Annotated in this window: 47 protein-coding genes (2 of these 47 running past the window's edge); 14 read left to right on the top strand and 33 right to left on the bottom strand. The window is 60.1% G+C overall.

Annotated features, from left to right (window positions below):
- From pseG to AC3ISG_RS08050, 13 genes are all read right to left on the bottom strand, one after another.
- A protein-coding gene (gene pseG, locus AC3ISG_RS08110) for a UDP-2,4-diacetamido-2,4,6-trideoxy-beta-L-altropyranose hydrolase (protein ID WP_489298948.1) crosses the window boundary here: on the bottom strand, positions 1 to 133 show its start. Its footprint begins 956 nt before the window's first position; only the first 133 of its 1089 coding nucleotides appear in the window; its start codon is at positions 131 to 133; its stop codon lies off the left edge, out of view.
- The gene (gene pseF / locus AC3ISG_RS08105; protein ID WP_489298947.1) at positions 133 to 840 is read right to left on the bottom strand and encodes a pseudaminic acid cytidylyltransferase; all 708 of its coding nucleotides are present in this window, start codon (positions 838 to 840) and stop codon (positions 133 to 135) included. Before pseF ends, pseG begins: the two co-directional genes overlap by 1 nt.
- 30 nt (positions 841 to 870) lie before the next feature.
- A complete protein-coding gene (gene pseC, locus AC3ISG_RS08100; protein WP_489298946.1) occupies positions 871 to 2049 on the bottom strand; it encodes a UDP-4-amino-4,6-dideoxy-N-acetyl-beta-L-altrosamine transaminase in 1179 nt (392 codons plus the stop codon).
- Positions 2046 to 3047 (bottom strand): UDP-N-acetylglucosamine 4,6-dehydratase (inverting), encoded by a 1002-nt coding sequence (pseB, locus tag AC3ISG_RS08095; protein ID WP_489298945.1) that lies wholly within the window; start codon positions 3045 to 3047, stop codon positions 2046 to 2048. The genes pseC and pseB overlap by 4 nt, the downstream gene beginning before the upstream one ends.
- 76 nt (positions 3048 to 3123) lie before the next feature.
- Entirely contained in the window at positions 3124 to 6063 is a 2940-nt protein-coding gene (locus tag AC3ISG_RS08090) for a TIGR00180 family glycosyltransferase (protein WP_489298944.1), read from the bottom strand.
- 200 nt (positions 6064 to 6263) lie between these two features.
- On the bottom strand, positions 6264 to 9845 hold the full coding sequence (locus tag AC3ISG_RS08085; protein WP_489298943.1) for a glycosyltransferase: 3582 nt from the start codon (positions 9843 to 9845) through the stop codon (positions 6264 to 6266).
- 123 nt (positions 9846 to 9968) lie between these two features.
- Positions 9969 to 11573, bottom strand: coding sequence for a flagellar hook-associated protein 3 (locus AC3ISG_RS08080; protein ID WP_489298942.1), 1605 nt, complete (start codon positions 11571 to 11573; stop codon positions 9969 to 9971).
- Between the two features lie 13 nt (positions 11574 to 11586).
- The gene (gene flgK / locus AC3ISG_RS08075) at positions 11587 to 13629 is read right to left on the bottom strand and encodes a flagellar hook-associated protein FlgK (RefSeq protein WP_489298941.1); all 2043 of its coding nucleotides are present in this window, start codon (positions 13627 to 13629) and stop codon (positions 11587 to 11589) included.
- 10 nt (positions 13630 to 13639) lie between these two features.
- Positions 13640 to 14926 (bottom strand): flagellar assembly peptidoglycan hydrolase FlgJ, encoded by a 1287-nt coding sequence (flgJ, locus tag AC3ISG_RS08070; protein WP_122534855.1) that lies wholly within the window; start codon positions 14924 to 14926, stop codon positions 13640 to 13642.
- 12 nt (positions 14927 to 14938) lie between these two features.
- Entirely contained in the window at positions 14939 to 16048 is a 1110-nt protein-coding gene (locus AC3ISG_RS08065; RefSeq protein ID WP_074893047.1) for a flagellar basal body P-ring protein FlgI, read from the bottom strand.
- 13 nt (positions 16049 to 16061) lie between these two features.
- Positions 16062 to 16775: a flagellar basal body L-ring protein FlgH gene (gene flgH, locus AC3ISG_RS08060; protein WP_122534854.1), complete on the bottom strand. Its 714-nt coding sequence runs from the start codon at positions 16773 to 16775 to the stop codon at positions 16062 to 16064.
- A 97-nt stretch (positions 16776 to 16872) separates the two neighbouring features.
- Positions 16873 to 17661, bottom strand: coding sequence for a flagellar basal-body rod protein FlgG (flgG, locus tag AC3ISG_RS08055; RefSeq protein ID WP_122534853.1), 789 nt, complete (start codon positions 17659 to 17661; stop codon positions 16873 to 16875).
- A gap of 47 nt (positions 17662 to 17708) precedes the next feature.
- On the bottom strand, positions 17709 to 18449 hold the full coding sequence (locus AC3ISG_RS08050) for a flagellar basal body rod protein FlgF (protein WP_122534852.1): 741 nt from the start codon (positions 18447 to 18449) through the stop codon (positions 17709 to 17711).
- Positions 18450 to 18720: 271 nt separating this feature from the next.
- On the opposite strand from AC3ISG_RS08050, the gene AC3ISG_RS08045 reads away from it, so the two are divergent.
- Positions 18721 to 18900 (top strand): hypothetical protein, encoded by a 180-nt coding sequence (locus tag AC3ISG_RS08045; RefSeq protein WP_108122592.1) that lies wholly within the window; start codon positions 18721 to 18723, stop codon positions 18898 to 18900.
- A 275-nt stretch (positions 18901 to 19175) separates the two neighbouring features.
- Here AC3ISG_RS08045 and AC3ISG_RS08040 read toward each other — a convergent pair whose 3' ends face one another.
- The 7 genes from AC3ISG_RS08040 to AC3ISG_RS08010 form a co-directional block, all read right to left on the bottom strand.
- Positions 19176 to 20912 (bottom strand): flagellar hook protein FlgE, encoded by a 1737-nt coding sequence (locus AC3ISG_RS08040; RefSeq protein WP_489298940.1) that lies wholly within the window; start codon positions 20910 to 20912, stop codon positions 19176 to 19178.
- Between the two features lie 256 nt (positions 20913 to 21168).
- Positions 21169 to 22503: a flagellar hook protein FlgE gene (gene flgE / locus AC3ISG_RS08035; protein ID WP_122534849.1), complete on the bottom strand. Its 1335-nt coding sequence runs from the start codon at positions 22501 to 22503 to the stop codon at positions 21169 to 21171.
- Between the two features lie 28 nt (positions 22504 to 22531).
- On the bottom strand, positions 22532 to 23251 hold the full coding sequence (locus tag AC3ISG_RS08030) for a flagellar hook assembly protein FlgD (protein ID WP_489298939.1): 720 nt from the start codon (positions 23249 to 23251) through the stop codon (positions 22532 to 22534).
- Positions 23252 to 23266: 15 nt separating this feature from the next.
- The gene (gene flgC / locus AC3ISG_RS08025; RefSeq protein WP_489298938.1) at positions 23267 to 23710 is read right to left on the bottom strand and encodes a flagellar basal body rod protein FlgC; all 444 of its coding nucleotides are present in this window, start codon (positions 23708 to 23710) and stop codon (positions 23267 to 23269) included.
- A 3-nt stretch (positions 23711 to 23713) separates the two neighbouring features.
- On the bottom strand, positions 23714 to 24121 hold the full coding sequence (flgB, locus tag AC3ISG_RS08020; RefSeq protein WP_074893064.1) for a flagellar basal body rod protein FlgB: 408 nt from the start codon (positions 24119 to 24121) through the stop codon (positions 23714 to 23716).
- Between the two features lie 1068 nt (positions 24122 to 25189).
- Positions 25190 to 26017 (bottom strand): protein-glutamate O-methyltransferase CheR, encoded by an 828-nt coding sequence (gene cheR / locus AC3ISG_RS08015; RefSeq protein WP_122624311.1) that lies wholly within the window; start codon positions 26015 to 26017, stop codon positions 25190 to 25192.
- A 44-nt stretch (positions 26018 to 26061) separates the two neighbouring features.
- Positions 26062 to 26994 (bottom strand): chemotaxis protein CheV, encoded by a 933-nt coding sequence (locus tag AC3ISG_RS08010; RefSeq protein ID WP_122534843.1) that lies wholly within the window; start codon positions 26992 to 26994, stop codon positions 26062 to 26064.
- Positions 26995 to 27067: 73 nt separating this feature from the next.
- Between AC3ISG_RS08010 and flgA the strand changes: the two genes are divergently transcribed.
- The 4 genes from flgA (at position 27068) to AC3ISG_RS07990 (ending at position 29650) form a co-directional block, all read left to right on the top strand.
- A complete protein-coding gene (gene flgA / locus AC3ISG_RS08005; RefSeq protein WP_122624334.1) occupies positions 27068 to 27829 on the top strand; it encodes a flagellar basal body P-ring formation chaperone FlgA in 762 nt (253 codons plus the stop codon).
- A gap of 170 nt (positions 27830 to 27999) precedes the next feature.
- A complete protein-coding gene (gene flgM / locus AC3ISG_RS08000) occupies positions 28000 to 28317 on the top strand; it encodes a flagellar biosynthesis anti-sigma factor FlgM (protein WP_122534841.1) in 318 nt (105 codons plus the stop codon).
- A 49-nt stretch (positions 28318 to 28366) separates the two neighbouring features.
- Entirely contained in the window at positions 28367 to 28834 is a 468-nt protein-coding gene (locus AC3ISG_RS07995; RefSeq protein WP_074893095.1) for a flagella synthesis protein FlgN, read from the top strand.
- 75 nt (positions 28835 to 28909) lie between these two features.
- On the top strand, positions 28910 to 29650 hold the full coding sequence (locus AC3ISG_RS07990) for a flagellar brake protein (RefSeq protein ID WP_122534840.1): 741 nt from the start codon (positions 28910 to 28912) through the stop codon (positions 29648 to 29650).
- Between the two features lie 283 nt (positions 29651 to 29933).
- Here the strand turns inward: AC3ISG_RS07990 and AC3ISG_RS07985 are convergent, their stop codons facing one another.
- Positions 29934 to 31406, bottom strand: coding sequence for an MFS transporter (locus tag AC3ISG_RS07985; protein ID WP_489298937.1), 1473 nt, complete (start codon positions 31404 to 31406; stop codon positions 29934 to 29936).
- A gap of 54 nt (positions 31407 to 31460) precedes the next feature.
- Positions 31461 to 32702: a glutamine synthetase family protein gene (locus tag AC3ISG_RS07980; protein WP_489299474.1), complete on the bottom strand. Its 1242-nt coding sequence runs from the start codon at positions 32700 to 32702 to the stop codon at positions 31461 to 31463.
- 443 nt (positions 32703 to 33145) lie between these two features.
- On the opposite strand from AC3ISG_RS07980, the gene vioA reads away from it, so the two are divergent.
- The 7 genes from vioA to AC3ISG_RS07945 are packed head-to-tail and all read left to right on the top strand — an operon-like array spanning position 33146 to position 41645.
- A complete protein-coding gene (gene vioA, locus AC3ISG_RS07975) occupies positions 33146 to 34264 on the top strand; it encodes a dTDP-4-amino-4,6-dideoxy-D-glucose aminotransferase VioA (RefSeq protein ID WP_272634219.1) in 1119 nt (372 codons plus the stop codon).
- A 12-nt stretch (positions 34265 to 34276) separates the two neighbouring features.
- Positions 34277 to 35050: a WbqC family protein gene (locus tag AC3ISG_RS07970; RefSeq protein WP_489298936.1), complete on the top strand. Its 774-nt coding sequence runs from the start codon at positions 34277 to 34279 to the stop codon at positions 35048 to 35050.
- The gene (locus AC3ISG_RS07965) at positions 35043 to 36020 is read left to right on the top strand and encodes a hypothetical protein (protein WP_489298935.1); all 978 of its coding nucleotides are present in this window, start codon (positions 35043 to 35045) and stop codon (positions 36018 to 36020) included. Before AC3ISG_RS07970 ends, AC3ISG_RS07965 begins: the two co-directional genes overlap by 8 nt.
- Positions 36017 to 36574 (top strand): GNAT family N-acetyltransferase, encoded by a 558-nt coding sequence (locus AC3ISG_RS07960; protein ID WP_172612891.1) that lies wholly within the window; start codon positions 36017 to 36019, stop codon positions 36572 to 36574. Before AC3ISG_RS07965 ends, AC3ISG_RS07960 begins: the two co-directional genes overlap by 4 nt.
- Complete coding sequence (locus tag AC3ISG_RS07955) at positions 36571 to 37353, top strand: phytanoyl-CoA dioxygenase family protein (protein ID WP_489298934.1); 783 nt, start codon at positions 36571 to 36573, stop codon at positions 37351 to 37353. The genes AC3ISG_RS07960 and AC3ISG_RS07955 overlap by 4 nt, the downstream gene beginning before the upstream one ends.
- A gap of 3 nt (positions 37354 to 37356) precedes the next feature.
- Positions 37357 to 38100: a class I SAM-dependent methyltransferase gene (locus tag AC3ISG_RS07950; protein ID WP_122534833.1), complete on the top strand. Its 744-nt coding sequence runs from the start codon at positions 37357 to 37359 to the stop codon at positions 38098 to 38100.
- A gap of 5 nt (positions 38101 to 38105) precedes the next feature.
- Positions 38106 to 41645 (top strand): glycosyltransferase, encoded by a 3540-nt coding sequence (locus AC3ISG_RS07945; protein ID WP_489298933.1) that lies wholly within the window; start codon positions 38106 to 38108, stop codon positions 41643 to 41645.
- A 51-nt stretch (positions 41646 to 41696) separates the two neighbouring features.
- On the opposite strand, the gene AC3ISG_RS07940 is transcribed toward AC3ISG_RS07945, so the two are convergent.
- Positions 41697 to 42710: an AraC family transcriptional regulator gene (locus tag AC3ISG_RS07940; protein ID WP_489298932.1), complete on the bottom strand. Its 1014-nt coding sequence runs from the start codon at positions 42708 to 42710 to the stop codon at positions 41697 to 41699.
- Positions 42711 to 42898: 188 nt separating this feature from the next.
- Between AC3ISG_RS07940 and AC3ISG_RS07935 the strand changes: the two genes are divergently transcribed.
- Complete coding sequence (locus tag AC3ISG_RS07935) at positions 42899 to 44083, top strand: acetyl-CoA C-acyltransferase family protein (protein WP_489298931.1); 1185 nt, start codon at positions 42899 to 42901, stop codon at positions 44081 to 44083.
- Between the two features lie 12 nt (positions 44084 to 44095).
- The gene (locus AC3ISG_RS07930; RefSeq protein ID WP_489298929.1) at positions 44096 to 44947 is read left to right on the top strand and encodes a 3-hydroxybutyryl-CoA dehydrogenase; all 852 of its coding nucleotides are present in this window, start codon (positions 44096 to 44098) and stop codon (positions 44945 to 44947) included.
- A gap of 1090 nt (positions 44948 to 46037) precedes the next feature.
- On the opposite strand, the gene AC3ISG_RS07925 is transcribed toward AC3ISG_RS07930, so the two are convergent.
- The 10 genes from AC3ISG_RS07925 to AC3ISG_RS07880 form a co-directional block, all read right to left on the bottom strand.
- Entirely contained in the window at positions 46038 to 48419 is a 2382-nt protein-coding gene (locus AC3ISG_RS07925; RefSeq protein ID WP_489298928.1) for an efflux RND transporter permease subunit, read from the bottom strand.
- 26 nt (positions 48420 to 48445) lie between these two features.
- Positions 48446 to 49558: a WD40/YVTN/BNR-like repeat-containing protein gene (locus AC3ISG_RS07920; RefSeq protein ID WP_489298927.1), complete on the bottom strand. Its 1113-nt coding sequence runs from the start codon at positions 49556 to 49558 to the stop codon at positions 48446 to 48448.
- Between the two features lie 308 nt (positions 49559 to 49866).
- Positions 49867 to 50826 carry an omptin family outer membrane protease gene (locus AC3ISG_RS07915; protein WP_489298926.1) on the bottom strand — a complete coding sequence of 320 codons (960 nt, stop codon included), beginning with the start codon at positions 50824 to 50826 and terminating at the stop codon, positions 49867 to 49869.
- Between the two features lie 228 nt (positions 50827 to 51054).
- Positions 51055 to 51762: a hypothetical protein gene (locus AC3ISG_RS07910; protein WP_489298925.1), complete on the bottom strand. Its 708-nt coding sequence runs from the start codon at positions 51760 to 51762 to the stop codon at positions 51055 to 51057.
- 675 nt (positions 51763 to 52437) lie between these two features.
- Positions 52438 to 52764: a MafI2 family immunity protein gene (locus AC3ISG_RS07905; protein WP_489298924.1), complete on the bottom strand. Its 327-nt coding sequence runs from the start codon at positions 52762 to 52764 to the stop codon at positions 52438 to 52440.
- Positions 52761 to 52955: a polymorphic toxin type 50 domain-containing protein gene (locus AC3ISG_RS07900; RefSeq protein WP_489298923.1), complete on the bottom strand. Its 195-nt coding sequence runs from the start codon at positions 52953 to 52955 to the stop codon at positions 52761 to 52763. Before AC3ISG_RS07900 ends, AC3ISG_RS07905 begins: the two co-directional genes overlap by 4 nt.
- 136 nt (positions 52956 to 53091) lie before the next feature.
- Positions 53092 to 53523 carry a DUF7878 domain-containing protein gene (locus tag AC3ISG_RS07895; protein WP_489298922.1) on the bottom strand — a complete coding sequence of 144 codons (432 nt, stop codon included), beginning with the start codon at positions 53521 to 53523 and terminating at the stop codon, positions 53092 to 53094.
- Between the two features lie 881 nt (positions 53524 to 54404).
- Positions 54405 to 54674 carry a polymorphic toxin type 24 domain-containing protein gene (locus AC3ISG_RS07890; RefSeq protein WP_489299473.1) on the bottom strand — a complete coding sequence of 90 codons (270 nt, stop codon included), beginning with the start codon at positions 54672 to 54674 and terminating at the stop codon, positions 54405 to 54407.
- A gap of 88 nt (positions 54675 to 54762) precedes the next feature.
- Positions 54763 to 55290 carry a hypothetical protein gene (locus tag AC3ISG_RS07885; protein WP_489298921.1) on the bottom strand — a complete coding sequence of 176 codons (528 nt, stop codon included), beginning with the start codon at positions 55288 to 55290 and terminating at the stop codon, positions 54763 to 54765.
- A protein-coding gene (locus AC3ISG_RS07880) for a DUF637 domain-containing protein (RefSeq protein WP_489299472.1) crosses the window boundary here: on the bottom strand, positions 55287 to 57671 show its 3' portion. Its footprint extends 1188 nt past the window's final position; only the last 2385 of its 3573 coding nucleotides appear in the window; the start codon falls outside the window, past its right edge; the stop codon is at positions 55287 to 55289. Before AC3ISG_RS07880 ends, AC3ISG_RS07885 begins: the two co-directional genes overlap by 4 nt.

Genomic DNA, 57671 nt, shown 5'->3' with positions numbered 1-57671 from the left:
GCCCAGGCAACTCGCGGCAGGCAAAGCGCACGTCAGCGCCATCCCGGCGCAGCACATTGGCGAGCGTCAGGCAGCGAGCAATGTGGCCGCTGCCGATGGTCACCGAGGCGTCGGCGCGAATCAGCACGCGCATCAGTCCAGCTCCCCGCCGGCCTTGAGCGCAGCATAAAGATACTCCGCGCGCAGCCAGTCTTCCGGGCTGTCGATGTCCTGCACCAGATGCCGGGGCAGAATCACCGGCAGGCTGAGTTCGGAAAAAACCGTGTCACCGCGCCGCCAGGCATCGCTGCGGCCCCAGTAGAACTGGCCGGCGTCCTGATACGCCACCGGCAGATCCTGAGAACGCACGCTGCGAAATTCCGGGTGCATCGCGCTCAGGCTGCCGTCGTCGCCAATCAAGAGGGCGCGCTGCACCGGGAAGCCGAAGCTGCACACTGAAAACCCATAGGATTTTTCCGGCGCCGCGACGAGCGCTTCCAGGCCCTGACGCAGATAACGCGCCTGCAACAGCGGCGCGGTGGCGTAAATGCAGCACGCATAATCAAAGCGCTGATCGAGGGCCTCCAGAGTACAAAGCGCGTGCTGGATCACCGCCGCTGTGCCGGTAAACGCATCGGCCAGCTCTGCCGGGCGCATGAACGGCACGTCAGCGCCATGGGCACGGGCGACGTTGGCGATTTCTTCATCGTCGGTGCTGACGATAACCTGATCGAACACCCCGCTGGCCAGCGCAGCACGAATGGAATGGGCGATCATCGGCTCGCCGTTGAACAGCTTGATGTTCTTGCGCGGGATGCGCTGGCTGCCACCCCTCGCGGGAATAATCGCGACGGCGCTCATGGGCGTGGACCTGTCATGGATGTGTTCCCATCAGTCGCGTGCCCGGCCCGTTTTGCCAAGCACTCGACGCAGCTGATCAACGACGTAATCCTGCTGCGCATCGGTCATCGCCGGGTACAGCGGCAGGCTGATGGCCTGGGCGTAATAAGCCTCGGCTTCCGGGAAATCACCCGGCTTGAAGTTCAGGTCGCGGTAATAGGGCTGCAGATGAACCGGAATGTAATGCACGTTCACGCCGATGCCTGCCCCGCGCAAACTTTCGAAGACTTGACGATGACTCAGCGCAATCAGGTCGGTCTGCAGGCGCACGACGTACAAGTGCCACGCGGAATCGGCCTCAGCTTGAGCGGTCGGCAAGGTCAGCGGCAGGTCAGCCAGAAGCATTTGATAGCGCGCTACCAGCTCGCGCCGCCGGGCCAGAAAACCGTCCAGTTTCCCCAGCTGCGAAAGCCCGAGCGCGGCCTGCATGTCGGTCATGCGGTAATTGAAGCCCAGTTCGACTTGCTGGTAATACCAGGGGCCGTGGCTCGGCTCGTCCATCTGCGCCGGATCACGGGTCATGCCGTGGCTGCGCAGGCGGCGCAAGTGTTCGGCCAGTTTGGGGCTGTTGGTCAGCACCATGCCGCCTTCGCCGGTGGTGACAATCTTCACCGGATGAAAGCTGAACACTGTCATGTCGGCGAATTCGCCACAGCCCACCGGGCGCCCGGCGTAATGCGCGCCGACCGCGTGGGAGGCGTCTTCGATCACCACAAACCCATAACGCCGGGCCAGCCCGGCGATGGCGCGCATGTCGCAGCTCTGGCCGGAAAACGCCACCGCCACCAGTACCTTGGGCAGCGTGCCGGTTGATTCGGCGGCTTCAAGCTTGCGCGCGAGGGCATCGGTGTCGAGGTTCCAGGTCAGCGGGTCGATATCGACGAAATCCACATCAGCGCCGCAATAACGCCCGCAGTTGGCCGAGGCCAGAAAGGTATTCGGGCTGGTCCACAGCCAATCGCCCTGCCCCAGTCCGGCCGCCAGACAGGCAATGTGCAGCGCTGCCGTGGCATTGCACACCGCCACCGCGAAACCCGCTTCGCAGCGCTCGGCCATGGCGGCTTCAAAGCGCTCCAGGGTCGGGCCCTGGGTCAGCCAGTCGGATTGGAGCACCTCGACGACGGCATCAATGTCGGCCTGATCAACGCTCTGCCTGCCGTACGGAATCATGGCTTGACGTCAGCGTGCAGCTCGCCGATCTGGCGGATCGACAGGAAGTCAGGGTTGGTGTCGGAGCGGTATTCGAACTCATCGTGAACCGCTCTGCTCTGTGCGCCTGTCGCGTCGACTGCAAAATCGGTGTCGACGTTGTTAAAGCGGATCGACGGCACGATGGTGTAGTGGTCGTCGAATTCCAGGGTCATGCGCGCGTCGTCCTGGGGCACCATCAGCTCGTGGAGTTTCTCGCCGGGACGGATGCCGACGATCTTGTGCGGCAGGTCCGGGGCCATGGCCTGGGCCAGATCAACGATGCGCACCGACGGAATCTTCGGCACGAACACTTCGCCGCCGTGCATGCGCTCAAAGCTCTGCATGACGAAATCCACGCCATGGTCGAGGGTGATCCAGAAGCGGGTCATGCGCGGATCGGTGATCGGCAGTTCAGCCGCGCCCCCGGCCAGCAGCTTGCTGAAGAACGGCACGATAGAGCCCCGGGAGCCGGCGACGTTGCCGTAGCGCACCACGGAAAACCGCGTCTGCTCTTCGCCACCGATATTGTTGGCGGCAACAAAAAGCTTGTCCGACAGCAGCTTGGTGGCGCCGTACAGGTTGATCGGGCTGGCGGCCTTGTCGGTCGACAGCGCCACGACCTTTTTCACGCCGTTGGCGATGGCCGCCGAAATGATGTTTTCCGCGCCGTTGACGTTGGTGCGGATGAATTCGGTCGGGTTGTACTCCGCCGCCGGCACGTGCTTGAGCGCCGCCGCGTGGACCACGTAATCAATGCCGCGCATGCCCTGCTGCAAACGGTCGGCATCGCGCACGTCGCCGAGGAAGTAGCGCATGCACGGGGCGTTGAATTCCTGCTGCATTTCGTACTGCTTGAGCTCATCCCGGGAGAACACCACCACGCGCCGGGGCTGATAACGCGCCAGCAGCGTGCGGATGAACATGCGACCGAACGAGCCGGTCGCGCCTGAGATGAACACTGATTTGCCGTTGAACATGAGGGAGTCCTTTGACCTGGAGCGACATTGAGCCTGCGACGGTCCGAACCGGATGCGGCGCGGACCGGGTGCGGCCTTAAGCGATCAGTTGCGACCAGTCTGCCGTGGACGCCGTGTCGACCGTGAAACCGCGACCGGACAGGCTCAGGTTCTGGTTATAGGCCAGATCATGAGCAAAGGCCCCGGCCCATTTGTCCTGCAGGCGTGCCAGTGCCAGGGGTGCCTGGGCCGTGCTGCCCGAGTGGTAGACCTGGACCTGCGGCGTCCAGACCGTCAAATAGCCGTTCTGGCCGATCTTCAGACAGAAATCCACCACCGCGTAAGCATCGCCGAAGTCCGCCTCATCAAGCCCGCCCACGGACTCGAAAAGCGCTTTGCGCACCATCACGCAGGCACCGGAGACCGCCGAGTAATTGTGTTCCAGCACCAGGCGCTGCAGGTAACCACTGGCGTCTTTGGGCTCACCGACAAAGGCCGAGCCGACGCCGCCGTTCATGCCCAGAATCAGGCCCGCGTTCGTCACCGCGCCATCCCGATCGACCAGTTTGGGGCCAACCACGGCCACTTCGGGGCGCATCGCGTGATTGAGCAGGGCGTCGATCCAGTTGGGGTTCACCACTTCGCTGTCTGCCGACAGCAGCACCAGATATTCCCCTTGCGCCTGTTGCGAGGCTGCGTTGTACAGCGCGGCTTCGCTGAGCGAGACGTCGCTGCGCAGGATCCGGATGCGAGGGTTTTGCTGCTGGTGGTCCAGCCATTCATGAACCTGCGGCGACTGGCTCCGGTTGTCGACGATCAGCACTTCGTAGCGCATGTAGCGCGTGCGTTGCAGGACCGCCGTCAGGCAACGCTGCATCGACTCGAGATTGTTCTGGCTGGGAAGGATCACCGTCACCAATGGACGCTCGCTGTGCCGATAGTCGATCTGCCAGGTGCCAGGGCGAGACGAGGTGACCTGAGCCTTGTAGCCCAGTGCAGTCAGGTATCGCGTCAGTGCCAGGCGTTCGTCGCCGTTATCGGCCGGCTCGCAGGCATCAGTGATCAGCAGTGGCTCATCCAGGTGCGCCAGCCACGACGGCCCGCCCTTTTCGATGATTCGCAGCAGCAGCTCGAATTCCAGCGCGCCGGTAAAGTCCGGCGAATACCCGCCTGCTTCCAGCAACACCTCCTTGCGGATCAGCCAGTGGCGCGCCATCTGCGCAGGGTTGCGCAGCAAGAGGTCGAGGTTGAAACCAGGGCGCATGACATCCTTCAGGGTGCCATTGGGCTGGCGATGGATTTCGTCGGCCGCCACGGCACGAACATCATCGGCCCCTTGTAATTCAAGTGCTGCGCGCAACAGGCCGCCTGGCAGGAAGCGGTCACCCGCCTCCACCAGCAGCAGCCAGGCGGAGGCGATCTGCCGTGCAATCTGGTTGAGTTTTTCGACGTAGTTGCTTTTGCTGACTTTGACGAAGTGCAGCGTGTTCTGCACGGAGGTAGCCACTGGCGGCTCGCCGGTGGTGAACACAACGATTCTGAACGATGTGCAGGCACCCTCGATCAGGCTGTCGAGGGTGCCCTGCAATTTGCGCAGGTCATCGTCCAGGTCCAGCAGAAAAATGCCGAATTGCGGGCCGGCGCCCTCAGCCGCGAGGCGCGCATTCCCCCTGGCGACGACGTCCGCGTCTGGTCGACGCAGTTCCAGCCAGTTCAGCAAGCGGCCGGAGGCGGTGGCGTGCAGGAGTTCCTGCCGATCCTGGGTGCCCACCGCTTCCAGCCGATGCAGCCACTCAGTCATGCCGCGGGCCTCGTCGGGTTCGTTGAGGTGAGCGAGTCGCTCGGCCAACTGCGCGACCACAGCCTTGTTGAATACGTTGATGTCCAGCGCTTCCCACAATCGCTCGGTAATGGTCTGCGGGGTGTCGTTGTCATGGAGCGTGAGCAATTCCTGCTGCAAGACCAACATCCCTTCGAGTTCGTCATGCTGTACGGCACCGGCGGGGAGCGCGCCGATCAGGAATTCGATCTCGGCCAACCGATCAAAGAAGGGCTGGTTATAAAACGGCATCTCGACGTACTGGTTGGGGCCGAATCGCCGGACCGGGCCGCTCAAGGGGCTTTTCCAGGTGGACTCGACGATCCGTTCGTGGGCAGCCGCGGTGTCGTCCCGCACGCACTTAAGCAGTGTGTTGAAGCTGTCGAGCACCAGAGCGCGAGCCCCGGTTGCATCATGGCCGAGGGGTGAAGGCGACATTGACACGAGGAAGTCGGCGAATGACTCACGGGCGGCGCGGGACACAGCGTCGGCATCATTCAGCGCGGCGATCACCTGACCTTTTTGACGGGCCGGCGCGGCGTTCAACTCCCGGACGGCATACGGCAGCGGCAACAGCCGACCCTTGCCGCTGGCCGCCAGGTACCAACCCAGGCCGATATCCTGCCAGACCGCAGCGGCGGTTTTCGGGACGGCGCTGTACCAGTGACGCAATAGCTCGGTCCGCGTGACTGCATGCAAGGGGGAGATGAAGGCGGCCATGGCCTGCTGGATCCGGTCTTCGCTTCGCTCGGCAGAGATCTCTTCGCGGACCTTCTTGTCGCGGCGGAAATAATCGACCTGGTTGTCGGCGGCGCGATAGCTCAGGGAGTAGCCGTGGCAAAACCCATATTCGGGGTGGTCCTGCAAGAAGCTGACACTCTGCGCCAGCGCGTCTTCCATCAGGAAGTCATTGACGTCGGCGAGGGTGACAAACGGCGTGGTCACCAGGCCCAGTGCATGGGCGAACGTGTCAGCGGTGGTTGCGTCGGCAAATTGCGGGACGTGCAGGTAAGTGACGTTCGTGGCCGGCGAGTCATCAGCGGCAGGCGCCTCGATCGATGCATCGAGGACCAACACCGGACCGGCATAGGCCCGGTAGTACTGCAGGGTGCGGCGTAGAAAATCAGGCTGATTCCGGGTGAGCACCACCAACGTATTCTGTTCGTTGGCCAAAGCTGTTTTTTTGACGCTGGATCCTTCGGTCGTAACCCCGGACATTGCCCTTCCCCACCCAAATAGAAGTCGAGGTCGGTATTACCGGCCTCACGCGCCCTCCCTCGCGCCGGAAAAGCGCGACGAACAGCAGATTGGAAGGTGGGATTGCAGGAACCGCGCCAGCTTGACGCGGCCACGCGTCACTGATTTGGCAGAGGGTTCAATCCGCCAGCGGCACCGGCAGGTGCCGCCTGACGTTTTTATCAGTCGGCCAGCCAGCCGTTGACCCAGTACTGCAGATTGTCGCCGCGCAGCATGAAGTCGCGCATCACCACGTCGTGCAACTCGTCGCCCATCCGGTAGCTGGCCTGCGGGTCTGCCAGGTGCATGCGGATCGCTTCCAGCCACTCCTCAGTGGTGTTGGCCGTCAGACGGGTGCAGGGCAAATAGCCCCGGTACGCTTCGGTGTCAGTGCAGATGACCGGGTAGCCACAGGCGCCGTACTCCAGCAGCCGCAGGTTGCTCTTACAGTCGTTGAAAATGTGGTACTCGAGCGGCGCCAGCGCCAGGTCCAGGTTCAGGCTGGACAACTTGGCCGGATAGGCCTCCAGGCTGACCGCCGCGTGGAACTCCTTGAGATAGGGGCGCAGTTCCTGCGGGCACATGCCGAAGAACACCCAGTCCACCTCGTCGGCCATCTCGCGGATGACTTGGGCGATCACCTCCAGGTCGCCGCCGTGGCTGGTACCGCCGCCCCAACCGACCCTGGGTTTGAACGAGGTCCGGCGCTGGGCCCGGCGGCCGGTCCACAAGTGCGGTGCCAGCATGTTCGGGACCACGCGAATGTCGTGGTGCATGGACGACAGCGCGTTGCCCAGCGCATGGGTGGACACCACGACACGGTCGCACAGGCTGATGCCGCGCTTGACCACGGCCTCCAGGTTGGTCGGCATGTGCCGGCCGTGGGCGTTTTTCTTCGGCACGCTGATCACGTAGTCATCGAGCTCGAAAATGCGCCGGGCATTGGAGAAGGTCTTCAGCCGCACCGTGTCCTCCATCGACGCCTCGTGATAGCGGCCCTGCAACACAATGACGTCGGGCGTGCGGCGCTCCAGTTCGATCGTGGTCGGGGCGTCATACGCGATCTGGCCGATGATCCTGTCAGCGGCCGACAGCTCGATGAACGGCTGGGTCACCCGGTAATGGCCGACGGCAGTGGCGTTCATCGGCAACGCCAGTACGCTGGGCAGCGAGCGTTCGGAAAACGGCGACCAGCCGGTGCGCAGGCCAGGGTCCAGACGAAAACTGTAAGCGTCCAGGGTCAGGCTCGGGTTGTACGCAGGATCCCGCGCAATGATCGGCAGCCAGCGCAGGTAAAGGGTTTCCAGCTCCCGGGTCTGGCGCTGTTGCGCCTGATCGTCGGCTGCCGCGACCGGCGCGGTGCCCAGGGCCATGACCGCGAACGGTGTCCACACCACGAGATAACCGTGCTGGCGCACGCGCAGGCACAGATCGACTTCGCTGAACGAGTCAGCGAACGCGTCGGCGTCCAGCGCGCCGACCTGCTTGAACACCGAGGTGCGCACCATCAGGCAGTCACCCCCCACCGCGCTCAAGTCCTGAACCACTTGCAACCGTTGCATGTAGCCCGACGCCCCCAGAGACTCACCGTAAAAAGGCGTGGCTGCCGAGTTCTGCAGACCAAGGATCACCCCGGCGTGGACGATAGCGCCATTGGCATCGAACAGCTTGCCGCCGACCACACCGACTTCCGGGCGCTGTGCGTGGGTCAACAACTCATCCAGCCAGTCGCCTTGGGTCACGACCGCGTAGGGATTGAGCATCAGCAGGTACTCGCCACGCGCCTGACCGGCTGCAAAGTTACGCAGTGCCGCCAGACTGAGACGTTCGGCGCTGTACAGCACGCGGACCTTGTCGCTGCCCATGCTCGCCAACCCCTTCAGCCAGGCCAGTGCCTCGGGGCTGTCGCTGGCGTTGTCGGCAATCAGCAGCTCGTAATGGGCATACGCGGTTTTCTCCAGCAAGCTTTCGAAACAGCGCTGCAGCACCGCCAGCTGGTTGCGATGGCTGACGATGATGGACACCCGTGGCACTTGCCCATGCAGGTAGTCGATGCGGTTGAGCAGCGGCTGGTTACCCTGGCGCATCTGGTGAGCAATGCCGCAGCGCTGCAAGTGCGCCTGCACCACCCGCGGGTTTTGCTCGATGACCCCGTCCGAGCCGAGCCACTGGCCCAGCGCAAACTGGCTTTCCACCAGCAGATCAGCGACATGCCCGATGACCTCGGCGCCCTCGCTTTCGACCAGCCGCCAGATCACATCGTGGGGCGCCAGCTCGCCAAAGCCGGCATCGAACCCGCCCAGCGAGATGAACCGCTGGCGCTCGAATACAAGGGCTCGGCCGACGTACGGGTAACTGCGCAGGAAATCCAGGTTGAACGCCGGCTTGAACACCGGCTCTGCCGATTCACCCTCACGCAACGCGCCCTCGTCGCTGTACAGGCAGCGCAGCTCGGGCGAGGTGGCGATCCGATCGGCCAGCGTCAGCAGGGCCGGCGCGACCAGCCGGTCACCGGCACGCAGCAGGTAAAACCAGTCAGCCCCTTCCAGTTGCGCCAGCACGCCATTTAGCTGCTCGGCCCAATCGGCCTGCAATGGCAGTTTGAACAGGCGCTCGTCCCGCTCAGGCTCGGTGACCGATCCCGTGAGCATCACCGTCAGCTCCGGGGAATAGAACTGCGCGGCCAGGCTGTCCAGCGTGAGGTTGCGTCGCGCGCTGCTGCCGTGCTCGTCGATGACAACCGCAACGATTTTGGGCTGCATCGGCAATCGGCGCAGCCGGTCTGGCAGCAGAACTTTCTGGTGATCCGTGAAGGTTCGGCACGCCAGCCACTGCGCGTACAGCTCGGCAAAGCTCTGACTGTCGACACCCACTTTGAGGGGCAGCACCGCTTGCTGGCTGCCCAGCGTACGACTCAGCGCCAGTTCTTCCCAGACTCGCGGGAGCCGGTCAGCGTGTTCCAGCTCAACGTAACGCACCCAGCCCTGGGCGGGCGGAGGCTCGCTGGTGCGGGCCTTGAGCATGTCCACCAGCCAGGTCAGCTCGCTGGCGGCCGCCGTACGCATGGCTTGCTGCCGACTGAGGCGCTCCGGGTGCAGACGCTCGACGCTCAGGACTTGATTGAGCACGATCAGATTGCCGCGACGCAGCAGGCAGGTGTAGAGCGCCAGATCCAGCATGGCGACGAAGCCCTGGGCGCTGCCAGTCAGGGCGGGTAGCAGCTCTTCAAGGTCCGCGCGGCGAAACATCGCGCTGGTGAAGCTGCCCAGGAAGTTGGACGGGAAATTCTCGAAAATCGCCAGCATGTCCGTGCCGAGGAACAGCGAGTTCTTGGGCGCAACCGGGGTGTTTTCCAGACGGGATGGCAACTGAATGCTGTCGGCGTCCCACAGAAAGCGCTGGGCCAGCACCAGATTGACGTCGGCATTGGCATCAAATGCCTGCGCCTGCATCGTGATACAGCCGGGAAACAGGCGATCATCGTCACACAGAAACTTGACGTACTCGCCCGTGGCCTGAGAAAGGCAGTTCAACAGATTGCCGACGAAACCCAGGCGCTGCGGGTTGCGCACGTAGCTCAGTTCGACCGTGGTCAGGGCTTTCAGACTGTCGACGATGTCGCTGATTTCATTGCCACGCGAATCATCGCAAACGATGACTTCAAGACGCTCGTAGCTCTGGGTCAAGGCGCTGGCCAGGGCCGTCTGGAAAAAATGAGGGTTGTAGGCAGGGATGACGATACTGACGAGGGGAACTGAATTCACGGGCAGACTCACGAGCGGCGCCGGCCTTTGTCGCAAAGGTCCGGCCTAACCGCTGACAATAACGGTTGACGCTCAGCGGACACGAACGCCGGGGTCAACCGGCGTGCGCGTCCAGTGGGGCAATCACAGTTTGCTGAACAGATTCAGCGCTGACAGCTGGGTGAAGACCAGTTGTGACGCTTGCAACATGGTTTTCTGCAGGGTCAGGCGGGCAATGGCGTCAACCGGGTCAGAGGCGGTGATGCTGCTGGACTCGTTGGAGCCGTTGTCCAGCAGGTTCTGGTTGGTCACGCTCTGGTCGGTCGCTGTTTTCGCACGCGCACCACCGTCGCTGACCGCGTCGTTGATCTGGTTGGCAGCGCTGGTCAGGTTGCCGATCGTCGACGTCAGCGTGGCTTGAAGTTTCTGCTTGGCCACCGGGTCACCATCGACCTTGCCGTTCAGCGCGGTGATGACGCTGGACAGGGTGTTGAGGATGTTCTGGTTCTGCTGGCTCGCTGGCTGCGCAGTGAACTGGTCGCCGCTGGCCAGGGCCACCGGTGATCCGCTGAAGGTGAACGTGACACCTGACGCGACCGCCTGATTGGCCACCGGCGTGCCGGTCAGGGTGCCGCTCGACACCGGCTTGCTGGTGGCAGCATCGTAGGGCGCCGCGTACAGCGCAAAATCCGTGGCGCTGCTGAAGCGAATGATTGCGCCGCCCGAGGGAAACGTCTCGTTGAATTTGGTCTGGTCGGTGACCTTGGAATCGGTGACCACCGTGGTCGACGGGTTGCCCGGCAGACGCGACGTGCTCACGGTGCTGTTGGACACCGCCAGCGTGAACGTGTGGCCGGCCACGGCGGTGTCGGCCTGACCCGAGTTGCCGTACTGGGCATCGGTCAGATTGACGTTCAGGTCAATTTGAAGCCCTCGAAAACCGACAGTCTGGTTGGCGGCGCTGGTGGACGTGAACTTGCCCGCCGACGAGGCTTCTGCCGTAACGTCGGTGCCGTCTTTGTCGAGAATCTTGAATTGCGTGCCGCTCTGGAACGAGATGCTGTAGGGCTCGCCAGGGGTGAATTTGGTGTTGTACTCAGCCGAATTGGTCACGCTGCCACCGGACAGCGCGATCACGTTGTCATTGACCGCCGGTGAGGTCAGGGTCATTGAGGTGCGCGTGGTGTTGATCGCCTGCTCGAATGCATCCCAGCCAGTGGTGTTGCTGGCCATGGTGATGCCACTGCCAACTGCCAACTGATTGCGGGTCTGATCGCCCTGATAACTGTAGGTGCCGTCGGTGCTGAGGGCGTAGGGCGCCGTGGTGCCCTTGGAGCCGGAGAACAGATAGGTGCCATCGGCGTCCTGGCTGTTCATCAGGCCCAGAATCTGCGTCTGGACTTCTTTGAGCTCGGCTGCGTTGGCCTGACGGTCCTTGTCGGTAAACGTCGCGTTGCCCGCGGCCAGCACCAGTTCCTGCGCCCGTTGAATCGCTGATGTCACGGCAGTCAACGCGGTTTCGGTCTGCACGACGCCGGTGTTGATGGTGTCGATGTTGGACTTGTACTGATTGAGCATCGTGCCCATTTGCTGCAATTGCAGCACACGGCCGGCGCCCACCGGGTCATCGCCAGCGGTGTTGAGCTTGACCTGACTGGCCACTTCATCGCCGGTCTTGGTGACGTTGGCGTAGGTGCGCGAGTAGTTCGCCGCACTGGTTTCGTAAAACTGGGTCGTTGAGATACGCATGGATTACGATTCCTTAAAGACTGTTGATCAGCGTGCTGAAAATGGCTTGAGCCGCTTTGATGATCTGCGACGAGGCGGTGTAGTACTGCTGATACTTGACCAGGTTGGCGGCTTCTTCATCCAGCGACACACCGGAAACGCTGTCGCGTGCGGTCTTGGCCTGGGTCAACACGGCGGTGGTCGCCGTGGTGTCATTCTTGGCCTGGGCGGCCTTGCTGCCCACCGTGGTGATCATGTTGGCGTTGGCACCGCTCAGGCTCATGCCGGTGCCGTTGCCCGCTGCGGTGTCGAGGGTCTGTCTGGTCTGCAGGGTCCCCACCGATACCGCGTTGCGGTTGTCCGAGGACCCGGCGCCGGTCATGGCGATGCTGTAGGTGTCGCCGCTGTTCGGCTTGCCGGCGATGGTCATCCCTAACTTGAACGACTGCGCCGCACCCGACGAGTCGGTGTAGCCCACTTCCAGACTGATGTCGTTGGACGAGCCCGGAACCACAGAGCCGGTGATCGCGTTGCCGGACTTGTCTTTGACCGCCACACCTTGAGCATCGACCAGCGAGTAGCTCTGAGCACCATTGGTGACATCGCCCATGAGCAAACGCATCGGCGTCGACGCTGTGAGCGCATTGCGCAGATCGGCAGTGGCCGTCGGATTGTAGATGTCGGCCTGGGTCGACAACACGGGCTGGGTGAACGTGCCCGAGCCTTTGCTCACGATGGAGCTGCCGGTCAGCGGACTGGCCGAGGCGATGGCTTTCGGGTCGGTCATCACCACCTTGATGCCGTCAGCGCCGGTTTTGGTCGGGCTGATCTTGAAGCTGTCACCCTCAGTGGAGGTGCCGTTGAATTTCAGCGAGAAGCCGTCGATGACCGGCGCCGAGGTGGCGGCGGTGTTGTAAGAACCCATGTCCTTGCCGTCCGGCAGACGCTTGACGCTGTACTGGCCGCTGGCATCGGTGAAGGTCACCTGATAATCGTTGGTCTGCAGCGCGCCGCTGTTGGCAATGGACACCGCGAAATTGCCCGACGACTGATCGTTGGTCTTGTTGGCAAGGCTGCGCTGGCTGGTCAGGCTCGGGTCATTGACGCTGACGAACAGGTTGCTGCCGAAATTGCCGTTGGCGTCCACACCCTGGTTGAGCTGGCTGTTGATCTGATCGGAGGCGACCACCGCCAGACGGCCCAGCTCGCTGGCGGCTGGCTGCAGCACTTCACTGCGATACCGCAGCAGACCGCCCAGGGAGCCGCCGGTCACCACGCTTGAGACATCGACGACGTTGTTCTGATATTTCAGTTTCAGCGCGTACACGCTCGGGTCGCTGTCGCTCGGCACTGCGCTCAATGTGTTGGCGGTGGTGCCCGTCACCAGCGGCTGGCCGGTGCCGATATAAACGTCATAGCTGCCGTTGGTTTCAACGACCTTGGCGCCCACCAGTTCATTCAACTGGCGTACCGCTTCGGTACGCGAATCGAGCAGCGTATTGGGCTGACCGCCGGAAGACTGGGCCTCGGTGATCTGCTTGTTGAGGATGGCAATGGACGACGCCAGTGCGTTCACCTGCCCTGTTGCCGTGGTCAGCTGGGTGTTGATGCTCGCGTTCTGGTCCTTCATCTGCGACGAGATGGTGTTGAACTGACCGGCCAGGGCCGATGCACTGGTCAGAAACGTCGTGCGGGCCGCATTGTCGGTCGGCTTGGACGCGAGGGCGCCCAGGTCAGTGAAAAACTTTGCCAGAACGGTGCTGACGCCGGTCGAGCTGTCCGACAGGATCGAGTCGAGCTTGCTGGCCTGGCTCAGGTACGCGGTGGCATCGGCGTTGAGCGAGGTACTGGTCTGCAATTGGTTATCGAGGTAGCCGTTGTAGATGCGGCGCACGTCGGACAACGTCGTACCGGTGCCGATGAAACCGACGCCGATATTCTGCTGAGCCCCGGCGGTGGTCATCACTTGCTGACGCGAGTAGCCCTGCGTGTCGACGTTGGCAGTGTTGTTGCCGATCGTCGTCATCGCTGCGCTGCTGGCGGTGAGTCCCGAAAGCCCGATTGAGATCAGTGACATGGTTCAAACCTTATAAAGTCGTGGAAGAGCCCGAGGCGGATGCGTAGGTCTGGTAGCTCTTCATCTGTTTCGCTATCTGAGAAATCTTGCTGGCATAGGACGGGTCGGTTGCGTATCCGGCTTTCTGCAGCTCTTTCACAAACTGTTCCGGGCTATCGGCTGATTTCAGGGTTTCTTTATAGCGACTGTTGTTCTGCAGGAAGCTCACCAGGTCGTGGAAACTGCTGGCGTACGAGTCGTAGGCACGGAAATCCGCCGTTTCCTTGACCATCTGGCCGTCGCGGAACTCACTGGTAATTGCACGGGCTTCCGGCCCTTTCCAGCCGCCCTGGGCCTTGATGCCGAACAGGTTGTAGCTGCTGCCGCCATCGGACTGACGCATGATCGATTTGCCCCAGCCGGTTTCCAGAGCGGCCTGTGCCACCAGCACGCTTGGGTCGACGCCGATGCGCGCGGCGGCGTCCTTGGCCAACGGCATCATCGTGGCAACGAAGTCGTCTTTGTTGGCGAACGCACTCTTGCCCGGCGCCAGCGGCGTCTGCACGCGGCTGCGCACATAAGCGTCGGCATCCGCGGCGTACTGCGGCCCGACCGTCCAGTCGCCATTGCCTTGGGAGCCTGCGCTTTTCGCGGCGGCCACGGCATTGGAAACGGCAATCCGGTTTTTCAGCGTGGTGGCGCTGGCGGCAGGGTCCTGGGCACCCGACGCATTCGGCACGATGCCGGCCATGATGCGGTCGCTCAGCTTGCTTGGCAGCGACAGGCGACGGGAGTTGAGCGCCGCCACGTCGTTATGCACCGCGCCGTCGCCGGCGTCCGGAGCCGTCACCGCACGGCTGGCCCACAGCGGCCGTTGAGCGATACGCGTGGCCAGGCCGGCTTGCGCAGGCGCGTCGGCTTTGCCCTCGACCTTCGCCTCCGTTTTGCCACCGGAGACAAGCCCAGTGCTGGCCGGTGCAATTTCAGCGCCTTTGTTTTTCGACAGTTGACGCATGAGCACGTCCTGCAGACCGATGCCGCCACCCTCCCGGGACATGCTCACCGACAGTTGCTGGTCGTACATGTCCTGATACTGCCGCGTCGCCGCGGTGTTCATCGGGTTGTCCTTGGCCAGCACTTCGTTGGCCGAACGCATGGCCTTGAGCATCTGGCTGACGAACAGCGACTCGAATTCCTGCGCGACTTTCTTGAGGTTGCCCTCGCTGTCGCGATCACCGGTTTTCATGGCCGTCAGACGATTGAGGTCGGTATACGCACCTGAATCACCGGAAGAAACGCCGCCGCTTGGAATGCTCATTCAGATTGCCTCTTAAATCACAATCAGGTCGGCTTGCAACGCGCCAGCCTGTTTCAGAGCTTCGAGAATCGCCATCAAGTCGCCTGGCGCTGCGCCCACCTGGTTAACCGCACGGACAATTTCATCCAGCGTGGTGCCCGGGCCGAACTTGAACATCGGGTGCATTTCCTGCTGGGCGTTGATCTTCGAACGTGGGACCACAGCAGTCTGGCCGTTGGAGAACGCGCCCGGCTGGCTGACGATCGGGTCTTCGGTGATGGTCACGGTCAGGCTGCCGTGGGTGACGGCTGCCGGCGAGACCTTGACGTTCTGGCCGATGACGATAGTGCCTGTGCGCGAATTGATGATGACCTTGGCGGAGGTCTGGCCCGGATCGATTTCCAGGTTTTCCAGCACCGACAGGTAATCAACACGCTGGTTGGGGTCCAGCGGCGCGGTGACCCGCACAGAGCCGCCGTCCAGCGCCTGAGCCACGCCAGGGCCAAGCATGTCGTTGATCTTGTCGACGATGCGCTTGGCGGTGGTGAAGTCGTTGCGATTGAGGTTCAGCGTCAGGGAGTTGCCCTGGTTGAAGCCACTCGGCACGGCACGTTCAACCGATGCGCCACCGGGAATACGACCGGAAGACGGAACGTTGACGGTGATCTTCGAGCCGTCGCGGCCTTCGGCATCAAAGCCGCCGACCACCAGGTTGCCCTGGGCCACGGCATAGACGTTGCCGTCGATCCCCTTCATCGGGGTCATCAACAAGGCACCGCCGCGCAGGCTTTTCGAGTTACCGATGGACGACACGGTGATGTCGATCTGCTGACCCGGCTTGGCGAACGGCGGCAGGTCGGCGTACACGGCCACGGCCGCGACGTTTTTCAGCTGCACGGTGCCCGAACCCGCCGGCACCTTGATGCCGAACTGCGAAAGCATGTTGTTGAAGGTCTGCAGGGTGAACGGCGTCTGGGTGGTCTGGTCACCCGTGCCGTTGAGCCCCACCACCAGACCGTAACCGATCAACTGGTTGGTCCGTACGCCGGAAATGCTGGCGATGTCTTTCAGGCGCTCGGCGTGGGCGCCCAGTGCGGTGGTGAACAGCAGCGCTGCCGCTATCAGTTGCTTGAACGTGATCATGGCTATCCCGCTATCAGAAAGGGAACAACGGGCTGAGGAAGAATCGGTCGAACCAGCCTGGCTGACTGGAATCGGCAAACGCGCCTGTACCGGAATAAGTGATGCGTGCATCGGCAATACGGGTCGACGACACGGTGTTGTCAGTGGCGATGTCGTCGGCGCGAATCAGGCCGGCGATGCGCACCAGTTCGTCACCGGTGTTCAGGGTCATCCACTTCTCGCCGCGCACCAGCAGAATGCCGTTGGGCATCACGTCAGCGACGGTCACGGTGATCGAGCCGGTCAGGCTGTTGCTTTGCGCGGCCTTGCCGTCGCCCTTGGTGGCGCGGTCGCCGCTGTAGCCGGCGTCCAGGCTGAGGTTGCCGCCACCCACCGGGTTATTGGTGCTCACGCCTGCGCCAAACAGCGAGGTCAGGCCGAGGCTGGTTTTACTGGTCTTGCTGATGCCGGAACTGGCGGCCTTGCTGGCGGCCATGCGCTCGGACAGGGTGATGGTGATGATGTCACCCACCCGATACGCTTTGCGGTCGCCATACAGGTTTTGTTCGAAACCGGCCTGATAAATCGAACCGTTGCTGGCCGCTGATGGCAGCGGCGTGCGCGGCAACACCGGCGCGTAATAAGGGTCATTGGGTTTGGCCGCAGGCGCAACGCAGCCGGTCAGCAGCGCGATACCGCACACAGGAGCTGCCAACAGGGAAAGCCGCAATACAGAGAGCCGTTTCATGACACTTAAAACCTCGCGGTGTAGCAGGCGCTTTTCAGGCGCCCCTTGGAATTGATCAGGTGTTTCGCAGCAGGACATCAGGCGTTTCAAGAAGGGCTTACAGGTTCTGGGTCACGTACTGCAGCATCGAGTCAGCGGTCGAGATCACTTTGGAGTTCATCTCGTAGGCACGCTGGGTGGTGATCATGTTCACCAGTTCTTCAACGGTGCTGACGTTGGAGTTTTCCAGGGTGTTCTGCTTGACCACGCCCAGACCGTTGAGGCCCGGCGTACCGACCTGGGGCGCGCCGCTGGAAGCGGTTTCCAGGTACAGGTTGCCGCCCTGGGACTGCAGGCCGGCCGGGTTGATGAAGTCGGCGGTCTGTACGTTGCCGATGATCTGCGGCGTGGCGGCGTTGGCCGATGTGGTGACCGAAACCGTACCGTCTTCGCCGACGGTGAAGGTCTGCGAGTCCTGCGGAACGACGATCGCCGGCTCCAGGGCGTAGCCATTGGAGGTCACGATCTGGCCGTTGCTGTCCAGGTGAAACGTACCGTCACGGGTGTACGCCAGGGTGCCGTCAGGCTGACGGATCTGGAAGAAACCGCGACCGTTGACCGCCATGTCCAGCGGCTGATTGGTGGTCTGCAGGCTGCCGGCGGTGAAGTTTTTCTGGGTGCCGACGATGCGCACACCGGTACCCAGTTGCAGGCCCGAGGGCAGCTCGCTGTCCTGAGTGGACTGGGCGCCTGGCTGACGCTTGATCTGGTAGAGCAGGTCCTGGAATTCCGCACGGTCGCTTTTGAAACCGGTGGTCGAAACGTTGGCCAGGTTGTTGGAAATGGTCGTCAGGTTGGTGTCCTGGGCGGCCAGACCGGTTTTAGCAACATAGAGTGCCGGAAGCATGTTTGAATCTCCTCGAGCGCCTGTTTATCGGCGCAAGCTGTCAGTCATTAGCCCATTTGCAAGACGCGAGCCATCGACTCGTCATCCTGCTCGGCGGTCTTCATCATCTTGATGTGCAATTCGAATTGGCGGGACAAGGCCAGTACCGAGGTCATCTCGTCGACGGCGTTGACGTTGCTGGCCTGCAGAAACCCGGATTCAACCTGAACCGTAGCGTCGGCTTGCGCCGGTCTGCCGCTTTTGGTGTGCATCAGGCCGTCGGGGCCTTTTTCCATGGTGGTCTGGTCGCCCTTGACCAGCTTGATGCGGTCGATTTGGGCCATGACCTGGGGGCTCTCGCCCAGCGAGCGAACGCTGATGGTGCCGTCGGCGCCGATCTCGATCTGCTGCTGCGGAGGCACGGCAATCGGCCCGCTGTTGCCCATGACCGGCAAACCATTGCCATCACGCAACACGCCGAGGGCGTCGATGTTCATGCTCGAGGTGCGGGTGTAGGCTTCGCCGCCGTCAGCCGTCTGCACCGCCATCCAGCCGTCGCCTTTGACGGCGACGTCCAGTTCGCGGCCGGTGTCGACCATCGCGCCCTGGCTGAAGTCAGTGCCTGGACGTTCGCTCATGGCGTACGCCCGGGACGGGTTGACCTCGCCGAACACGGGCATGGAACGCGCCTGCTCCAGGTCTCGCTGAAACCCGTTGGTCGAAACGTTCGCCAGGTTGTTGGCATGGGCCTTTTGGGCGATGGCGTTTTCCGACGCTCCGCTCATGGCCACGTATAGCAACTTGTCCACAGTCTTCCTCCTCCGACAGACGCTTGCCGCCTGTAGCTGTACAGAACAGGTCATAGCAATAATCGAACCAGTTTTTCAGCGGTGATACAAAGCGTTGATTCTTCAACGATTCCGGTCGTATTTCGCGGACTTGGATCCTCCTTGCAGCGCCGCGCGACAGCAGACTGCCGGTTTCCTGCAAATTCACGGCAGCGAGCGCCAGAAAACTTTCCATGGGGTGCGAAACTTGCAGCGTTTTGTGAATTCGCTTGAGTCGCTACGGAAAACTGTCATGGGTCTGCGCATCGCCCTGCTCTTTACATTGATTGCCAGCTCGTTTGCCATTTGGGCAGCGCCGGCGCCCTATTTCCTCTGGCAAGGCGCTCACCGCACGGTCTGCGCCCAGACCAGCCCCGGCGAAGGCTGGACACGGATCAGCGCCGCGTATGTGAAGTCGGATTGTTCGATTTGAGTTGTTTCGTTTCGCCTTTGACGGATTGATCGCCTGACACGCCGCCTTCCCGGCTAAAGCCGGTCCTACATTCGCGTTCACGCCTAATCTCACGGACTGCGCGCGTCGCTTGGTAGGACCGGCTTTAGCCGGGAAGAGGCCGGTGAGGCTGCCGGGATTAATTGTGCGAGCGAGCTTGCTCGCGAAGGCGGTGTGCCTATGTCGAATCAGTTGCCTGACACGCCACCTTCCCGGCTAAAGCCGGTCCCACATTCGTGTTCCCGTTATATCCGGCATCAGGTCGCGCGTATCAACGTCTGCATCAGTTCCGCCTCCGTGGACAGGGTTTTCGAGTTCGCCTGATAGGCCGTCTGCGCCTGGATCAGCTCCACCAGCTCATTGGTCAGCGTGACATTGGAGCCCTCCAGCGAGTGCCCGATGACGCTGCCCAACGTGCCGACACCCGGGGTGTCGTAATTGGCGACGCCGGAGGCCAGGGTCTCGACCCATCGCGTGTCGCTCACCGGCAGCAGCCCTTGGTTGTTGGCGAAGCTGGCGAGCATGACCTGGCCGACGTTGCGATGCTCGCCATTGCTGAACCCGATCATCAGCATGCCGCTTTTGTCGACCGTCAACTGAGTGGCCTGCCCTGCCGTGTGCCCGTCAATGACGATGTTGCTGCTGCCCGTGGCGGCGTTGTGCTGACTGATGTTGTTGAAGTCCATGACAATCCCGTCGGCATTCCCCACCGCGCCGTTCGCCACCCAACGCCCGCCTGGCTTGTTTCCATCCAAAGGCTTGGCCGGCACCCAGCCACTGAGCGTCAGGGTGTCGTTGGCGGCGGTCAGCCACTGGCTGCCTGTCAGCGACTGCAGCGAGCCACCGGAGTCGAACAGCATGCTCGCCGTCGACGGCGCCGTGCTGGCCGGGTCCTGCGGGTTGCGCCCGTCGATCAGCGTATGCATCTTCCAGCTGTTGCTGCCGTCTTTGACAAAGTACTGGGTCATCTCGTGGCGCATGCCCAGGCTGTCGAACACGCCGTAGGTGAACGCCTTGGTGTAGGTACTGATGTCCGCAGGATCGAACACCGGTACAGGCCGCGGCATGAGCGGGTCGGCCGGGTCAAGGACGGGCAGGCCGCCGTCCAGCAGCGGCAGTGAGATCGGTCCCGGAGAGGGCGCGGGGCTGGCGGTCCAGGTGCCGTTGACATTGACCGCCGGGCGCCATGTCTGCAGGGACAACTCGGTGTCGGAAATCATCTTCACCGCCGCCGTCGCGCCGGTGACAGAGAGTCTGCCGGCCGCAGACACCTGCAAACCGATCTCCAGCGGCGCGGTACTGGTGGGGTCCAGCGGATTGACGCCGTCGATGAGAAGGTAGGACGTCCAGTTCTTGTCTTCGGTCTTGACGAAATAGTGCTTGAGCTCGTGATCCGTTGGCGGAACGCCGGCGTCCTGGATCAGGCGCCCCGTGACCCGGGTGTACGTGGTCGGGTCGCCGGGGTCGAAGCGCGGGATGGCGCCGAGTGACGCCGACGCCGCGTTCAGGTTGAGGGTCTGCTCCATCTTGCCGGTGGCTTTGGGCGACATGCCGGCGGCGTCAATCTTCAGATCCGTGCGAACGCCGCTGATCACCTTCCCGTCGTCCGTCACCCCATAGCCCTGCAAGCGGCTGCCGTGGGCGTCGACGACAAAATTCTGCGCATCCTTGATAAAGGCCCCTGACCGGCCGTAGCTGATGGAACCGGCGTCACTCATGACAAAAAAACCGCGGCCCTGAATGCGCATGTCGAGCGCCCTGCCCTCGCTGGTGATGACCCCGCCGGGCGCAAAGTTCTGCGAAACGTTGGCCAGTTGAACGCCGTCACCTGCGGCCGTACGACTGCCGCCGAGCATCGATGAGGAATAGACCGCCGAGAACTCGGCGCGCGAAGATTTGAAACCGGAGGTGTGGACGTTGGCGATGTTGTTGCCGGCCACTTCCATGCGCTTGTGCGCCGCATGCAAACCAGAAACCGCTGTGTTGAATGACATGAACACTCCCTGAGTCGTTGTTCAACGACACGTTCGTCGATGCATCGAGATCGCGGGCAAAGGAATGCAATCGAAAGGGCCCCGTAGATGGCGCCGCTCAATGGCATTTATTTGTCAGCGAACTTGATTCTCGCAAAGACGAAAGTAGGAAGTTTCCAGTTGTAGAGTGGGACGGCTCTCGATATTTCCTGCCAAAAAAAGGCATAAAAAAAGCCCCTCAAAGAGGGGCTTCATCGAGCGTATCCAGCGACCGTTATCAGGTCATCTGAATGATGGTCTGCATGATGGTGCTTTGCGTCGAAATGGTCTTGGCGTTCGCCTGGTAGTTGCTTTGCGCCTTGATCAGGTTGACCAGCTCACCGGTCAGGTCGACGTTGGATTCTTCCAGCGCCTGCCCGGTCAAGTAACCCAGCGTGCCCGACTGCGGCGCGCCCGTGACCGGAATGCCCGACGCGGACGACTCGCGCCAGTTGGTGCCGCCTGCCGGTGCCAGACCCTGCACGTTGGCGAAGTTGGTCAACGACACTTGGCCGATCACCTTCGACTGACCATTGGTGTAGGTCGCGAACATGTTGCCGGTGGCGTCGATGTTCATGGCCGTGATCTGGCCGGTGGCGTAACCGTCCTGAGTCTTGCTGATTGCACCGGACACTGCGTTGGTCTGGGTGGTGGCCAGCATGTTGAGCTTGATCCCGCCCGCATTCGCGGCCGCGCCATTGCTCGACCAGGTGGTGGTGCTGCCGACAGTGGTCTTGGCAGCCGGCACCCAGTTGTTGATAGAGAAGATCCCGTCCGTGCCCACGCTCACGTTGGGCGAGTTGGTGGTATCCGGGCCGCCGGCGCCGCTGGTGATCAAGCCACCCGACGAATCGAAGGTCACGGCTGTGGCGTCAGCTTTGGTAGACGTTGGATCGTTGATGCTGCGGCCGTCGACCAGGCTGTACATGGTCCAGGTATTGGTGCCCGTCTTCGAAAAATACTGGTCCAGGGTGTGCTGGTTGCCCTGACTGTCATACAGCGGCGTGCTGTAGGTCGTGGTGTAGCTGTTGGTGTCCGATGGCGAGAAGGTCGGAACCGTCGGCGAGGTGGACGAGGAATTCAGGTTGGAGGCGACTGTGATGACACCGGTACTTTTCGGCGCCAGGTTCGAGGAGTCGACACGCAGGTTGCTCAGCACGCCGGTGGCAACATTGCCCTGGCCGTCAACGCTGTAGCCCTGCAGGTTGTTGCCGGCTTCGTTGATGACGTAGCCTTCGGTGTCGGTGTGAAAAGCGCCCGCACGGGTGTACAGCTTCTCGCCGTTGTTGCTCAGCATGAAGAAGCCGTTGCCGTTGATCGCCAGGTCCAGACTGCGGCCGGTACCGGTGTTCAGGGTGCCCTGAGTGAACTGCTGCGACACAGCGGCGGTGGAGACGCCGCTGCCGGTGTTGGTGCCACCGGAGGTGCCGCGAATCGATTGGGCGTACTGGTCAGCAAACTCCGCACGGGAAGATTTGAAGCCGGTGGTCGCGACGTTGGCAATGTTGTTGCCGGTGACGTCCAGACTTTTGTTTGCTGCGTAGAGCCCACTAAGACCAACATTGAAAGACATGATTAACTCCTGCGCCGTCTAGTCGGCTCTAAATTCCGATTTGCTTGATATTTGCCAGTGCCACCTGGGTGCCGCCGGCGAGGTTCAACGTCATGTCAGAGCCCGTTGTGCCCATGGTCACGCTGTTCACTGTCGCTGGCAGGTAGGTGCTCAGCTGAGTGCCTTTACCGTCCAGCTTGCCGTTGGCGACGAAGCTGTAGTTGCCCGCCTCCACCGCCGCGCCGCTGTCGTCCTTGCCATCCCAGCTGAAGGCTGTGGTACCCGCCTTCTGTGTGCCCAGGTCGATGGTGCGCACGACGTTCGTGCCGGTGCTGTCGTAAATCTTCACCGTCGTGTCGGAGCTGGACGATGGCAGCACCACGGAACCGGTCATGGCCTTGCTGGTGTCGACGTAGGTCGACCCTGCGTCCACGGTCACCGAACGGCCGACCAGCGACGAGGCCTGCAACGCCTGGGACGACTGGTACATGGTGCTGATCGAGTCGACCGAGGTGCTCAGGTTCTGCATCGTTTCCAGGCTGCTGAACTGGGCCAACTGCGCCACGAACTCGCTGTTGTCCTGAGGATCGAGCGGGTTCTGGTTCTGCATCTGCGTGACCAGCAACTGCAGGAATGAATCCTTGCCCAGCGAGCTGGACCCGGTGAGGCTGCTCGTGCTGGATTTGGTGCTGCTGCCTGTGGTCCCGGGGGTCGTGCTTTGCAGCCCTTTGAGGAACGACGAGGTAGCGTCTGTGTTTGAGACCGTCATGGATTTCGCCCTTTATCACTGACCCAGGGTCAGAACCTTCTGCATCATGGTTTTCGCGGTGTTCATGATTTCCGCGTTGGTCTGGAACGAACGGCTGGCCGAGATCATGTCGGCCATCTCGTTGACGACGTTGACGTTCGGGTAATACACGTAGCCGTTCTTGTCGGCTGACGGGTGATTTGGCTCGTAACGTGCTTCGAGGTTTGAGGCGTCTTCGACGATGCCGGACACCTGTACGCCGACGCCGGCCTGACCCTGGTCTTCGAACAGCGAGGCGCTGCCACCGGATTCCTGACCCTGGAAGACCGTGGCGAACACCGGATGGCGGGCGCGGTAGGTCTTGTCCATGCTGGAGGACACGGTTTCGGCGTTGGCGATGTTGCTGGCCACGGTGTTGAGGCGGGTGTTCTGGGCACTCATGCCGCTACCGGCAATATTGAAAACACTGGACAGGGACATGGATTACTCTCCGCGCAGGGCTGCAACCAGCCCTTTGAATTTGCTGTTGAGCAAGGTGAAGCTGGCCTGAAAACCGATGGCGTTTTCGGCGTAGTTGGCGTTTTCGACCTGGGAGTCGACGGTGTTCTGGTCCAGCGACGGCTGCGACGGGGTCCGGTAGAGCAGGCTGGCTTCGCCATCGCTCATGCCTTCGGCTTCGATGTGACGGTTGTTGGTCATGTCGAGGGCGAAGTGGCCGTTTTTGCTTTTGTCGCTTTCGGCGGCCAGGACTTTGGAGAAGTCGAGGTCACGCGCCTTGTAGTTGGGGGTGTCGGCGTTGGTGATGTTGTTGGCCAGCACTTCAGCACGCTGGGCGCGGAAGTTGAGCGCTTTTTCGTGGATGCCGAGGGCGTTTTCAAAACTGATGCTCATGTCGGGACCTTTGAGGGCTGACCAGATGTACGTGCAGGAGATATAGCAAGGTGCGTGCCACTTGCTGAAAGTGCCGTTTTTCGCGGGCTGCAGGGATGTTGGTGCGGGGTGATGACAGAAAAGCGGCAAGGGATTTCCGCTCCTGGGGAGGAAAGCGGCAAGCACGGTGCCGTTTTTTTGCCGTATTGCGCTATCGCTCGTGAGATCAAGATCAAGATCACAAGCGTCTGCCTGGGGGCAGACTGTTTCGCCTTCGGCGAGTTACTTGGAAAAGCACCCCAAGTAACCAAGGGTGCTTGCTCCTGGTTGGGCCCTTCGTTCCTCAGGGTTCCCTCACTCCGACGACGCTCCGTGGGCCCGCGCCGAACGGACATCCATGTCCTGACGGCGCTCTCGCCGCATCCATGCGGCTCGGCCCACTCCGCGTCGTCTGCGTTCGGCCTGCACCCAAGTCGCGATTGTCGTCGTCTGGGCTAGCCGTGCATGAAGATCAAGATCAACAGCTTCCCGGCTGAAGCCGGTCCTACTGGACACCGCGTGCTTTTAGTGGGACCGGCTTTAGCCGGGAAGATGTCAGTGCGCAAGCCACGGAATTTATGGTGACCAAACGGGCCCCTTCCCGGCTAAAGCCGGTCCTACTGACCGTGCGCGAATACCTGTAGGACTGGCTTTAGCCGGGAAGCCTTTGATCTGTTTTTGATCTTCCTACGCAGGAAGTTCAGGCGACACAAAACGCGACTTGGGTGCAGGCTGAACGCAGGTCTCGCGCAGTGGGCCGAGCCGCATGGATGCGGCGAGAGCGCCGTCAGGGCATGGATGCCCGTTCGGCGCGGGCCCACGGAGCGAGACCGGAGTGAGGGTACTCCGACGAAGGAGGAGCCCAACCAGGAGCAAGCACCCTTGGTTACTTGGGGTGCTTTTCCAAGTAACTCGCCGAAGGCGAAATGTCTGCCGTTAGGCAGACCCCTCTAAGCGCCGCTCCGGCTAAGAGGCGGCCAACAATCTCAGCGCCAACACAAAACAAAAAACCCGCCTAAGCGGGTTCTAATAAAGCGAAAACGCAGCCAATCACTTGGCCTGATAAATAATCCCGGGACTGCATTGCACCATCTGGTAATGATCGGGCAACCCGTTCAACGCCTCCGACGCCCCAAGGAACAGATACCCCCCAGGCTTCAACGTCGAATGGATACGCAACAAAATATCCTTCTTCACCTCCGCCGAAAAATAGATCAGCACGTTGCGACAAAACACCATATCGAACTTGCCCAACGCCGCATAACTGTCCAACAGATTGAACGAACGAAACTCCACACGGCTCTTGATCGGCGCCTTCACCGTCCAGCGCCCTGGCGTCTTCTGATCAAAGAAACGCTGCAGACGATCCGGCGACAAACCCCGGCCGATGGCCAGACTGTCGTACTCGCCCGTCTTGCAATTGTTCAACATCAAACCCGACAAATCCGTCGCCACAATCTGCGCGCCCGACTTCAACTGCCCCGGGTTGTTGCGCTCGAACTCATCGATCGACATCGACAGCGAATACGGTTCCTGCCCCGACGAGCACGCCGCCGACCAGATCCGCAAACGCTGGTTGGGGCTGGCCTTGATCGCCTCCGGCAACACCTTGTTCTTCAGCACCTCGAAGGGGTACGTATCGCGAAACCACAACGTCTCGTTGGTGGTCATCGCATCCACCACCTGCTCGCGCAACCCGCTGCGCGGCTGCGTCTGGATACGCTGGATCAGCTCACCCAACGACTTGATGGACTGCTGCTCCATCAACTTGTTAAGGCGGCTGGAGACCAGATACTGTTTATTTTCACCCAGCAAAATGCCACAGGCTTTTTCCAGGAATACCCGGAACTGATCAAAATCCAAATTACCTGTCGACATGCCGCCTCTCAAATCATGTGAACAGCAAGGAGGAACACCCCTCCTCAGCTGATATCTGCCGCCTTGATACGATCTACCACTCTCGCCGCCAGATCGTCCGGCCGGAACTTGGCCAGGAAGTCATCAGCGCCGACCTTCTTGACCATCGCCTGGTTGAACACGCCCGACAGCGAGGTGTGCAACACGATGTGCAACTTCTGCATGCGCGGGTCGCTGCGAATCTCCGCAGTGAGGGTATAGCCATCCATCTCCGGCATTTCAATGTCGGAGATCATCATCAAGAATTCTTCTTCCGGTTTCTTGCCTTCGTCTACCAGTTTGCGCAGGAACTCGAGCGCCTGACGACCGTCATTCAACGCCGTGACTTCTACGCCGACAGTCTGCAGGCAGCGCGTCACCTGTTTGCGCGCCACGGAGGAGTCATCGACCGTCAACACGCGCAACGAGAGCGCCTTGTGCTGAACCTCCGCAGTGACCACGCCGACCGAGATGTTTTCGGAGACTGGCGCTACCTCGGCAAGGATCTTCTCGACGTCGATGATTTCCACCAACTGATTGTCCAGACGCGTCACCGCCGTGAGGTAGTGGTCGCGACCGGTTCCCTTGGGAGGCGGGTGAATGTCTTCCCAGTTCATGTTGACGATGCGTTCCACCGCATGCACCAGAAAACCCTGAATCTTGGTGTTGTACTCCGTGATGATCACGAACGAATTGGCGATGTCGCTCAACGGCTTGCCGCCGGTCGCCAATGCCAGATCAAGGATCGGGATGGTCCCGCCACGAATATTTGCCACGCCGCGCACAATCGGACTGGATTTGGGCATGTGGGTAAGTTTCGGGCATTGAAGCACCTCTTTTACCTTGAACACGTTGATCCCATACAACTGCTTGCCGTCCAACCGGAACAGCAAAAGTTCAAGGCGGTTCTGCCCTACCAGTTGAGTGCGCTGGTTTACTGAATCCATCACACCAGCCATGCACCACTCCTCCCAAAACGACCAATTGCGCTACCGAATCGGTAAGCGGCACGGGCCTTGCTATTTACTCATCATGAACACACAAACGACAGTATCCCGACGCCCGGCACCCGCAACCCGCAGCTTTCTCTGCGTGCTGGTCGCGCTGTGTCTGTTGTGTGCCGCCAGCCTGAGCCGCGCGGACAACATGACCTTGCCTGAAACACTTATCGGCGTGACCCAGGGCTTTCTTGAATTCACAGTTGAAGACTACATGGCGACCAATCAAACCGCCGGCCGCTATGAAATCGAAGTCAAGCAGCTGGATCCGCGTCTGCGCATGCCACTGTGCGACAAGGATTTGACAGCCTCACTGGAGAGCCCCGCCCAGCCCATCGGCCGCGTGACGGTGAAAGTGCGCTGCGAAGGCACGTCCCCGTGGACGGTGTTCGTGCCGGCCCAAGTACATCTTTACCGCAATGTGGTCACCGGCGTGCGGCCAATGAAACGCGACGCGATCGTGACTGAAAACGATGTGGCGCTGCGCGAACGTGACGTAAGCCTGCTGGGGCAAGGTTTTCTGGATTCGCTCGATCAGGCGGTCGGGCAGAAAGTTGTCCGACCAACGGTCATCGACCAGATCCTGACCCCGGTCCACCTCGACCAGCCGCAAATGGTTCACAAGGGCGACCAGGTGGTGATCAGTGCGCGCAGTGGTTCCATGAGCGTGCGCATGCCGGGCGAAGCCCTGTCCGATGGCGGTTTCAACGAGCAAATACGGGTGAAGAACCTTAATTCCCAGCGGGTGATCAAGGCCAATATCGTTGCGCCCGGACAAGTTGAGGTCGCTATGTAACTGACATGTGAAGGTAAGACCTCTGGCGCTGCGCTTGCGCTTTTCCTACACTCGGAACCCCAGTGCTCCGTGCGAAGTCCATTCGAGACTGTTTTCGCACGAGCCCTAAAGTTATTCCGGGTCGGGCCGAAACCAAGGCAAGCGTCCTAGAACCCAGAGGTTTTTCAATCATGGTCATCGACTTCAATCGTTTGAATAGCTCCACTCCCGTCAGCGGTACAACACGTACCGCCAGCACCAAGGAAGCTGGCAAAACCGAAGCTACGGCGGCGGTCAGCGGCACTTCCAGCGTGCCGGGCAGTGGTGAGGCAGTACATTTGAGCAGCGAAGCTCAACAGTTGCAGAAGATCAGTGATTCGTTGCGTGATCAGCCAGTCGTCAACAGCGCCCGTGTGGCCGAGTTGAAGCAGGCAATCGCCGACGGCAGCTATAAGGTCGACAGCAATCGTGTTGCAAGCAAACTGCTTAACTTCGAAGCCCAGCGCTAGCCCCCGGTCTGCGCAGGGGCTTCTGGACGCTTAAACACCAGGGCATGCGATGCAAGACACTACATTGCTTCAACTGATCACGGACGACATTGCGCCAACCCGGCATTTGCTGGACATCCTGAAGGCCGAATCAGTGGCCCTTCATGGGCGCAATATGGTCGAGATGGAACACATCCTGGCGCAGAAACAGGCGCTGGTGATCGTGCTCGAGCAGCATGGACGCCGACGTACCCAGCTGATGACCAGCCTGGGTCTGCCCGCCAATCGTGCGGGGCTTGAAGAAGTGGCGAAACATTCGTCAGTGGGTGAAGCCTTGTTGACCGCAGGCGATGAACTCAGCGCACTGATGAGTGAATGCCAGGCGGCCAATGAACAGAACGGCAGCCTTATCCAGCTCCAGCAACTCACCACGGCACAGCAGTTGAGGATTCTCAACGGCGGCGACACGCCCACGCTTTATGACAGCCGCGGCTCGACGTCGGGCAAGGCCAGGCCGCGTCCGCTTAGCCAGGCGTAAGTTCTTGTATCAAGGTGCGCATCGTGGTGGCAATATGCCGCCCGCTGCCGTTATTTGCCTGGAGATGGATAGACCGTGAATGCCTCAAGCGCGGAAGATGTTCCGCAGCCCCCGAAGGTACTGACCACCCCGCTGGAAATCGCTGCCAATCTGCGGCTGCTGATGGAAAGCCATGACCCGTTGATCATCACGTTCCACGAACGCACCCAGCGTTTTCAGAGCTACGTGATCGATGTCAACCGCGACACCAATCAAGTCATTTTCGACGAGATGATCCCCCGTGACGGCGAGCGTTTCCTGGCCAGCGGTGAGCCGTTCCGGGTCGAGGGCTTTCACGATGGTGTGCGCATCGCTTGGGAAAGCAAAGCCCGGCTGACGGTGATCGAAGAGCCGCGCAGTTATCGCGGCCCGCTGCCTGAAGAAGTCGTCTATCACCAGCGCCGCAATGCCTTTCGCGCGGCCCTTAAGCTGGCTTCCCTGATTGATGTCGAGATCGGTGGCGAACGGCTTAAATCCCCGTTGCGCGGCAAGCTGCTGGACATCTCCGCGACCGGGTGCAAGCTGCGCTTCGAAGGCGATGTTTCCGAGCGCATGCAGCTGGGTCAGGTCTATGAGCGCTTTATCGCCTCCCTGCCCTTCGGCAACATGACCACACCCGTTGAACTGCGCTACCTGCACTTCGAAGAAAGGATCAACACCACGTTTGCCGGCGTACGCTTCCACAACATGAGTGGCCTGGTGCAGCGTCAGGTTGAGCGCCTGGTCTATCAACTGCAGCGCGAAGCGCGACGCTTCGACAAAGACGACGATTTTTGATCGTTGGCGGTAACCCGGCCGGTGCGCTCCATGGCGTGCTGGCGGGTTGCCGCAATTACCCTGCCTCCCCTCGCACAGCCGCCATCGTCCCACTGTAGCTCTGAGTGCACGAGACTCAGGTGAAACACCGGAATTGCAGGAGTGAGCTTGCTCGCGAATGCGTCGTGTCAGGCGAAATCCATGTCACTGATACTCCGTCTTCGCGAGCCAGGTGGAGCGCCACCCTGGTCGCTCCTAGAGGTTTGCGGTGCGGCGGGGGTATACCCAATCCGCCCAGCCCCCATCACAACGGCCGATCCACCCCGACATCCCGCCGCACTTCAGTCGTCTCCTCCGGCCCAACCGCACCAGGTTCAGCAGCCACTTCCTCGTCCATTATCGCCACCGGCCGCACAACGCCCTCACCCGACGCCACAACCCGCTCCACCATCTCTGGCTGCACTTCAGATTCAGCCGCCACATCCGGCGCCACATCCGACGAAACCTCAGGCTCAACGTCCTGCATCTGATCCTGCACCACTTGCTCATCAACCCGCGGGTCAAGGGCGACCACCAGCGGCGAGCTCGACATGCTGTCGGGCATGGCCACGTGATGCAGCGGGGCGTCTTCGACCTGGTGCAGGTTGGTGACGGCTTTCGGACGGATACGCAGCACCAGCACCAGCGCCACCAAGCAGACGAAGGCGTAGAGCATGTTGCTGCCGAACATCTTCATCAGCACGCCGGACACCAGCGGGCCGATACTGGCGCCGACGCCGTAGGTCATCAGCAACATGGCCGTCAGGGAGACGCGGCGTTCGCCTTCAACGTGGTCGTTGGAGAACGCCACCGCCAGCGGATACAGCGAAAACTGCAGCAGGGACGCCAGGAAGCCCACCGCCAGCAGCAGCTCCATCGGCACATCCGGGAGGATCGCCAGCGGCAGCGAGGCCAGCACCAGCAAGCCGGCCACGCCGCGGATCAGGCAGGCACGGTCGTAGCGGTCCGACAGCTTGCCCAGCGGGCCTTGGACGATAAGGCCCGCGCCGATGCAACTGGCCATGAACAGGCCGACATGCTCAGTCGACAGCCCCTGTTGCGCGGCATACAGCGGGGCCAGGCCGTAGAACGAGCCGATGATCATGCCGGCGCTTAACACCGTGGTCAGGGATTGCGGCACCCGGCGCATGAAGAACAGCGGCTCCAGCGGTGCCGGGTGCATCGGCGCCGGGTGAATGCTGCGGGTCATGGCCACCGGCACGAGGCAGAGGGCGAAGCACATCGCCACGAGCATCAGCAGTTCAGGGCCCAGTTGCGGGTGGATGACCAGAATCAGCTGGCCGAGCACCAGCCCCAGGTACGACGCGATCATGTAGAGGCTAAACACCGTGCCGCGCTGCTTGGGCGAGGCCTGCTCGTTGAGCCAGCTCTCGATGACCATGTACTGGCACATCATGCCCAGGCCGACAATCATCCGCAGGAAGATCCACGCCGGCAGGTAATCGAACAGCCCGTGGCCCAAGACCGCCGCGCCGACAATGCCGGCGCAGGTGGCGTACGCACGGATGTGCCCTATTCGGCCGATCAGCCGGTGGCCGATCTTGCCGCCCAGGGCCAGACCGACATAGTTCGCCGCCATCAACGCACCGACCCACAGGCCATCGACCTGATCGGCGGCCAGACGCAAGGCCAGGTAGGTGCTGAGCAGGCCCGAGCCGATCAACATCATCAGCGAGGCAAAATACAGCGCTCGAAAGGACTTCCAGATTTGGCGCATAGCTTTCCAAAAGACGGAAACCCTCGATTTCAGAGGATTTCCGAACAGCGATTCTTAAGCCTGAGCGGCCAGAACGCGGCGCTCCCAGGGGGTAATTTCGTTGAAGAAGCTGGTCAGTTCCAGGGTCTTCGACGCGACGTAGCCTTCGATGAATTCGGCACCAAACAGTTCCTTGGCCAGCGAGCTGCGAGTCAGACGTTCCAGAGCAGCGTGCAAGGTACATGGCAACGACAGATTATCGGGCACAACGAACTCACCTTGAATCGGTGGCGACGGTTCCAGCCTGTGCTCGATACCGTGAAGCCCCGCAGCCAGGCTGGCGGCGATGGCCAGATACGGGTTGGCGTCGGCGCCGGGCAGACGGTTCTCGACCCGACGGGCGACCGGTGCGCTGGCCGGAATGCGCAGACCCGCCGCGCGGTTGTCGTGGGACCAGCAGGCGTTATTCGGTGAAGCGAAGGGATGGCACAGGCGCTGATAGGAATTGACGTTGGGCGCGAACAACGCGGTGAAGTCAGCCATCGCCGCCTGCTGCCCGCCGATGAAGTGATGAAAGCGATCAGTGGCCTCGCCCTGATCGTCGCTGAAGATGTTCTGGCCGGTGCTGGTCTCGACCACGCTCTGGTGAATGTGCATGGAACTGCCGGGGGTGTGCGCCAGCGGTTTGGCCATGCACACCACCATCAGGCCATGCTTGAGCGCGACTTCCTTGAGCATGTGCTTGAAGAGGAAGGTCTGGTCGGCCAGCAACAGCGGATCGCCGTGCAGCAGGTTGATCTCGAACTGGCTGACGCCCATCTCGTGCATGACGGTGTCGCGGGGCAGGCCCAGCGCGGCCATGCAGGCATAGATTTCCTTGAAGAAGGGTCGCAGGCCGTTGTTGGAGCTGATGCTGAACGCCGACTGGCCGTCCTCGCGCCGACCGTCCAGCCCGATCGGCGGCTGGAACGGCTGGCTCGGATCGGGATTGGCCGCGAAGACAAAGAATTCCAGTTCGGTGGCCACCACCGGCGACCAGCCATGCCGGGCATAACGGGCGATGACCGATTTGAGCTGACCGCGGGTGGACAGCGGCGACGGTTGGCCGTCGAGCTCGTCGGCGTCGCAGATCGCGAGGGCGCGGGGCTCGTCGCTCCACGGCAGACGATGGGTCTGCTGCGGGTCAGCGATCAGGGCCAGGTCGCCATCGTCACTGCCATAGAATTTCGACGGCGGATAGCCGCCCATGATGCATTGCAGCAGCACGCCCCGCGCCAGCTGCAACCGACGGCCTTCGAGAAACCCCTCGCCGGTCATCACCTTCCCTCGCGGCACGCCATTCAGATCCGGCGTGACGCATTCAATTTCATCAATGCCCATCAGTCGCTGCGCGAGTGAATGGTGGTCATCGCTACTCATGACTCAAATCCTTTTTCGTTGGGCAGGCCGCAGGGCGGCAAGGCGTACAAAGTAAGCGTCGGGCGTTCGGAATATCAAGCGGCGAGCTTGAACCCTGTAGCAAGGTGCTGCCGGGGCCGCGGTCCCGACGACTGTCAATCCCGCGTCTTGCACCCTTGGGGCAGGTCCCCGCCACGTCTCGGCGGCCGATTCGACAGGTATTGGCCGAATTTTTGCTATTCAAGCTGCAAGCCGCCTTCAGACGTCATTTTCTCGGCACTGTCTGAAAGGGCCCTATGCCCCCCCACTTCGATGCCTCCTCGGGTCGTGGGGCTTTCAACCGCCCATGAGCCTTGGTGTCCATGTCGAATTCAATTCCTGTCACGAGTCCGCTGCTTCCTCCGCTGGAAGAGTTCATGCCGTTTCTGGAGGAGATCTGGGCCAGCAAGCGTCTCACCAACGGTGGCCCTTTCCATGAACAGCTGGAAGCCGCACTGGCCGAGCACTTGGGCGTCGAGCATGTCTGCCTGTTTTCCAATGGCACCCTGGCGCTGGTCACCGCGCTCCAGGCGCTGCGCGTCACCGGCGAGGTGATCACCACGCCGTATTCCTTCGTCGCCACGGCCCACTCGTTATTGTGGAACAGCCTTAAGCCAGTGTTTGTCGACATCGACCCGCTGACCAACAACCTGGACCCCAAGCGCATCGAAGAAGCGATCACGCCGGCGACCACGGCCATCCTTCCGGTTCATTGCTACGGGATTCCCTGTGACGTCGACGCCATTCAAAAAATCGCCGACACCTACGGGTTGAAGGTCATCTATGACGCTGCCCACGCATTCGGTGTTCAGCACAATGGCACCAGCGTCCTGAACCATGGTGACCTTTCGGTCCTCAGTTTCCATGCCACCAAGGTGTTCAACACCTTCGAAGGCGGCGCGATCATCTGCCACGACAGGAAGACCAAGCAGCGCATCGATTACCTGAAGAACTTCGGTTTTGCCGACGAAGTTACGATCATGGCGCCGGGCATCAACGGCAAGATGAACGAGATTCAGGCAGCGTTCGGCATGCTCCAATTGCGCCACATCGATTCTGCGCTGCAGGCGCGCAAGCGTCTGTTTGATCGCTACGCCAGGGCGCTGGCAGACGTGCCCGGCATCACCTTGCTGGAACAGCCCGCTGGCGTGGACTGGAACTATGCCTATTGCCCGATTTTCATAGACGGTTCTCGGTTCGGCGTGAACCGCGACGAAATGTACAACCGCTATCGTGCGCGCGATGTGCTGGTGCGGCGTTATTTCTACCCGTTGATCACAGAGTTCCCGATGTACCGCAGCTTGCCCAGTTCGGACGCTGCGAAGCTCACCCATGCCCACCTGATTTCCAGCCGCGTGTTGTGCCTGCCGATCTACCCGGACCTGACGGATGAGCAGCAGGACTCCATTATCGACATCCTGCTCAGCGCGCGCGGGGCCTGACCGATGCAACCCGTGCTCATCGCCCCTACCCGCAGCCCTGCCGGGCTTGATCAGCGGTCCAACGACCATGCACTTCTGGATCAGGGCCGTGTGGCCCTGATGCAACCGTACTTTCTTCCTTACCTGGGCTACTTTCAGCTGATCGCCGCGAGCGACTGTTTCGTGCTGTACGACAACGTGCAGTTCATCAAGAACGGCTGGATCGAGCGCAACCGTTACCTGCTGGAGGGCGAGCCGAAGTGGTTTGGTTTGGCGCTGGCAAAGGGCAGTCACTCGCAGTTGATCAATCAACGCCAGATTTCGCCACACTTTGATATCGACGCCATCATGAGCCGCCTCGCGTTTGCGTACCGCAAGGCACCCCACGCTGAGCGCACGCTGACTTGGCTCGAAGCGCTGCTGAAGTTGCCGGCGCACAACATCGCCGAGTTCAACGAGCTGGCGCTGCGCTCCTGCTGCAGCCTGTTGCGCATTCATACCCCGATCGTGCGCGCGAGCGAGTGGTCACCCGCTTCACAGTCGCGTGGGCAGGACCGCGTGATCGAAGTCATCAGCGCGATCGGCGGAACCCGCTATCTGAACCCTTTCGCCGGCGGTGCCTTGTACGACAGCGCAGCGTTTGCGGCCGCAGGCTATGGGCTGGACCTTCTCAAGCCGGACCTTGAGCCTTACCTCCAGCTGAACCAGCCCTTCGTGCCGGCACTGTCGGTGTTGGATGCCTTCATGTTCAACGACCTGAAAACCCTCAGCGCCTTGGTCAAGCGCGGGGAGATTGTGCGTGGTTGAGGCGATGGGGGGCTTTTTCGAGCTGGAGCTTCGCCGAGGCCAGCATCCCTATCCGCACGCGCGCGCCTACAACCTGGCGCGTTCGGCTTTCCAGGCGCTGCTGCTGGCGCAACAGGCACGCAGGGTCTGGATACCGCATTTCATCTGTTCAGTGATGCCCGATGCTGCCCGGGCGGTTGACGTTGAAGTCGTGCGCTACGGCATGAATGATCTGCTCGAACCTGCAGCCCTGCCGGCTCTCGGACCTCGCGAGGTCTTCCTGTATGTCAATTATTTCGGCCTCAAGGATGCTTACATCCGCGACACCCTGGCGGGGCAGTATGGAGGTGCGTTGATCGTCGACAATTCGCAGGCGCTGTTTTGCGCGCCGGTTGACGGCATCCCCACGCTGTATTCGCCGCGCAAATTTGTGGGCGTGCCGGATGGAGGCTGGCGGGTGAACGGGCCCTGCGATCTCGAACAACTGCCGCCGGGCAATTCTGCCAACCGCTTCGATGCCCTGCTCGGGCGTCTGGCCAATGGGCCGGAAGCCCATTACGCCGACTTCCAGAACACCGAGGAGGCGCTTGGAACAGAGGGCATGCGCGGCATGTCCGCAATCACCACGCGACTGCTCAACAGCATTGACTACGATGAGATCGGCCGTCGACGCCGGGCCAACTACTCTCAACTGCACGGCGCTCTGGGCGCCCTCAACACGTTCAAAGCGCTTGATCTCACGCCAACTGCTGCGCTGTGCTATCCCCTGCTGCTCAAGGATGTTCAGGAAGCAGAAAAGGTCAGCGCAGCGCTGCTCAAACAGCGGATATACGTGCCCTGTTATTGGCGCGACGTGCTCGCGGACAGCAGTGCACCGACACTGGAGCAAGACATGACCCGCCGGCTTCTGCCCCTCCCTGTCGATCAGCGTTACGGCGCTTCTGACATCGCGCGGCTGGCGAACCTTATTCTTCAGGCGAGAACATCATGAGTATCCGTGGCACACGAATCACCTTGCGGGCCCTGGAAGCAGATGACCTGGAGCGACTGCACGTCTGGTCCAACGATGAGGCCCTATGGGCGATGCTGGGCGGCTGGCATTTTCCGACCTCCCGGGAGGCTCAGCGCGAGTGGCTGGGACGTCTTAAAAGCGACACGCTGAATCAGCGCTTTGGCATAGAAACGTCCGAGCACGGTCTGATTGGCACGGCAAACCTGGTCGACATCGACTGGAAAAACCGCACCGCGGAACACGGCATGATGATCGGTTTCGAGCACCTGCGCGGTCAGGGTTATGGCCGTGAGGTGATCGCCACCGTGATGCGCTACGCGTTCGACGAACTCGGCCTTGAGCGGTTGTCCACGACGATCATCGAGTACAACCAGGCGTCGCTGGCCACCTACACTGGCAAAGCGCCCTGGGTGATCGAGGGTACGCAGCGCCAGTGGTACTTTCGCAAAGGCCAGCGCTGGGATCGTCACCTGCTGGGTGTGACAGCAGCCGACTACCGGGCGTGGATGGCGGCCCGGGACGGTGATTCATGAATGACGAGGCCTGGCAAAACCTCTGCGCAGACGGGTACGTCTGTCTGCCGGATCTGATGGCCGCCAGCGAGGTCGTGCGTTTGCGCGAAGACCTGGCGCAGGCCATCGAACGCTGCCGCAGTGTGCAGGTGCAGAACGCCATCGTTCAGCGCACCGAGCAGACCGCTCACCACATCCTGCAGGCCGACACCGGTTTCATCGCCCTGCTGGCCCGGTTTGGCGAATGGGGGGTCACCGAGCTGCTGCGCAACATGCTCGGCGGCGAGGTGATCCTCAATTCATTTGGTGGGCTGAACAACCTGAACAGCACCAATGCCTACGTGCGCAACGTGCACCGCGATGTGCGCTCATGGTCGGCAGAATCGATGCAGATGGCGCAGATTATGGTACTGCTCGACGACTTCACGGCGCAGAACGGCGCCACCCTGTTTCTGGCTGGCTCACACCAATCGCCGCAAAAGCCGGACGACAATCAGTTCGAGGCGCACGCCAGCAAGGCGCTGGGTACAGCAGGCTCGATCTATCTGTTCGACTCGCGGATATGGCACGCCGCCGGGGTCAACCGTACGTCGGGGCCACGTCGCTGCCTGACCCTGACGTTTACCCGCAGCAACCTCAAGCCGCAGTTCGACTATTGCCGAGCGCTGGGCTCCGCCTTTTGCGAGCAGCAATCGCCGGACCTTCAGCAACTGCTCGGCTGGTTCGCCCGAACCCCCTCCACCCTTCACGAGTGGTATCAGCCTGAAGACCAGCGCTTTTACCGAAAAAACCAGGGATAGACCATGGCCAACCGCGATTACAACCAGGAATTTCAGAACAACGCCCATCGCAGTTATTTCTATGACTTCGATGCCCGCCTGCGCCGCTACATGATGGAGAGCTTTTCGCCGTGGTTGACCGAAGGTCCTGCACTGGAACTGGGTTGTTTCGAGGGTGAATTCACGCAAATCTTCAGCGAGCGCTTCCATGACCTGACGGTCATCGAAGCGGCCAGTGATCTGATCGGCGTTACCCGCCAGCGCGTCGGCGAACAGGTCGCCTTCGTCTGCAGCACCTTCGAGACGGCCACGGTGGAGCCGCGATTCGAGAACATATTTCTGATCCACACGCTGGAGCATCTCGACGATCGGACCGCCGTGCTACAGCGCATCGCCCAGTGGTTAAAGCCAGGCGGTCGGCTGTTTATCGCCGTGCCAAACGCCAACGCGCCCTCGCGCCAGATTGCCGTGAAGATGGGCCTGATCGAGCACAACAGTGCGGTGACCGAGGGCGAGCGCCTGCATGGACACCGCATCACCTACTCCCTGGACACCCTTGACCATGAAGTGCGCCAGGCAGGATGGTCGGTCCGGCACCGAGGTGGCGTGTTCTTCAAACCGTTGGCCAACTTCCAGCTGGACAAGGCATTGGAGAGCGGTTTGGTGGATGAGGCGTTCATGGATGGCTGCTACGCCCTTGGGATGCATTACCCCGAGTTGTGCGCCAGCGTGTTTGTCGTCTGCGAACGCAGCACCGCAGCGGAGTGACGCGCATGATCAACCGCAACCTGCACGGCAAGCTCCCGGCGCCTTATTACATTTACGCGCCCGACTACCGGGAAACCTCATCGGGCATCTGCGTGATGCACTACCTCTGCCATGCGCTGAACATTGCCGGTCACGAGGCGTATGTGGCGCTGTGCGATGTGAAAAACCCGGCACTGCGTACGCCGTCGCTCAGCGAAGAACTCATCAAATGCCATCAGGACCTGGGCCGCACGCCCATCGTCGTCTATCCCGAAGTGGTCTCGGGCAACCCCTTGTCGGGGCCCGTCGTGGTGCGCTATATCCTCAACCGCGAGGGTTTTCTGACGGGTAATGGTCTGCAGGCGGGCAGAAACGACCTGTTCTTCCACTACGCCCATGATTTCCGCGACGAAAGTCTCAACACCAACATGCTGACGCTGCCGGTGATCGACTCGGAACTGTTCTCGCCGCCCAAGGAGCCGGTAGAGCGAACAAAGTCCTATCTTTACCTGCACCGCCATCTCATTCGCGATGTCGACTTCTCGAGCCTTCCTGCCGACATCGAAATCCTCTCCCTGAGCAAACCCAAGACCCTTGCCCAGTTGGCGGAGATTTTCAAGACGGCAGCAGTGCTCTACTCGTACGAGATTTCTGCGACCTGCACCGAGGCGATGCTGTGTGGATGTCCGGTGATCTATTTGCAGGGCGGGCACATCGACACCCTGCCCTTCACCGAGCACTTCGGCGACGCCGGTGCGGCCATGCACTACGAGCCGGGAGGCCTTGAGCGCGCCCGTGCATCGCTGCTTCAGGCACGGCTGCGCTGGCTCGAAATCGAGGACACGTTCTGGCAACAGCTCGATTACTTCATCGAGTTGACCCAACGCGCCGTGGTCGATCACAAGGCCAATCTGCACACACGACCGCTGACCGAATGGTTGCAGGCGCGGGCTTTGTCCCCTGTGCAAGAACGCTTGATCGCCGCGCGCCGAGCCGAATTGAGCAACAGCAGCAGTCTTACAGTGATCGTACTGGACCGATTGGATAGGCCAGACCAGGTGCGGCTGACCCTTGAAAGCCTGGGGGTGTGGCAGGCCCAGGCCGTTACGCGGCGGACTGTGGTCTTGAGCGCTTCACAACGTCCACAGGATGTCCCGCCGGACATCGAATGGCAGTTGGCGGCGAGTGACATCGCGCTGCAAATCAATGCGCTGTTACGCAATGACGGCAGCGAATGGTTCATCATTTTGCACGCTGGCGACGAGTGGCAAGCCAGCGGCACCCTGCGCCTGGAGCTGGAGCTGGCGCAACACAGCCAGTGCCAGATGGTCTATTTCGATGAGATCCATCACGCCGATGATGTCCGCGGTATCGCCATGCGGCCGGACTTGAATCTCGATCTGCTGCTGAGCTTTCCCGTCAGCATGGCCACCCACTGGCTGTTCAAGCGTGAGCTGGCGCTGGACGTCGGAGGCTTCGATCCGGCGTTCAGCCAGGCCCTGGAGTTCGACCTGATCCTGCGCCTGATCGAGCAGAACGGCATTGGCGCAATCGGCCACATCGATGAACCTCTGCTGGCGTGCAGCGCACCGATGCTGGCGCAGAACAGCGACGAAGTCAGAACACTCAAGCGCCATCTGCTAGCACGAAACTATCTGCATGCCGACGTCATTGAAGCACCTGCCCGGCACTACCACGTGCAATACGGGCATCAGAGCCGGCCGCTGGTGTCGATCATCGTGCCCACTCGGGATCAGTTGCCGATGCTGCAGCGCTGCATCGAAACCGTGCTGGAAAAAACGGCGTATCAGCATTACGAAATCATCATCGTTGACAACGACAGCCAGACCCCGGAAGCGCTGGAGTGGCTTGCTAATATGGAGGCCATCGGCGGTCAGAAGGTACGCGTGCTGCGTTACCCGCTGGCGTTTAACTTCTCGGCGATGAACAACATGGCGGCCGCTGAGGCACGCGGCGACTATCTGGTGTTGATGAACAACGATATCGCCGTTCTGCGCGAGGACTGGCTGGACAAGCTGCTGAACCATGCCCAGCGTCCGGAAGTGGGTATCGTCGGCAGCAAGCTGCTCTATCCCAACGCGACGATCCAGCACGCGGGTGTCATTCTCGGACTGCGAGGCCCGGCCGAACATCCGTTTTCCGGCGAATCCGCTACGTCCCCCGGGTACATGCAACGGCGCTGGCTGGATCAGGATTTAAGCGCGGTGACCGCCGCCTGCCTAATGGTGCGCAAGTCCATCTATGACGAGGTATCAGGCATGGACGAGGAGGCTTTCAAAGTCTCCTACAACGACGTTGATCTGTGTCTGAAAGTGGGTCGCCAGGGCTACCTCGTGGTGTGGACACCCCATGCACTGTTGCTGCATGAAGGATCGGTCAGCCAGACGGCGGACTTGAGCTTTGAGAGGAAGAAAAAAGAAGTGCGTTTTGCCGGGGAACGCGACGCGATGTACGCCAAGTGGCTACCGTTGTTGGCGCGCGACCCTGCATACAACCCCAATCTTTCGCTGAGTGGTAATGGCTTCGATCTTGAGCCGATTACCGCGCTGACATGGCAACCGATGGCCTGGCGCCCGCTGCCAAGGGTGCTGGTGCACCCGGCTGACGCCGGTGAATCCGGCCATCAAAGAGTTCTTGATCCGCTCAAGGCGTTGATGGAGGCGGCGGCGGTCGACGGTTTCGCCCTGCCGACACCGCTGGGGGTGGTGGACCTGCAGCGCTACAACCCGGACGTTATCGTCTATCAACGGCATCTGGATGAACTACGGCTGGACGATATGCGACACGCCTCTGCATTTTCCTCGGCATTCAAAATATTCGACCTGGACATTGATGTGTTCAGCCTCCCCGCCCATCATCCTGATCACGGCCGTCTACCGACCGACCTGAGCAACGCGATGGAGCGGGTGGGGAGTTTCGCGGACAGGTTCATCGTGGCCACTCCTCATCTAGCCGACCTTTTTTCCGGATTCCATGGAGATCTGAGGGTCATTCCCGCGCGACTTCCAGTGGACCTGTGGGGCAACCTGCACCCACGTCGCAATCGTGGGTTCAAGCCGCGCGTCGGCATCCTCTGCGACACCGATGTGCATCTGCTGAACAACGTGGTTCAGGTGCTCACCGATGAGATTGAGTGGATTTTCGTCGGCACCTGTCCGGAGTCAATACGCCCCAGCGGCTTCGAGATACATGGCAGCCCCTCGCTGCTACGCAAGGCAAGCGCCCTGGCCAGCCTGGACCTGGACCTTGCGCTCGTTCCGCTGGAGCAGAATCCCTTCAATGAAGCCCGTGGCAACCTGCCGCTGATTGAATACGGCGCGTGTGGTTATCCGGTCATTTGCAGCGATGTCCGTGCCTATCAGGGCGACTTGCCGGTAACGCGGGTTGCCAATACTGATCAGGCCTGGATCGACGCGATCCGCGCGCACCTGCATGATCTGTCTACGGCGGCGAGGATTGGCGATCAGCTGCGGAGTAAAGTGCTGAGCGACTGGATGCTGGACGACGGAGGCATTGAGGCATGGCGCACGGCCTGGCTGCCGTGATGGACATTGAGGCACCTGAGGGCAGTCACGCCAAGTGCTAGGGCATGCACCTCAAAGAGAGGACGGCGTGCGCGACCGATACGCCCCCGGGCTTTCCCCTGTCCATTTCTTGAACGCCCGGTGGAACGCGCTGGGCTCTTGAAACCCCACCAGTGACGCGATCTCGACCACGCTCAGTTCGGTGTCGCGCAGCTTCTGCTGGGCGATGCCGCGCCGCACGTCGTCCTTGATCCCTTGAAACGCGCAGCCCTCACGCTCCAGCCGACGGCGGAACGTGGTGGCGCTGAGCTTCAGCTCGTCGGCCATTTCCAGCAGCGTCGGCCAGTGTCCGTAATGGCTGTTGCGCAGGCGGTGATAGACTTGCGCCGCCAGCCCGCGCTGGTTGCGGTAGCGGATGACCAGCCACTGCGGCGCGGTGCGCAAAAATGATTTGAGCGACGGCAAAGACTGCACCACCGGCAGACGCAGGCAGTGGCTGGAAAACTCGATCTCGGTGCGCTGCTCACCAAAACTCAGGTTGAACCCCCACAACAGAGAATCGTCGCTGAGGCGCTGACGGCGCTGGCGAAACTGCGCGCGGTCGATGCTGATGCGGCGCCCGCCGAGCCAGCACAGCAGGCTGATCATCAGCAGCAGAAACGTCTCTTCACCGAAGCGCTGCCGGACCGGATCGTCCGTCGTGGTGTCCACCGCGAGCAGCGCGCGAGGGCCACGAATGATGAGGCTGCCGCGAAAGTCGCGCAGGAACAGGCCGAAATTGCTCAGGCACTGGCGCAGGGCCTTTTCCAGGTTGGGTTCCTGAATCAACCCCCGGCATATCAGGGCGAAGCTGCCCAAGGGCATGCCGTGGGAGTCGAGGCCGAAAAACTCGTCGCCCAGTTCCCTGATCTGAATCAGCCACAACGCCGCAAACGCACTGGCCGAGACCCGCGCCGTGGGGTCGTCGAGCAGCGCCATGTCGATTTCCGCCGCCTGCAAAACCGACTGCAAACGCAGCGGCTGGTCGCGCAGCGCATGGACGATCAACTGGACGAAGTAGATCGACACTGAATCCTTTTCCCGCATGACCGCTTTTCCCTTTTTCAATGGTGCACCACGGATCAGGCGCTGATGGTAAAGAACGCCAGCCCATCTGGACAGTTTCGGCATAGGCCCGTCCCGAACGCCGATCTAGACTTGCCCGCAGTCAGCACCGGCCGAAATCCCGTTTCGCGGTGCAGCCCCCACAATTCCAATACGTGTCAGGAGTCGCCATGAGCACACCCGAAGTTTTCGTCGTCAGCGCACTGCGTACCGCCATCGGTGGATTCGGCGGTTCCCTCAAGGATGTCTCCCCCATCGAACTGGGCACCCAGGTCAGCCGCGCCGCGCTGGCGAAATCCGGGATCGCACCGGAGCACATCGGCCATGTGGTCATGGGCCACGTGATCCCCACCGAGGTGCGCGACGCCTATCTTTCCCGGGTCATCGCCCTCGACGCCGGCCTGACCAAAGAAACGCCTGCCATGAACGTCAACCGCCTGTGCGGTTCGGGCCTGCAAGCCATCGTCTCGGCGGCGCAATCGCTGATGCTCGGCGACGCCCAGGCCGTGCTGGCCGGTGGCGCCGAATCCATGAGCCGTGGCGCGTACATCATGCCCCAGGCCCGTTGGGGCGCGCGCATGGGTAACGTCCAGGCGTACGACTACATGCTCGGCGCGTTGCACGACCCGTTCGCCAATATTCACATGGGCATCACCGCCGAGAACATCGCCGAGCATTACGGCATCACCCGCGCCGATCAGGACGCACTGGCGCTGACCAGCCAGCAGCGCGCCGCCCACGCCATCGCCGAAGGGCGTTTCGAGGGCCAGATCGTGCCGATCGAGATCGCCACGCGCAAAGGCTCCGTGACCTTCGCCCAGGACGAGCACGTCCGCGGCGACGTGACCGCCGAACAGCTGGACAAGATGAAAACCGCGTTCAAAAAGGACGGCACCGTTACGGCCGGCAACGCGTCCGGCCTGAACGACGGCGCGGCGGCGCTGGTTATGGCCAATGGCGACATGGTCCGCGAGCACGGCCTCACGCCGATGGCGCGTCTGGTGGCGTATGCCCATGCCGGGGTTGATCCGTCGATGATGGGCCTGGGGCCGATCCCTGCCAGCCGCAAAGTGCTGGAACGTGCCGGCCTGACCGTGGCGGACCTGGACGTTATCGAATCCAACGAAGCGTTTGCCGCCCAGGCCTGCGCCGTTGCCCGTGAGCTAGGCTTTGATCCGGCCAAGGTCAACCCGAACGGCTCGGGCATCTCCCTCGGCCATCCGGTGGGCGCGACGGGGGCGATCATCGCCACCAAGGCGATTCACGAACTGCACCGGATTCAAGGCCGCTATGCGCTGGTGACCATGTGCATCGGCGGCGGCCAGGGCATCGCCGTCATCTTTGAACGTGTGTAAGGAGGCTTGTCGATGAGCATGCAACACATCGCTGTAATCGGCGCTGGCACCATGGGCAACGGCATCGCGCAGGTCTGCGCCGTGGCTGGTTTCGACGTGACCCTGCTGGACATTTCCGACACGGCACTGGAACGCGGCATGGCGACGGTGCGCAAGAACCTCGAGCGGCAGGTGACCAAACAGACGGTGACCGCCGAGCTTGCCGAAGCCGCGCTGGGGCGCATCGGCGTCACCACTGATTACGGCCAGTTGAATGGCGCGCAACTGGTGATCGAGGCGGCGACCGAGAACCTTGAGCTGAAGCTGCGCCTGCTCAAGCAGATCGCCAGCCATGTCGACCGCGACTGCGTGATCGCCTCGAACACCTCGTCGCTGTCGATCACCCAACTGGCGGCCAGCGTCGAACACCCGGATCGATTCATTGGGCTGCACTTCTTCAACCCCGTGCCGATGATGAGCCTGATCGAGGTCATTCGCGGTCTGCAGACGGCGGACACCACCCACATCGCGGCGATCAAGCTGGCCGAGCGGTTAAACAAGACCGCGATCACTGCCGGCAACCGCCCGGGTTTTGTGGTCAACCGGATTCTGGTGCCGATGATCAACGAAGCGATTCTGGTGTTGCAGGAAGACCTGGCCACCGCTCAGGACATCGACGACGGCATGCGACTGGGCTGCAACCAGCCCATCGGCCCGCTGGCGCTGGCTGACCTGATCGGGCTGGACACCTTGCTGGCGATTGTCGAAGCGTTCCACGAAGGCTTCAACGACAGCAAATACCGCCCTGCTCCGCTGCTCAAGGAAATGGTCGCGGCGGGGTATCTGGGCCGCAAGACCGGGCGTGGGTTTTTTGTTTATAACTGAGTGAGCGCGGATGTGGGACAGCGTGCTTCTGGTAGGACTGGCTTTAGCCGGGAAGGCGTCGGTGATCACACCGCTAAATTGATGGCGGTCAAACCGGCCTCTTCCCGGCTGAAGCCGGTCCTACTAGGGCACCACGTGCATCCAGTGAGCTTCCGGCGTGCCGAATGTAGGACTGGCTTTAGCCGGGAAAGCGTCGGTGGTCACACCGCAAATATTGGGATGACCCTACCAGCCTCTTCCCGGCTGAAGCCGGTCCTACTAGGGCACCGCGTGCATCCAGTGAGCTTCCGGCGTGCTCGAATGTAGGACTGGCTTTAGCCGGGAAAGCGTCGGTGGTCACACCGCAAATATTGGGATGACCCGACCGGCCTCTTCCCGGCTGACGCCGGTCCTACTAGGGCACCGCATGCATCCAGTGAGCTTCCGGCGTACTCGAATGTGGGACCGGCTTTAGCCGGGAAAGCGTCGGTGGTCACGCCGCAAATATTGGGATGACCCGACCGGCCTCTTCCCGGCTGAAGCCGGTTCTACTAGGGCACCGCGTGCATCCAGTGAGCTTCCGGCGTGCTCGGATGTAGGACCGGCTTTAGCCGGGAAGGCGTCGGTGGTCACGCCGCAAATAGTGGGATGACCCTACCGGCCTCTTCCCGGCTGAAGCCGGTCCTACTAGCGCACCGCGTGCATCCAGTGAGCTTCCGGCGTGCCGAATGTAGGACTGGCTTTAGCCGGGAAAGCGTCGGTGGTCACACCGCAAATATTGGGATGACCCTACCGGCCTCTTCCCGGCTGAAGCCGGTCCTACTAGGGCACCGCGTGCATCCAGTGATGCTTCCGGCGTACTCGAATGTGGGACCGGCTTTAGCCGGGAAAGCGTCGGTGTTCACGCCGCAAATAGTGGGATGACCCTACCGGCCCCTTCCTGGCTGAAGCCGGTCCTACTAAGGCACCGCATGCATCCAGTGAGCTTCCGGCGTACTCGAATGTAGGACCGGCTTTAGCCGGGAAAGCGTCGGTGTCACACCGCAAACATTGGGATGACCCTACCGGCCTCTTCCCGGCTGAAGCCGGTCCTACAAGATCTCTGCGTGCGTCAATGGGAAAACAGCGAATTCCCGACCTTGCCCGCCATCTTCTCCGGTTTGATCAGGAACCGCGCCAGCGCCGGCAACAGCCACAGGGCGCCGAACATGTTCCACAGCAGCATGAAGGTCAGCATTAGGCCCATGTCCGCCTGGAACTTGATGGCCGAGAAAATCCAGGTGCACACCCCGATCGCCAGGCACAGGCCGGTGAACAACACCGCTTTGCCCGTGGATTTCAGCGTCTGGTAATACGCTTCCTGCAACGGCAGCCCCGACCGCAGGAAACTCTCCAGTCGGCTGTAGATGTAAATCCCGTAATCGACCCCGATCCCCACCCCGAGCGCCACCACCGGCAGCGTCGCGACTTTCACGCCTATGCCCATGAACGCCATCAATGCGTTACCCAGCACCGACGTCAGCACCAGCGGCAGCACGATGCACAGCGTCGCCGCCCATGAACGGAAGGTGATCATGCACATCACTGCCACGCACACGTACACCAGAATCAGAATGGTCAGTTCAGCCTGCTTGATGACTTCGTTGGTCGCCGCCTCGATCCCGGCATTACCCGCCGCCAGCAGAAACTCCAGGCCGTCCTTGTCGTTCTGCTGAGCGAACGCCTGCACGGCATGCACGGCCCGATCGAGGGTTTCCGCCTTGTGGTCGTTGAGGAAAATCAGCAACGGCGCCAGGGAACAGGTGTTGTTGTACAAACCGTCAGCGCGGGAGATCGAACTGTTGAGCACGTCCTTATTGCGCGACAGCGACTCCCATTTCAAGTTGCCCTCGTTCATCCCCTTGATGACCTGCTTGGACACGGTCACCAGCGAAATCGCCGATTGCACCCCCGGCGTGTTCTCCATCTTCCACGACAGCTCGTTCATCGCCGACAGCGTCTGGTACGCCGAACACCCCTCGGGTGGCGTCTTGACCATCACCACCAGCACGTCGGAGCTGGTCGAATAATTGTTGATGATGAAACTGTTGTCCTGGTTGTAGCGCGAGTCCGGCCGCAACTCCGGCGCGCCTTGGTCGAGGTCGCCGATCTTCAGGTTATGGCCGTACCAGAGGCCGCCCACCAAGGCTACAAGAGCCAGCGTCACTGACACGCGGGCGACTTTCGGCGCGGCGAAGTTCGACAGCAGACGCCAGAATGGATGCTCACGCACGGCATCTTCTTTACTGCGCACCACCGCTTTTTTGCTGATGCCGGCGTAGGAAATCGCCACCGGCAAGAGGATCAGGTTAGTGAACACGATCACCGCCACGCCGATGGAGGCGCCGATGGCCAGCTCGCGGATCACGCCGATGTCGATGATCAGCAAGGTGATAAAGCCGACGGCGTCCGCAAGAATCGCGATCATCCCCGGCAGGAACAACTGGCGGAACGTGCGACGTGCTGCGGTGAGGGCGCTGTCGGCGTCGCTGGATTGCAGAGCGATGCCATTGATCTTCTGCACGCCGTGGGAAATACCGATGGCGAAGATCAGAAACGGCACGAGCATTGAATAGGGATCGAGCCCGAAACCCACCACATGCATCAGGCCCAACTGCCAGATCACGGCGATCAACGTGGTGCTCAACACCGCGATGGTGCTGCGGGCGCAGCGGGTGAACCACATCAGCAGGACCAGGGTAATCAGGAACGCGATGCCGAAGAACATCACCACCATGATCAGACCGTCGATCAGGTCGCCGACCTTCTTGGCGAAACCGACGATGTGAATCTCGACGTTGGGGTTCTGCGCTTCGTACTTGTCGCGGATCTTTTCTTCGAGCTGGTGGGAGAACTGGCGGTAATCCAGCGGCAGCAGTTTGCTCTGGTCGTTGGGGTCCGGGTAGAACTCCTGCAGCGGCACATCGACGATGCTCGACTTGAAGTTGTTGGCCACCAGACGCCCGACCTGCCCCGACTTGAGAACGTTATTGCGCAGCTTGTCGAGGCTCTGCTGTGAGCCGTCGTAGCTCTGCGGAATCACCTCGCCCCCGGCAAAGCCCTCCTCCGTCACCTCGGTCCAGCGCACGCTGGGGCTCCACAACGACTTGAGCCCGGAGCGATCGACACCGGAAATGTAGAACACCTCGTCGTTGATCTGCCGCAGGGTCTCCATGTACTCCTTGGAGAAGATATCGCCCTGCTTGGCCTCCACCGAGATACGCACGGTGTTGCCCAGGTTCGCGAGGTCGTTGCGGTGCTCCATCATGTTCTGAACGAACGGATGACCCAGAGGGATCATCTTTTCGAAGCTGGTGGACGGGCGCACCAACGTCGCTTGCCAGAACAGAAAGACGCTGACCAGCAGGCAGATGCCGATCACCGTCTTGCGGTTGTTGAAAATCAACTGCTCCAGGCGCGTCGGCTTGTCGTGATGCTGTTGAAGGTTGCTCATGGAAACGGTTCCTCGCCTGCTTGTTCTTATTGTTGAGCGCGGTCAGCGCCCGTCGGCGAGGTGACGCGAACGCCGCCCTGTCCCACCAGAACCAGATTGCCTTTATCGTCCTCAGCCACCCCGGACAAGGAAAGCCGGTCGGGGCGATTGGCAACCGTGAAGCTTTCGCCATCGTCCGTACTGCGCATGACGCTGCCGCCGTTGCCGACCAGCACGATGGCGTTGTCGGGCATCAGCGAGGCATTGGCGATGCTGAACTCCAGCGGGCCGCGCTCGCCCTGCAACGGGACGGGCTCCCACGTCGCGCCGAAATCGGTGGAACGGAACAGATTGCCACGCAGGCCGTACACCAGAAGCGTGTTGGATTCCCCAGTGGCTACCGCGCCGAACAGCGAGCCCTGGTAAGGGCCTTCGAGCTTTTCCCACGTCTGGCCGTCGTCCGGGGAGCGAAACATGCTGCCCTGTTCCCCGACCACGAACAGGCCGGCGTCCTTCACGTAGGCAATGCCGTTGAGGTGGAACTGGTCTTCGTTGTCCAGCCGGTCGCCGATGTCTTCCCAGTGCTGGCCGCCGTCGGTGGTTTCCAGCACCGCACCATAAGCACCGACGGCAATCCCGGTGGTGAGGTCCTTGAACCAGACATCCAGCAGCGGCGCTTCGCGCTTGAGGTCTTCGAACTGTTTGGTCCAAGTGGCGCCGGCATCGCTGCTGGCAAGGATCTGCGCATCGTGCCCCACCGCCCAGCCGTGTTGCTCATCGACGAAATACACCGCCGTGAGCATCTGGCGTGTCGGCACCTTGGCCTGGGTCCAGGTTTTGCCCTGATCGTCGGAATAGAGAATGTGCCCGCGATCCCCCACGGCCACCATGCGCTTGCCGGCATGGGTCACGTCCAGCAGCAGACTGCGGGAGGCTTTTGCGGATTCGAGGGCGTAAACGGCGGAATCGCCAGCGTTGGCGGGTGTGTCAACGGGTGCGGCGGCGGACGTGCTGTCAACAGCCAGCGCAGCGCCGCAGAAGATCGGGGAGATAAGCAACGACAGAGCAGCGTGGAGAGGCAGGCTCTTGAAAAGCGTCCGGGCGCTGAAATCGTCCCGAATGACCGCAAACCGAGTGCGCCGAATGACGGGCTCACGCATGGAGCTTCCCCTTTCTTTATTTTTATTGGGTGCTTCGGAAGACCGTTTCAACCGCGCAGACGCTCTAGCCTGCACGCGACGTGGCCGTACCGAAGCGACCCCATCCTAGTCAGCTTTGGAAACGTATGACAATCGACATGACGTTATCTTTTGTTAAGCAACGGGGGCTGATTGGCGCGTTATCACTGGAAGTGATCGGGCGGACTAACTGTCTGTACCCTAGCGCAATCGTGAAACTCCCATCCAGGCGCAAACCGTGCCAAACGGCTCGCCAACGGCACGGGACGGGGCACGGCTTTCGGCTTGGCTCAGAAAGCGTAAGTGAGCGCCAGAGTGGACATCGTCGTCCTGGCGGACTGGCTGCCCGCGTCACCCGCGATACGGAAGCGTTCGCCGGTGTGGGCGTCCTTGATCAGCGTGCTGCCCTTGGCCTCGGCGTACACTTGATGATCCACACCTGCCCTCAACGAAAGCTGCGGACTCACGCGGTAACTCAGCGCCACCGCCAGACTTTGCATACGGCCGCTGTTTCCATAATCCCCGTCATAAGTAACCTCGGTGACATGATGCCGATCGTGATCCCGCGCACGGACCCACTGGCTGTATTTGAATTTGCCTTCCAGCGTCCAGTTGCGGAAATGGTAGAGACCCACCAGCCCCACATAAGGCGTGTCGTAAGTCTGCTGATAGGAAATGCCTTTCTGCCCCGCTGGGAATTCTCCGGACTCATCGCGGAATCCCTCGTCCGACGAATAGGTATAACGCCCGCCCCTCGCCTGCCAGCCGAACTGGCTGCGCTGATAACCGAGCATCATGCCCAGGGCCAGATCATCGCGCTTGAGCGCCCAGGCCGTGGCGGCGACATCGGCCTGCCAGGCTTTGCTGACCTGGGTGTCCGGGTGATCGGAATAGTGAGTCCAGTCAGCGCGGTCCTCGTCGATCCAATCGTAGTCCTTCATGTGCCCGTCACCCTTCCCCACCCGCGTCCAGCCGTTCAGGTCAAGGGACAGCCAATGCACCGGTTGGTATTTCAAACCCAGATGCAACGTCGGCACCTGCTTCATGCTCCAGTTCAACTGACTGACCTTCTGCCCGGTGTCAGCGTCGTACACTTTTTCCCGCGCCTGACCATTCAGCAAACCGACACCCAGACTCACCCCAACCGCCTCCAGCTGGAACTGCTCCTCGCGGGTTGTCTGCGCCTCGGCCAGCGCCTCGGCGCTAAACGCAGCCAGCCCCAGCCACAACAGCGTCTTGCTACCCTTCATCACCCACTCCGCACTCTTCCTATTGAGATGTTTGTCCAGCGCCGCACGCAGCTGAACAAGGAGCGAAAGAATGAAGCGCCGCGAAGGAAATCTCTGCCGGGCGGTTCTGAAGGAACTGCGTGAAAGCTAAACGTTGGTGCTGGGAAATTGCCTACACGCGAGCTGAGGTGGCGGCGGTCCACAGTTGTCTGGAACGCCGCTATTCAGACCCGCCACTCCTCCAGGCCGTTAAAGGTTCAGGTCTTTCACGATGGCCTCATCGACGATTTTCGAGATGCCATCCAGCGCGGTGCGTAAAAGCTCCGGCTCCGTGCGGTAACGTTTGGGCTCATAGCCGAACGTGTTGCCGCCGTTGAAAGGTGTGACGTATTCGGTTCGCTGCCAGATCAGCTGGTCGCCGCGCTTCAGGCTACCGGTGACATTGATGGTCGGATAAACCACGCTGCTGAAACCCTGCGTCAACGCAAAGCCCCAGTTGTTGACGGTTAGAAGAATCTCCGCGTCCGCCGGGTCATTTTCGCCAACCACCTTGAAACGCCCGGTCTGGGACAATTGCTCTTCGAATCGTTGCTTGACCATGCCGCCAAGGTCGATGTTGGCGGTGTTGAGGTTGTAGATGATCGCCTCAACGGTCGACATCGACGCCAGGTCACCGGCTTTATACCCCGCCGCAAAACCGGCGCCGCTCATCGCGGCCGTTGCCAAGTGAGAGGCGTTCGTCGCCGCGCCCACTGCCACGCCCGCCCCTGCGCCCAGCGCCGCACCCCATGCCTGCTCTCGGCCCATGTAGGTGATGTCTTTGGTGGACCAGACGACTGGAAGGATTTTGACGGTGTGAATCTGGGAGCGGTATTCGGGTTTGAATTTCTGGTTGGTGCAGCCGGTGATGATGAGCGTGAAGAGAGCCAGGGTTGCTAGTTTGTGGAGCAGACGCATTGGTTGACATCCTGTGGGTTTAGTTGACATCTCATCTGAGATCGCAGCGGAGATTTTGGTTTTAAGCTCGCCGCCCTAGAGGGGTTATTGCCCACATAATAAATCGGCCGGCCTTCCTAATGCTAAAGGCTGAGGGCTTGGTAATTTATCTACCTTGTCGCTGCCCCGCTTAGAGAGTTCACGCGAGCTGAAATCGACTCTGTTACTTCGCGTGCAGCAGCGACATGCCTGTCTGTTAGACCGGCACGTGCATTCTTTGTACAGTTATAGAAAATGAATGTGTCTCACAGACTTATGACAAGCCTATCGCTGGGCGCAACTATTTTTCGCAGCGTCGTAGATATAAGGGGTCCATCCCCATTTATCGCAGTCGGTAGGAATCGCCGCAGCTCCATCGCCTGAATGACCGCTAGCACCCGGACGGGGAGATTAAGGGGTCCGTCCCCTTTTTTCCCATGACTGCTTTTTGGCCTTTAACTCCGATTTCCCTTCCAAGATCGGCGACTATCCTAAACGTACCCGGTATATTCGCATTCGATAAGACAACTGTATTGGGGGAAAACGAAGAGCTTCCTGAATAATTGCTTGTGTTTCGCCGACGTCGCTCGTGTTAAACCGAGCCTTGGACTGGGAATGAAAGGGGTCCGCCCCCTTTTATCTCTAGTTCAGGTCATGCTACTTAATAAAATCTTCCATGTCATACTCTCGACGACTGTAGACAAATTCTCCCAAACACTCCAGCTCCCCTATTGGCTTGCTCGCATACTCGCACTCTATCTTTATATGGGGAATGCTATGAGCGCCAATCAGAGCCGTAACATTTGTCGCAACAACCTCGAGACTTTCATAATCAAAATCGACTGGTTCTCTTTCCAAGTAGTACCTTATGACTAAGCTATCTTTTTCTGAGATCGAAATAGCGATGGCTCGAATAGCCGGATAGATCTCGCCTATTAGCGCTCGCCATACACATAGAATAAGCCAGTCAGGAATTGCTTTCACGATCCACCTCCTATTGTTGTGGGATTTGTCGGGACGATATGCGCGCCTGACTTACCTGAGTGAATAGTACCAAAGTTAGTTGACAATCCTGTTGTTCCATCAACGCCGATTGGACGCCCAAAATCCACAACCGGCTGCCCCCTAGAGCCCGTACCTACGACAGGATAGCTGCCATTATGGACTCCATCCAACAGTTTCTATGGATCAATGACGCTATTTATGCTGCTCCGACCAGGAATAAAATTATTATTCCCCAGGCATTTGCTTGCCTCGCTGTCCGGATATAAGGGGTCTGCCCCCTCTAACCTCCCTATTACCCATTAATACCTAATACCCTACAATACGCTTTAATGTTGGACGAATGTCCAAGCCGTATTGGCCGTGCAGGGTTTTTTGCAAACTTTCAACGTACGCCTTTGCTCCCGCCACCGCTCTTGAAACTGGAATCAGCTCATCAAAATCGTTAAGAAGCCAACAGGAAGTTACATGATAATATCTCGGATCTGCGGCTGGGAATAGGGACAGCAACGGTTCTTCCTCTTCATCCATCGAGACAAAATAGAAACTTTCGCCTTCTAGGGACAGAGCGTTTTTTAACCACCTATGGATCTCAATACCCAGCTCAACCAACAAACAGTTATCGAGCACCAAAAAGCATGTTCCATCATAAGAGAACTCGACACTTCCCTCTGTGCGAGCGACCAAATCAACATCACTCACTTTCGAGGGAACTGAATTCACACTGAATTTTATATCCACTATCTACCTCTCGTGAACCGGAAATGCATTAATAACTTTCCCGTCCATCCCAACAATTACCCTCGATATAAGGGGTCCGTCCCCTTTTTTGCGATCTTTTGAAGGCTACCGTCGGCAGCTGGAACGTAATCCCCCACGGGGTAAAAAGGGGTCCGCCCCCTTTTATCGCGCTGGCAGTTCTTTGGTGAGGTCGATTACAGTTCCTAGCTTATCAAGTGACAACTTCAACTCTGCACATCCGAATTTTGAGATACCCACCGTCAATCCTCCAACAAAAGGGGGCCGTCCCCTTTTATCTCTAGTTCACGCCATACTACCTAATCAAATCTTCCATGGCATACTCTCGACGACTGTAGACAAATTCTCCCAAACACTCTAGCTCCCCTATTTGAATTAAGGGGTCCGCCCCCTTTACCACATCCATTCTTCACGGGCGGACTGTCGATCTGGGCAGGTGCTTTTGCACCTACTCAGGAATAATTTTCAACTCACTCCATAGTGGTTTCAGTCCAAGGCTTTCCATATAAGTCCCATAGTCGAAAAAGGCCCTAACCCCAATGTCTTCGTATAAAAACCATGAGGCCTCGCACTCTTGACATACGAACAAGGAAGTGTCATGGGCTATAATTTTAGCCCTGACAATATCTCCCTGTTCACACCTTGGACACAACATATAAGACTTCTCTATTTAACAGGATAGACGGTAATGACCTGACTGGTTCCAGGCCGAGATAAAAAGGGGTCCGTCCCCTTTTATCCCTCAGGGCTGCACTTATTGCTTATATAGCAAAGTTCATCAATCTCGTCTTTTTTCGCCCACTCGGACTTCCAAGAGTCATAACGAACCAAGCCGATCATGGGATGAATTGTGTTAACTTTCATTATAAAATCTCGTCAGATTTAGCCGGCCTTGGTGCTAATTTTGTCGAGGGCGATTGAACTCTAATCGTCCCGTCCGGCAATTTATTTCTACCGTACTCAATTACATGCGGTGTTTGCACATTCGCATGCGCGGCTCCAGTAACCTCAACTCTCTTAACAATCATTCCCGCCGAATCATACACAGCATAGCTGGTAATGTTCCCTTGGTTATCCGCTCTATACAGCGTTTTATTGACTGGCCCACCATCAAGTTTGAAACGTCCGCTTATCTGGGCAAAAAGGGGTCCGTCCCCTTTTATCCATTAAGCCTCTGGCAGTGGCTTTGATGGCGCGAACACATCCTGTGCGATGTTTAAACTACGACTGCCAAAATGTCAGGCAGACGCCATATTCATCTAGAAGATCGTCAGCAATTTCAAACTGAAACACCTTCTCTGGAAAAGCGTCGGATAATGCGCGTTTCCAATATCTGGTAATCTGCTCAGCAAATAAATGACAAAGACGATAATCTTCTTCCGACAGGCCCACTTTAAATATGGGTCGACCCGGTGCATCCTCCCACTTTGAAAAAAACTGATTTATTGAAAAAATATTCCTGTATCGTTCAACGTTTCTACGCGATGTACTTGGCTCCAACACACTAGATTCGTCCTCAACCAGCCCGCTCAAATGAAATCTTTGCGGATCGTATTGCTGAGCGTTAGGCAGCCAGAAAATGTGACCATTGACCTCAATAAAATCAGGAGAGAGCAAACCCAGAACAGAAATTGCTTGCTCTAATGAAACCAAATTCCCTGCATATGAAAAAAACTCTCCAGAGCCAATATCCGAAACAAACAGACTCAACGACTCTTTAGAAATATTACCCTGAAAAACCTTCATCATTTCAACCCCAAACTTTCAAGAACCGACTGCGGAACATTCCCCTCAAAAACTTTCGTATCACTTCCCTTCTTTGGGAAATATGTTCCATTCGGAGCTTGGTTCCATTCGACCACCTTAATCCGAGAGCTAGATACATCGTATAGTGCGCGCCCCTCAGGACCGTAGACAACAACATGCCCATTTCCAAGATTCGCATAAGAATCGGGAATTTGTCCTTGCAACGGATACTGAACACCACCACGCGTTCCCGCGACCGTCACACTCGTTTCCCTAAGTCCCTTAGTATAATCTAAGTCAATAGTATTACCGGCAGTGTCTGTAATGAACCTGGGTGCATTTGGAGCATTAGTAGTTGCCTTCGCACCCAACCCACTGCCTAGGTCACCAGCGCCATCCACAGCTTGCCCGCTAACAGTAGCAGTTGGTGAAGGATAATTCCCAGTTAGCTGTCGACTATAAGGACCTTCGGAGGTGGTCCACACAGGCGTACCGGTCGAACCCTTTGTGCTCGTTCCAGCCTGCGCTAAATCTGCTGCTGCGTTTGATCCTGCTTTCGCCTCGGCCGCCGCTAGGGTTGCCGCACGCTTTTCAGCGAGGAGGGCCAGCATGCCTTTCGCACCGACGCCGCCCAGCATCCCCAGCACAAGATCGCCATCTATCAGAGGGACTATGCCCCCTCCCAACAGGGTACTCAGTTGCTGGTATTGCCCTTGCGCCCCAATGTTCACGCCGCTCAACGAGCCGATTTCATTCTGATACTGGAGTGCGGTGCCAGACCCGAATTGTTTCACCCAGTCGGTGGGTATCGCCGCAGCTCCGTCGCCTGAATAACCGCTAGTACTCGGACTGAACAGTGCCGAATCTGAATATTGCTTTGAGGTTGAAGAAAAGGCGTAGACCTTGTCCCCGTCGGCGATAATCGGCGTTCCATCGGCCCATGTGAGCGCTATTTTTTCACTTTGAAGACGCGATATTGACGCGCCGACAGTCTTCAAATCTTCCAGCAGATTGAGCTTCTCTGGATTAGCGTCGCTAGCTGTGCCGAGGATGGCTTTCAAACGCGCGGCGTCAGACGCATCGACTTCCGCACTCGCGTAGAAGTTAAGCAAGCTTTGCCAGGACATCCCTGAATTGCTTTTGCCCTGCTCATCTAGCTTCTGAGCTTCTGCCACCAGTGCTTTCTGTTCAAACGTATGCAACTGCCGGTTGTACGCCTGAGCATTTCCAGTAATCTCCGATGTAACAGATAGGTTTCCACCGGTCGCTGCAGCGGTAAAAAGCCCAATCAGCTTGGAGGCTGCGTTGACCAAACGGTTGGGCTGGGTTGGGTCATCTCCCTTCAGGTACTCACTCTTGTCGAGGTAATCAATCATCGCCTCATTGGCGCCTGCAGCTATCGCTCCTGTCTTGAAGTCCCCACCCATGACTTCTGACAGGAGCCCTCCAACAACAGCATGGACAAGTATTTTCGGTGCCGCGCCATCATTCAGATCGAATTGTTTGCCGAGGTCTCCGGCTCCGTTGAAAGCCGTCGCCTGCAACACATTGAAGACACTGCCGAGCATTGACTCCTTGAATGATCCAGTGCCGAGCGCTTCCGATAGCGCTCCATTAACTGCGCCTCCAGAGAGCTGTATCGCGCTAAAACGTGCGAGGGCTGCGGGGTCGGTCAAGCTTGGGACGATGCTTGGCCCGGCAATCTTACCGGTAGCAGGATCAACCGTAGCTCCAAACCAGTTAGCGCTGGCGTAGTTGATAAAACCTGCGGTGAGCCCAGAAACCACTGCGCCCTGCATGCTGCTTTTGCTGAAGGTGTCCTTTGCGGTCGCGCCAAGGTTCCCCTTGTTGCTAATCGCGCTGTTGACTGCGGTGACTTCCAGACTGACCACAACCGCGTTGGCGAAACCTGCGGCGAACGAACCTGCACTAGCACCAACCAACCCTGCTCCGGCTCCGCCGGTCAATGCCGCGAGTGCGATGGCCAGTGCCAGCTGTGCACCGGCTCCTAACCCAGAGTGGCTGTATTTGAAGGACTGATGGATCTCGTTAACCAGCTTCCAATCAACATCCCCCCGCTTCTCCGCATCTTTCAACCAAGCCAGATCAGGATCAGCCTTGACCATCGCATCAATCGCTTGGCTCACCGTCTGCTGGTTCACCTGTTTAACGTCGATGTGCAGACCATCAACAGCATTTACAACTAGATTGCCCTTGGCGATCAGTTCACTCTGGCGCAAGGTTTCATCGGTCTTGCCCTTACCGGACATGGAGTTCCACGCAAGGCTGGTATTGCTCTTCTCATGACTCTCCTGATGAAGGTCTTTAACACCCTCGAAGTTGATCGCCCCGCCGCTGTTAATCGTCAGGTCTTTACCGCTATT

The organism is Pseudomonas sp. GL_135 (assembly GCF_057834665.1).
Note: the sequence above shows the minus strand (reverse complement) of the source record. Positions and strands in the feature narration are given on the sequence as shown.

Bases quoted from the DNA above. Each gene is read 5' to 3' on its own strand.
- pseF (WP_489298947.1), bottom strand. From the start codon at position 840: ATGAGCGCCGTCGCGATTATTCCCGCGAGGGGTGGCAGCCAGCGCATC.
- pseC (WP_489298946.1), bottom strand. From the start codon at position 2,049: ATGATTCCGTACGGCAGGCAGAGCGTTGATCAGGCCGACATTGATGCC.
- pseB (WP_489298945.1), bottom strand. From the start codon at position 3,047: ATGTTCAACGGCAAATCAGTGTTCATCTCAGGCGCGACCGGCTCGTTC.
- AC3ISG_RS08090 (WP_489298944.1), bottom strand. From the start codon at position 6,063: ATGTCCGGGGTTACGACCGAAGGATCCAGCGTCAAAAAAACAGCTTTG.
- AC3ISG_RS08080 (WP_489298942.1), bottom strand. From the start codon at position 11,573: ATGCGTATCTCAACGACCCAGTTTTACGAAACCAGTGCGGCGAACTAC.
- flgK (WP_489298941.1), bottom strand. From the start codon at position 13,629: ATGTCACTGATCTCAATCGGGCTTTCGGGACTCACCGCCAGCAGCGCA.
- flgJ (WP_122534855.1), bottom strand. From the start codon at position 14,926: ATGAGCATTCCAAGCGGCGGCGTTTCTTCCGGTGATTCAGGTGCGTAT.
- AC3ISG_RS08065 (WP_074893047.1), bottom strand. From the start codon at position 16,048: ATGATCACGTTCAAGCAACTGATAGCGGCAGCGCTGCTGTTCACCACC.
- flgH (WP_122534854.1), bottom strand. From the start codon at position 16,775: ATGAAACGGCTCTCTGTATTGCGGCTTTCCCTGTTGGCAGCTCCTGTG.
- flgG (WP_122534853.1), bottom strand. From the start codon at position 17,661: ATGCTTCCGGCACTCTATGTTGCTAAAACCGGTCTGGCCGCCCAGGAC.
- AC3ISG_RS08045 (WP_108122592.1), top strand. From the start codon at position 18,721: ATGGGTCTGCGCATCGCCCTGCTCTTTACATTGATTGCCAGCTCGTTT.
- AC3ISG_RS08040 (WP_489298940.1), bottom strand. From the start codon at position 20,912: ATGTCATTCAACACAGCGGTTTCTGGTTTGCATGCGGCGCACAAGCGC.
- flgE (WP_122534849.1), bottom strand. From the start codon at position 22,503: ATGTCTTTCAATGTTGGTCTTAGTGGGCTCTACGCAGCAAACAAAAGT.
- AC3ISG_RS08030 (WP_489298939.1), bottom strand. From the start codon at position 23,251: ATGACGGTCTCAAACACAGACGCTACCTCGTCGTTCCTCAAAGGGCTG.
- flgC (WP_489298938.1), bottom strand. From the start codon at position 23,710: ATGTCCCTGTCCAGTGTTTTCAATATTGCCGGTAGCGGCATGAGTGCC.
- flgB (WP_074893064.1), bottom strand. From the start codon at position 24,121: ATGAGCATCAGTTTTGAAAACGCCCTCGGCATCCACGAAAAAGCGCTC.
- cheR (WP_122624311.1), bottom strand. From the start codon at position 26,017: ATGTCGACAGGTAATTTGGATTTTGATCAGTTCCGGGTATTCCTGGAA.
- AC3ISG_RS08010 (WP_122534843.1), bottom strand. From the start codon at position 26,994: ATGGCTGGTGTGATGGATTCAGTAAACCAGCGCACTCAACTGGTAGGG.
- flgA (WP_122624334.1), top strand. From the start codon at position 27,068: ATGAACACACAAACGACAGTATCCCGACGCCCGGCACCCGCAACCCGC.
- flgM (WP_122534841.1), top strand. From the start codon at position 28,000: ATGGTCATCGACTTCAATCGTTTGAATAGCTCCACTCCCGTCAGCGGT.
- AC3ISG_RS07995 (WP_074893095.1), top strand. From the start codon at position 28,367: ATGCAAGACACTACATTGCTTCAACTGATCACGGACGACATTGCGCCA.
- AC3ISG_RS07985 (WP_489298937.1), bottom strand. From the start codon at position 31,406: ATGCGCCAAATCTGGAAGTCCTTTCGAGCGCTGTATTTTGCCTCGCTG.
- AC3ISG_RS07980 (WP_489299474.1), bottom strand. From the start codon at position 32,702: ATGACCGGCGAGGGGTTTCTCGAAGGCCGTCGGTTGCAGCTGGCGCGG.
- vioA (WP_272634219.1), top strand. From the start codon at position 33,146: ATGTCGAATTCAATTCCTGTCACGAGTCCGCTGCTTCCTCCGCTGGAA.
- AC3ISG_RS07960 (WP_172612891.1), top strand. From the start codon at position 36,017: ATGAGTATCCGTGGCACACGAATCACCTTGCGGGCCCTGGAAGCAGAT.
- AC3ISG_RS07955 (WP_489298934.1), top strand. From the start codon at position 36,571: ATGAATGACGAGGCCTGGCAAAACCTCTGCGCAGACGGGTACGTCTGT.
- AC3ISG_RS07950 (WP_122534833.1), top strand. From the start codon at position 37,357: ATGGCCAACCGCGATTACAACCAGGAATTTCAGAACAACGCCCATCGC.
- AC3ISG_RS07945 (WP_489298933.1), top strand. From the start codon at position 38,106: ATGATCAACCGCAACCTGCACGGCAAGCTCCCGGCGCCTTATTACATT.
- AC3ISG_RS07940 (WP_489298932.1), bottom strand. From the start codon at position 42,710: ATGCGGGAAAAGGATTCAGTGTCGATCTACTTCGTCCAGTTGATCGTC.
- AC3ISG_RS07935 (WP_489298931.1), top strand. From the start codon at position 42,899: ATGAGCACACCCGAAGTTTTCGTCGTCAGCGCACTGCGTACCGCCATC.
- AC3ISG_RS07930 (WP_489298929.1), top strand. From the start codon at position 44,096: ATGAGCATGCAACACATCGCTGTAATCGGCGCTGGCACCATGGGCAAC.
- AC3ISG_RS07925 (WP_489298928.1), bottom strand. From the start codon at position 48,419: ATGAGCAACCTTCAACAGCATCACGACAAGCCGACGCGCCTGGAGCAG.
- AC3ISG_RS07920 (WP_489298927.1), bottom strand. From the start codon at position 49,558: ATGCGTGAGCCCGTCATTCGGCGCACTCGGTTTGCGGTCATTCGGGAC.
- AC3ISG_RS07915 (WP_489298926.1), bottom strand. From the start codon at position 50,826: ATGAAGGGTAGCAAGACGCTGTTGTGGCTGGGGCTGGCTGCGTTTAGC.
- AC3ISG_RS07910 (WP_489298925.1), bottom strand. From the start codon at position 51,762: ATGCGTCTGCTCCACAAACTAGCAACCCTGGCTCTCTTCACGCTCATC.
- AC3ISG_RS07885 (WP_489298921.1), bottom strand. From the start codon at position 55,290: ATGATGAAGGTTTTTCAGGGTAATATTTCTAAAGAGTCGTTGAGTCTG.